Source organism: Streptomyces albipurpureus, assembly GCF_023701525.1.
GTDB classification, from domain to species: domain Bacteria; phylum Actinomycetota; class Actinomycetes; order Streptomycetales; family Streptomycetaceae; genus Streptomyces; species Streptomyces albipurpureus.
On sequence record NZ_JAMQAW010000012.1, the window covers coordinates 233,123 to 288,609 of the forward strand.

Sequence of the window (55,487 nt, forward strand, 5' to 3'; positions counted from 1 at the left end):
TGGACGGCGACGAGCGCCTTCTCGTAGGCGGTCGGGGTGACGGCGCGCAGGGCGTCGTCGAGGAGCTTCTTCAGCTCGGGCGGGACCGGTCCCTGGCGCCCTTCGGCCGGGGCCACGTACTGGTACGGGTTCGAGTAGTACGACTGGGCGTTCCAACTGAGCGCGTACTTGGCCTTGACGAGCCGGTCGCCCCACGCACCGCCCTCCAGCGGCTCAAGCTTGATCTTGATGCCGACCTTCGCCAACTGTGCCTGGACGGCGGCCATCAGGTCGTTGGTACCGGGGTCGTAGGCGGAGATGTACATCAGTGAGGTGGAGAAGCCGCCCGGGAAGCCGGCTTCCTTGAGCAGTTGTCTGGCCCGGTCGAGGTCGGGTGTCGAGTTCGGCACTTCGGCGGGCTTGGGCGCCCAGGTGTTGCTTTCGGGGATGTAGACGCTGGGGCGGGCGCCACCGCCGCTGTACGCCTGCTCGGCGAGGGCGCTGCGGTCGAGCGCCAGGGCGAGTGCCTGACGGACCTTCACATTGTCGAGCGGCTTGGTGAGGTTGTTGACCTGGAGGAAGATCGTGGAGTCCGTCGGAACGTTCCTGACCTCCAGCTTGTCGGAGCCGGCCAGGGCCTTTCCGCTCGATGCGGCGGTGAAGATGAGGTCGACCGCACCGGCCTGGAGGTTGTTGACCTGGGTCGAGGCGCCGGGGACATAGACCACCTTGAGCTGGCCGGACTTCGTCTTCTCGCCCCAGTAGTCGTCGAAGCGGTTGAGCTTCAGCTCGCTGTTGGGACGGTACGACGCCTGCTTCCACGGGCCTGTGCCGACCATGCCGGTCGCCATGTTGTCCGAGGTGGCGGCCTTCTTGTTGATCACAGCACAGCCCCACACCAGTGGGTTGGCCATGTTGCTGACGAACCCGGCGTCGGGGCGCTTGAGGTGGAACACCACGGTCGAGTCACCGGAGGCCACGGCCTTGTCGAACGTGGGAAACAGTTCCTTGGCGATCCCGTCCGGACTGCTCTTCAGCCGGTCGAAGGTGTAGGCGACGTCCGCGCTGGTCAGCGTCTCGCCGTTGTGGAACTTGACGTTCTTGCGGAGGTCGAAGGTGTAGGTGAGTCCGTCGGGGGACCGCTTGTAGCCGGTGGCCAGCTCCGGCTCGACCTTTCCTTCCGGGGTGGTGGTCATCAGGCACTGGTAGGACAGCTGCCAGGCGAACCGGTCGGCGTAGAGCGCCGAGCCCTGCGGGTCGAGCGTTGAGGGTGCCGCGGTCTCGGCCACGGTGATGCCCTTGGAGGACGCCCCTCCGCTGGGTGGCGGGGAGCAGCCCGCAGCGACCGCGGCAGTCGCACAGGCCGCGAGGGCCGCTGCTGAGCGGAAGGCATAGCCGTGTTGCTTCTTCATCTGAACCTCTTCTGAAAGGGTCTGCGTCTTTCCGGTCCGGCCGCACAGCCTTTGACGGATCGCAAGACATGAGGTCTGCAATGCAATTCAGGAGAATGCATTGCAGAATGCTGACCGACGGTTCATAGTGCTGTCAAGGCTCGGTTCGAACACGAAAGAGGCATAGCGACCACACCCTCCACACCCCCGGCCCCCGGGCAGGAACGAAGAGTTCCGGGGCCCTTCAAGCGCAGGTTCCGCCAGGGGCACCCCGTCCCCAACAGGCGGCGACCGAACGTCGATCCCACCCGCCAGCCGTGCACCGCACAACACTCCGCGGACGGGCACCAGCCACACCCGCAGAGCGGTGACCTGCGCGCCACATGCCGTACCAGCGAGTAACCCGAAAGCCAACAGGTCCCTGGCCGACGAATCAGTCCGGTCAACGCCAGGGAACCGAAGCGCCCCCCAAGGGACAGGAACCTCGTCGCCGGACCACGGTGTGAGGAGGGAGCGAAGCTGCACAGCCAGGCCGGCCCGGCGCCTGAATCGGTGGCACACCCGCACCGGGACCACCCGCCGCGAAGATCCATACCCATGTCAGGGGTGATGCCCGCTCGCGGACAGCGGCGCACCGACACACACCGGGGGTACCCCGGAGGAGAGGACTACCCAGGATGAGCCCGGATCTGAACCCCACCCCGGGACGTCGCAACAACTCGGCTTCACTGCGGCGGGCCGTCTCCATCCTTCTACAGCTGGGAGAATCGACCGACGGAACCGGGTACTCGCTCGCCGAGCTCTGCAAGGAACTCGACCTGAACAAGAGCACTTTGCTCCGCCTACTCCAGCCGCTCCTGGAGACCCGCCTGGTCGAACACCTTCCGTCGGGCCGCTATCGCCTCGGCTGGCGCATGGCCCAGCTGGGCAGGGCCTATCTCGCGGGCCTGGACCTGCCGCGCGCCATGCACGACGTCCTGCAGAAGCTCGCTGCGCAAACCCGTGAGACCGTGCACCTCGTCGTCGCCGACTACCCCAACATCGTCTACATCCACAAGGTGGACACCCCGCACCCGGTCCGCATGTTCTCGCGGATCGGCAACAGCGCGCCCGCGTACTGCACCAGCGTCGGCAAGGCGATGTTGGCCCACGCAGCCCCCGAGACGATCGAGTTGGTGATCGCCAACGGCATGCCGGCGCACACACCGCGTACGATCACCACGCCCGAGCAACTGCGGGCCGCCCTCGCGGAGATCAGGGACCAGGGCTACTCGGTTGATGACATCGAGCACGAGGAGGGCATTCGGTGCGTGGCGGCACCGATCTTCGACCACTCCCAGGCGTGCACGACCGCCATCAGCGTCTCGGCACCCGCGGAACGGCTCCCCGCCGAGAACCTGTCGGAGCTGGCCCCCCTGGTGATCGCTGCCGCGAGGGAGATCTCCACCCGGTTGGGAGCCATCCGATGAGGGGGGACTTTGGCACGCACAACGGTCAGCGAGCGATACCGAGCAGCCGGGACACCATCACCCGGGCGACCCCGCGGGTACCTCACTGCGGGACTACCCCCGGGGAGCAGTGGCAGTGTCCTTGATGAACAGTCCTGCCGGGGCGCCGAGGGCGAGGAGAAGCGGCGTCGTCGACAGCGCATGGCCGTAGTCGGTCAGGTCGGTGTGTGTGGGCATGGGCGAGAAGGCAGGGAGAACCGGCTCAGGGCATCGGAGTGCACGAACCGCAGAGAACATGGAGCAGGGGTGGCCAGGTCATGGGGCGGCGACGCTACCGACGCTATGGGCGGGGCTTGTTCGCGAACACCCAACGGTTGCCCGCCAGCGCGTCGTTCTGCTCGGGTAGGGGGCCGCGTCCGTGCTGGCGGGTGAAGTCAAAGGGGGTGCGGACCGAGGTGGACCAACCCTTGCCCGCCAGATCACCGACGGAATCGGGCCGTGGCTCTCCATCGAACAGGCGCAGCAGGTCGATGCCGATCTGGTGTTTCGTCGCGGTGTACAGCGGGCTGTCTCGGTACTCCGACAAGTCCTTTTCGAGCTTGACCTCGAACGCCAGAGCGCTTCCTTGCGTGCTCAACCGGTCCACCGTGTCGATGAGGTACGTCTCAGCGGCGGGGGGTAGGTAGAACAGCAGCCCCTCGGCCAGCCAGACGCTCGGTGCGGCCGGGTCGAAGCCGGCGTCGGCCAGCGCTGGGACCCAGTCGGCGCGCAGATCGATCGGAATCGGTATGCGCGCCGCCTTCGGGGTGGCCGACAGTCCGTCGAGCACCTGGTGCTTGAACGCCAGCACACCGTCTCGGTCGATCTCGAAGATCGCGCAGCCGGGAGGCCAGTCGAGTCGGAACGCGCGCGTATCCAACCCCGCCCCGAGCAGCACCACTTGACGGGCCCCTCCCGAGTGCACCGACCGCAGGAGAAAGTCGTCGAGGACCCTCGTCCGCAGGCCGAAGTAACGCGCGAACCGCCCCCACAGAGGGTTCGTGTCCCCGTCCGGAACCTGTTGTATGCGGACCGGCCAGCCGGCGGACGCGGGGGCGGCGAGCACAAAGTGTTCCGCGTAGACGTCCCGTGCCAGGGTGTCGTGGCGGTGGGTCTCGATCGCCCGTGCCGCGGCAACCAGAAGAGCGGTCAGGCCGACGCCTCCTTCCACGCCTTCCACACCGGTGTTCCGAGGTGTTGTGCCGACCACAGGTTCTCCTTGGGCGAGTGGGGACCACGAACAGCGAGGAATGCAAGAGCTGGATCAGCGGTGGGCACACGACGCCACGGCTCCGGGCGCCACTTCCCGATGGCGAGCGGCCCCGCGGCCACTCGGCTCCTGAGCCCGGCCGACCCGTGGTGAGACAGTTCGCCGGCGCGGGCCAGCCACAGCGGTGCGGTGTCCAGGACCTGGCGTCAGATGGCGATCGGTCGGATGGACATCGGCGCTGAACGCCTCGCTCATCGGCTCATCCCCACGGAAGCAGGACGGGTTTGACCACGCGACCTGCGTCGCAGTCGCGTTCGGCCTCGTTGATATCGGCGAGTGGATACGTACGGATCAGCTCGTCGAAGGGAAACCGCCCGGCCTGCCACAGCCCGATCAGCCGTGGAATCAGCAGTCCCGGCACCGCGTCCCCCTCACAGATGTGGGAGATCCTCCTGCCCCGGTCCAGTGCCCCCGGTTCGAGCGGTAGCGCGTTGCGCAGCCGTGCCACCAGACCGAGGTGGCCGGTTGGGCGCAGGGCCCGAAGGGCGTCGTTGATCAGCCGGGCGGAGGCCGTGGTGTCCAGCGCGTACTGGGCGCCGCCGTCGGTCAGTTGCCGGATACGGCCGGGCAGGTCGGTCGATGAGGCATCCAGCGGGATCGCGCCGAACCGCTCGGCGATGGCGAGTCGTTCGGGGTTCCGGTCGACAGCCACGGTCACCGCTCCTGAGGCGGTGGCCGCCATCACCGCCGCGAGGCCCACCGCTCCCGCGCCGAGGACCGCGATGGTTTCGCCGGGCCCGACCGCGAAGGAGTTGAAGACCGCCCCGGCGCCGGTGAGGAAGCCACAGCCGAGCGGGCCGAGCAGTTCGATGGGGAGCGAGGGGTCTGCCCGGATGGCGTTGCGGGCCGGGACCAGCGCGTACTCGGCGAACGCGGACTGACCGAACCACCGGGGGGCCAGTTCGCCCCCGGCCGCGTCGGTGAACCGCGCGGCGTTCTCCTTGCGGCCCCCGAAGAGGTTGAGCGCGGCGAAGGAGTCGCAGTAGGCGGGGGCGGCACCCATGCAGTTCCGGCACTGTCCGCAGGAGTCGAAGCTCAACACGACGTGGTCGCCGTTGCCCAGACCGGTGTGCGGGCCGCCGGTTTCCACCACTACCCCGGCCCCCTCGTGGCCAAGGACCGCCGGCAGCGGTGAGCGGCCCGCGGAACGCCGGACCGCGAGATCGGTCCGGCACATCCCGCAGCCCGCGATCTTGACCAGGATCTCGCCGTCGGCCGGCCCCGCGTTGAGGATCACCTCCTCGACGGCGAATCGGCTCTCGGACGAGCGCAGCACCGCCGCACCGAACCTCATCGTCACACCTCCTCCGGACGGTGCACGACGAACGGCCTCAGGTTTCCATAGAGGCCCCACGGCCCACCGGCGACGCCGACCCCGCTCTCCTTGATGCCCGCGAAGGGCTGGGCGAGAGACAGTTCGGCGTGGTGGTTGATCCATGCCGTCCCGCACTCCAGCCGGTCGGCCACGGCCTCGGCCAGGTCGAGATCGGTCCCCCATACCGAGCCACCCAGCCCGAAGCCGGTGCCGTTGGCCGCATCGACGGCTTCGTCGAGGCTCCCGTACGGCAGCACCGGCAGGACGGGACCGAACTGCTCATCCGTCACCACCGGGCTGTCGGGTGGAGCATCGGCCAGGATCGTCGGGGCGTAGAAGTAGCCGGGTCGGTCCAGCCGGTGGCCACCGGCGGCGGCCCGGGCACCGGCGGCCAGCGCCCGGGCCGTGTAGCGCTCGACCCGGGCCAGTTGGGGGGCGTTGTTGACCGGGCCCAGCTGAGTGCCCGGGTCGATGCCCGCGCCGACGACCACGCTCTTCGCACGCTGAGCGAGGGCCTCGACAACATCGCCGTAGCGCCGGGCCGGGACGTACACACGCTTGACCGCCATGCAGACCTGCCCGCAGTTGCGAAAGGCCGCCCAGAACAGGCGGTCCGCGATCTGCTCCACATCAACGTCCTCCAGCAGGATGGCGGCATCGTTGCCACCGAGCTCCAGGGTGACCCGGGCGAGCGAGGCGGCCGCGCTCTTCGCAACGGCCCGCCCGGTGGGAATCGAACCGGTGAAGGTCACATGGCGGATTCCCGGATGGGAGGCCAGACGGGCGCCGAGGGGTTCATGCCCGGTGACGATCGTCAGTACGTCCTCGGGGAGGGCGGTGGAGATGGCGGATGCCAGCAGCCGGGTGGCGAGTGGGGTGAAGGGCGAGGGCTTGAGCACCACCGTGTTACCCGCGGCGAGCGCGGGCGCGAACTTCGCCGACGCAAGCTGGAGGGGAAAGTTCCATGGGACGATCGCGGCGACGGGCCCGAGCGGTCGCCAGCGGATCTCACTGCGTACCGGCCGGCCGTCCACGATGGGCTGGGGCCCGACGTCAAGCTCGGCGAAGTAGCGGAGGCGGGCCGCCGTGCGGGCGATCTCCGCGTGCGACTCGGCCAGGGGTTTGCCCTGTTCACGGGTGAGCAGGGGGGCGATGTCCGCCCCGGCTGCTTCCACGGCGTCAGCTGCCGCGAGCATCGCGGCGGCGCGTGCGTCGGGGTCGGCCCGCCAGCTGCGCCAGGCGTCATGGGCCCGGCCGACGACGGCGTCCAACTCATCCGGCTGCTGGTCGGGAGCCTCCTCGAAGACCTCGCCCGTTGCCGGATCGAGGACGGCGAAGCGCTCGCCGAGGGTTCGGGACGTGCGACGGGGCTGACGTGTCGCCATGCCGGCGTTCAGTTCCCGGCGGTGACGGTAGCCGCGTACTCCCGGGCGTGCCGGTCCATCTCGGCCCGGAAGGCGGCCACCAACCGCGGCTGAATCCTTCCGGTGGTGCGATCGCCCCGCTCGCAGACCGCCCCGCGCACCCCCACGATATCCGTACCGATACGGGTCAGCGCGCCGAGGTCTCCCACCTTCACACTGCCCGCGAGGGCGGCCAGTAGATCAGCCTCATGGGCGCGCCGAACGAACTCCGCGCAGACCTCTGGTGGAACGTGGTCGAACAGCCGGGTGCCGTCCTTGATCGCGGTGTCGAGCATGGCCGCGTCGGAGCCGGAGCGGAAGGCGATGTCGGGCAGCGCGAGCGGGTTGACGCAGCCGATCCGGTGGGCGTCGGCGTAGCCAGAGGCGACGACGAACGCGTCCGGCCGATAGTCCTTCACTGCCCGGACGACCCCTCGCATGACATCGATGGCCTGTTCGGGCGTTGTACATCCGTACAGGCCGACCTTGATGTAGGTGGCTCCGGAGACCGCCGCACCGAGCGCCGCCTGGGCCACCGTGCCGGGCTTGTACGGTACGTCGCCCACGGTGGCGGACACCGGTTTGTCCGCCGGGACCGCGTCGCGGATCTCCCTGATGACCCAGGGGAAGTTCGCGCCGAGCGAGCCCTCATCCGGCTTCTTGACATCGACGATGTCGAGATGCTTCGCCGCCTTCGCGCAGTCGCGGGCTTCCTCAACGCTGTCCGGAGAGATCAGAAGTAGCAATGTGGGCTCCTTCCACCCCATGTCCAGCTGGCCAGAGGGCAGATGTGTGCGGTCGCCTGGATCACTTGCGGTCTGCACATCATTACCGCGGCCCGTGGCGATCGGTAGGGCGCGTGAAGTTCGAACGGGTACCCCTACGCGCTACCCAGTGCGCCTTGCGCGGCGGTTTGGACCACCTCCCGCCCGAGAACGGGATACCTCGCTGGCGATGACCGACGTCCTGCCGAACAGTCGTACGGTCGGCATTCTCATGAGCCGTCAGTGCTCCTGACCGTCATCGTCTCGGTTGCCCGGAGGACGCGCTCATGCCGGTTCCTCCTGGGGGGTCCCACCGCACCGGGGTGCCGTGTGGGGTGGTCCTGGCGAGCAGGAGGCGCCTGTCCGCCGGCCAGGGCTCGCAGACCAGGTTGACCACACTGGAGTCGTCATCGTCTGGGTTCGAGGGAGCCGAGTTCACCGGGCCCACGACTCGTCGCCGCCCGCCGCGAGATACCGGTCGAGCAGGAGGTTCAGCCCAGCGCCTGAGCCCACTTCGAGCAGCATCAGCGGAAGCCCGGTCGCCGTCGCGACCTAGTTCATCGCCGCGGGCGGTGGCGCGGCGCGCCCCACCTCATTGGTCTGTACCGAAATGCCCATCAGATCGACCGCCCCGCCGGTCGCCTCCGGGACCGACCGGTTGAGCGGCTACAGCGGAACGGGGTCGCTCTGGCCTCGGCGGCGGGCTGCGCCGGGGCGGCAGCGCAGCAACCGGGCAACGATGAGCCGGGTGCCGCGGATGGCCCCATGGCGGTGCAGCGCCTTGATCGCGTAGGTGGAACAGGAGGGAGTGTAGGGGCAGCACGCCGGCCGGGCCGGGCTGACGCGGGTGCGGTAGTGGCGCACCGCCCCGTACAGCACGGCCGCGATCCTTCCATCGGGGCGCGGGGCGGCCGGGTCCACTGCGACAGCAACAGGGACGGAGCGCGATGGTTGCCACCGGGCGAGGACTATCGCGTTGACCGCGGTGAAGGGGCAGGCGGGGCCGCAGTAGTAGGTGCAGGTGTCGATCGTACCCACACAACAGCCGTCCTCGTCTTCGCTCTTCTTCCGTTCGATGTGCCGGTTCGGCCGTGACCGAGCCATTTCTCTCTCCCTCGGGTTGTCCTCGTCACGGCATCGTACGCAAGGGCTCCGCCGCTGGAGGCGGTGGGAGTGTGGAGCCAGACGTCGGCATCGACCCTTTGTCTACCTGGGCTTGGGCCGCGAGCCAGCCAGTGCCGTCGGCGAGATCGGCCAACGGTCGGGACCCGGCGCGGCGGACCACCGACTACGAGCACCCCCAGGTCCGCGTCAACCGCCCTGGACGGTACCCGCCGTCTCGAACGACGGGTGCGATGGCGGTTGCGACAACGGACGCCTGCGAGGATTGCGTTCAATAGGAGCAGTCCCGTGACGCCGCCTCCCAATCGATGGCGAGGAGTCCGGGATCGGCGTTGTCGCCTTCCGGCAACGAGGCGGCAGCCTGGAACCAAATCACGGTGAGTAGCGAGAGGTCGTAGGACGGATCGATGGGATGCGAACGGAACGAACCGATGCATGTGACAGCCGGAAGCAGTTCGACCGGGCCCATGCTTCCGGGCCTGACATCGGGATACTCCCGTGTGGGTGTGACCAGAAGCGCGGGGGAGAACTCACTGTTGTTCTCCACCAGCCTGGTCAGTTTCCTGTCGTTGACCTCCTTGAAGGGGGGACCCTCCAGCAGTCCCCCGTACGTCTGGGACAAGCGCAGGGCCAGGAGTTCGATACCGCGGCCGGAGGCGAGCGTTATCCAGGTAAGTGGCATGAGCGAACACTAGAGCCCGCGGCCCGCGAGTGTCCTGCGAGGCGGGGACACCGGAGGTCCCGAGGCCCGGTGTGTGTGGTCCTTGGTCGTGAGGTCATGTCAGTTGGATGTTGGAGCTACTGAGCGACGGTCAGTGACGAAGGCGAGCATTCAAGGTGCGGATCAACCCGCCATCCTCCGTCCGGTGGCAACGGATCGCGGTTGAGCGCATCGAGACGCCGGCGTCACACGATGACGCACCGCTTGCTCAGTTTGCTCGCACCAGTGTTGTGATCGTCACCAGCGAGCAGCTCGGCAGCCCGCGCCGAGTAGGCGCCCGCTCCCGACGATGTGCTTGTCCTGGGTGGCCTTGGCCACTGGCCCCGGCCGGTCAGCGCACCTGCTCGACGGGTGCAGGGCCGGAGCCCGGCCGCACCTGAGGCGCGGCCGGGCAGGCCTGTGAGTCGTCCCGCCTACCAGGTGTGCGCGACGTCCACTATCAGCTTGTCGCCGGACTGGAGGACCCGGAACGGCAGCTTGGCGCGCAGTCCCAGACCAACCTGGGTCCGCCCTTCGAAGCTCGCACCGAACCTGGTGTCCTTGAAGGTCCGGTACCCGGTGATGTTCACCCCCGGTAGCGTCTGTGCGGGCCTACCCGGGTAGATGACGTTGCCGGTCTCCGGGTCATAGCTCGGGGCGTTCACATAGATCTGGAGGATCGCACCGCCTGCGACGGGGATCTGCGTGCCGGTGCCGTCCTGTTGGAAGGAACTGACGTAGCTGATGTGGTAACCGACCTTGCCGGTGGCGCCGGAGGTGTCGAACACCATACGGTCATAGCAAGCGTGCTGACCTGTTCTGATGTTCGTCAGCGGCTTGGCGAACGAGTCGAGGTCCGACTTGGTGCCGCTTCCCCACGCGGTGGAACACACCGCCGCCGAAGAGGCCTTGTCCGCTTGGCCGGTGGCTGCGCCGGCCGTCCCGGTCGTCCCCGCCACAACGACACCTGTCAGCACGAGGGCTGTGGCAACTTTTCTTAACTGACGCATGACTTGACTCCATAGGGTTGAACTCGGACTGTCTGCAAGGGGGTTACCCCCCACGTACTCTTCACTCTTTCCTCGCGAGGGCTTCGCGACATCCGCATACGTACTCAGCTGGTGACTGAGTATGCGGCAACGCCGACCGGAAGTGGCAACGGACGGCGAAGACCGCTGAGAACTGGGACCATCCCGACGCTCTTCCGACCAGACCGAGCCGGTATCGCCGCCGGCCGGGAACGGGCGTTGATCGTGCACACTCGCGCGTCCCCAGTCCGCGTAGTGCATCACGAAGGGGCAGGGGCAGGTCAGTGCCACGGGGTAGGAGGAGATGCCCAGGTGTGCGGCCAGCGCGCCGCCGGGCGAAGCAACGGTCGCCGCCGTTCTTGGCGTTCGACCTGGCCCACCGAGTTCGCTCGCCCCCGCTGGCGCGTTGCCCTCGTGGGGGTATGCGTTCCCTGGTCGACTCAGTCCGCGCGCCGTGGGAACCTCCTGGCAAGGGCCATGAAATGCGCCACTCGAAGATCATCTGACGTTGCGTCAGAAATGCAACGTTCGTTGCTTTTTCCCAGGGCGTGGGAAAAATCGCATACGGGTTGCACAGACCGGGTCTCCATCGTGTTGGCTACGAGTGGGAGCACCTCCCGACCGGAATCCGGATCGAATCCGGGACCGGTTCGGATTCGCCTTTACAACCCTCAAGGGAACACCTGTGTCTACGGACATCCGCCACCCGGCATCTCTCCGGGCGGCCGCCAACGCCAACCACTGCGCTCACAGGTCCGGCTTACTCGGCCAGCCAGGTCACTTCTGCCGCTCGCCACGGCCCGGTTCGGGACATCCGGCTGCTCCTGTGCGGGGAGTACGCCGATGACCGATCAGCCCCGCCATGTGCCCCGGTTCGTGCCGCGGTCTCGAACCGTGACGTTCGGCGCTTTCCATGAGTACCACCGGAAGTTGTGGATGCGGTACGCACACGTCCAGGTCGGAAGTCGTGAGGCCGCTGAACGGGTCGTACACAAGGCGTTCGCCCAGCTGCGGTCCACCTGGGACTACGCCCTGTGCCAGGAGTCCGTGCACAGCTATGCGTGGACCCTGCTGAAGGAGCAGGTCGACACATGGCTGTACGAACGCGGCCTGGAGCCGCAACTCGCGGAAGCAGCCGGGTTCGAACGCGCGATTCGGCGGCTTCTCATTGACGAGCTACTCGACGGCTTTGTGGTTCTCGCTGAGGAGATCGGCCTGTACAGCGCGATATCCGAACTCCCGGAGCGTCAGCAGGACGTCATCGTGCTCCGTTACGTCCTGGCGTGCACGGACGAGAAGACCGCGGACTTCCTCGGCATCGAGACCTCCACCGTCCGTTCCAACATCCGCCACGCACGCGCCGCGCTCGCCAGCAAACTCAACATCCCGCTCAACGGCAAACGATGATCGCAAACATGAGGACCACGCAGGTGGTCGCCGAGGGCAGCCGCCGGACGGGCGTGGGCCAGACCCGTCGTTCACACCAGAACCCGGTCCGCACTCGCAGCGGCGGAGTCGATGCCCTCCCCGATGCCGAGGAGACAGCCGGTGGCTTTCCGGCGCTGATACCCCGGGAACACCGTTGAACCAACGGTGTTCCCGGGCAGAGGCACTCACGCGGCGAAGTGCAACGACCCGTCTCAGCCACGCGTCGCAAGCTCCCTCTCCGTCGCCCGGCGCTCGTCGGTCGCCGCTCGGAATCGTAACCGCCGCCGGGTACCGACAGTTGGCCGGGCATGCCTATCCGTCGCTCTCTGATCCCCCGGCCCCGCCGGAGCGGGACTCCGTCCATGCTGCGGCTCGCCACCGCGTCGCTCGTGGGAACCGCCATCGAGTTCTACGACTTCTTCGTCTACGGCACAGCCGCCGCACTCGTCCTCGGGCCGCTCTTCTTCCCCTCGTTCTCGCCGCTGGCCGGTACCCTCGCCGCCTTCGGCACCTTCGCCGCCGGATTCATCGCCCGCCCGGTGGGCTCGATCGTCTTCGGCCACATCGGTGACCGCTACGGACGCCGACCCGTACTGATCGGATCCCTGCTGACGACCGGCCTCGCCACCGTCGCCGTGGGCTGCGTACCGTCGTACGCGTCGATCGGGATCGCCGCGCCCGTCCTGCTGCTGACGCTCCGGTTCATCCAGGGCCTCGGACTCGGCGGCGAGTGGGGCGGCGCCGTACTGCTCACGGCCGAACACGCGCCGCCCGCCCGGCGGGCGCTGTGGGGGTGCTTTCCGCAGATGGGTCCGCCGCTGGGTTTTCTGCTCGCCAACGGCTTGATGCTCGCCCTGACCGCCGCCCTCAGCAGAGCCCAGTTCCTCGACTGGGGCTGGCGGGTGCCGTTCTGGGCCGCGGGTGTACTGGCGGCAGGCGGTCTGATGCTGCGCAGTTCGCTGGCCGAGAGCCCCCAGTTCCTCGAACTCGCCAAGACCGGCCGCCGTGCGGCGGCACCGGTCGCCGAGGTGTTCCGGAACCACTGGCGTCTGCTCTTGCTGACCGCGGGAGCGCTGTCGACCGGCTATGCGATCTTCTACTCGGTGAGCACCTGGGCCCTGGCGTACGGCACCGAACGGCTGGGCGTCAGCCCGACGCTCATGCTGGCCCTGGTGATGGCCGCGGTGGTGGTACAGGGGCTCCTCACACCGGTCGTCGCACTCCTCGGCGACCGCTTCGGCCGGCGTTCGATGTGCCTGGCAGGAAGCATGCTCGCGGTCGTGTGGATGTTCCCTTTCATCGCGCTGCTGTGCACCGGCGAGCCGATGCTGATGTTTCTGGGGTTCGTCATGGCGTTGATCGCCTTCGTCACGATCTTCGCCGTGCTCGCCGCCTATCTGCCGGAGTTGTACGAGCCGCGGGTGCGGTGCACGGGGGCCGCGGTCGGATACAACCTCGCCGGCCTTCTCGGCGGGGCGCTCACCCCGGTCGTGGCAACCGCGCTGTCGGACGGAGAGGCGACGCCATGGGGTGTGGCCGTCTGGCTGACCGGTATCGCGGTGCTGAGCACGGCCTGCTTCGCCGCCCTGCCCGAGACCCGGCCGCGACCCCACCCGGCCGGAGCGCAGCCAGCGCATCCCGGCGAGGAGTCCGTATCCGCGTGAAACCCAGCTGCCGACGTCCCCGCGCCCATGGCCCGCACCGCCCACGGACGACGCGGAAAACCGTCCCGGAGCCGCCTTTCCGCGAGCGCCCCCTCACCCAACCGGCCACCCATAATGCGACCTTTTGCCCGTTCTATGCATGTAAGAGATGATGGGAGGTGTTGTCCCGACCTCTGCAGTACCGGTTAGGGAGGAATCAGCGTGATCACCAGAGAGCAAGTCTCCAGCGTGCTGGACCATCCGGTCCACGACACCGATGGCAGGAAACTCGGAGACGCCAAGCGTGTCTTCTTCGATGACGCGAGCGGTGAACCCGAGTGGATCAGCGTCAAGACCGGCCTGTTCGACACCCATGAGACCTTCGTGCCCGTCCGCGGCGCCAGCGTACTGGGCGATCATGTCGAAGTTCCGTACACCAAGGACCAGGTCAAGGACGCCCCCCAGGTGGAGGTCGACGCGGGCGGCCACCTCTCCGAACGAGAGGAACACCGACTCTACGACCACTACGGAATCGACTGGGACGCCGCCTGGAAGCGGACTGGTCTCTCCGGCGAGGAGAGCGCGGCGGCGGACGCCCGGGGCATGAGCGCGGCGACCGACTCCCCCGACAATGCGATGACCCGCTCGGAAGAGCATCTGCACGTGGGCGTGGAGCGCCATGAGACCGGACGGGCGCGCCTGCGGAAGTACGTGGTGACCGAGGAGGAGGAGCAAACCATTCCGGTGCGCCATGAGGAGATCCGGGTCGTGCGCGAGCCCATCACGGACGCCAACCGCGGTGCGGCGATGTCCGGAACAGAGATCTCTGAGGCGGAGTACGAGGTCACACTCCACGAGGAGCAGCCGGTGGTGGACACCCGGGCGGTACCGGTCGAACGCGTCCGGCTGACCGTCGAAGAACAGGTCGAGGAGACCACCGTACGAGGCCAGGTACGCAAGGAGCGCATCGACATCGTCACCCCTGACGAGAACGACGGCCCTTCCTAGCCCTGAGCAGAGGCCACCCAGCGGAAGCAGCCCCACGGGATCCTCCGCTGGGTCTCGACGCCCGATCCCAACGCCACAACACCATCACAACAAGCCGACACACCGCCCGAAGCCGACTCCGGAGCCCACCTGCCCAGAAGGCCAGCGACCGTCCGGCTCACCGCATGAGGTGTTTCCGTGGTCTCGCGCGCGGCGTACCCACCGTGGCGCCCTCAGCCGTTCCCCGACTCCGCGGGCCCCGTACGGCCCATGGAGCGACGGTCCTCATCGCTCCACTTGCGGGTGTCGCGCGGTTCGACATACGGCTCCTCCAGTTGGGGGTGGCCGCCGATGATGGCCCGTTCCCGAGCCATTTCCGCGTCGAATTCGAGCCCCAGCAAGATCGCAAGATTGGTGATCCACAGCCAGACAAGGAAGATGATGACGCCGGCCAGGGCGCCGTAGGTCTTGTTGTAGGAACCGAAGTTCGCCACATAGGCCGCGAAACCGGCAGAGGCCACCAGCCAGATCAGCAGGGCCAGCAGACTGCCCAGTGACATGAACTTGAAGCCGCGGCCCTTGGCGTTCGGTGCCGCCCAGTACAAGATCGCCAGCATGATGGTCATGAGCGCCAGGAGGACCGGCCATTTCGCGACCGACCAGACCGTCATAGCGGTGTCACCGATCTCCAACGCGGTGCCGATCTCCCGCGCGAGTCCACCGGAGAACACAACAATCACCGCGCTGGCACATGCGAGGACCATCAGCACCAGGGTGAGGCCGATACGCACCGGAAGTACCTTCCACACCGGCCGCCCTTCGGGGATGTCATAGACATCGTTCGCGGCCCGAATGAACGCCGCCACATAACCGGAGGCGGACCACAGGGCACCGAGCAAGCCGACGACAGCCAGCAGCGAGCCGGTACCGCTACTGGACTGCAACTGGGTCACCGCGTTGGTGAACACCTCGCGTGCCGCCCCGGGCGCGAGCTTTTGGATGCTGTCGAGCACGGTCTGCGTGGCTGATGGGCCAGCGATCCCCAGCAGCGACACCAGCACCAGGAGCGCTGGAAACAAGGCGAGGATCCCGTAGTAGGTCAGCCCTGCGGCCCGGTCGGCCAGCTCGTCTTGCTGGAACTCCTTCACCGTACGTTTGAGCACCGCACCCCACGATGCCCTGCCCATCTCTGTCGGGGTATCGGGCGCATCACGTTCCGTCTGCGGGCTGGGACCCGCACCCCGCTCGCGGGGTGGCCCGGCGGGCACCGCACCATCATTACTGCGCTCTTCACTCGACATGGGTGTCAGGTATCCGCAACGACCCTGCTCACGCCTGTTTTCCTACGGTTTTTCCAGCTGAGCGGGTTCTCAACGGCCACACCGCCGGGTGCAAGGCCCACTTCGTATCCGTCCAGGGACAAGAGGGGCAGAAGAGTCCAGAGGAGGTCTTGCCCCCTAGGCGGTGGCAAGACCTTGCGAGGAGCGGGCCGCGAGGATACGCGCTCCGGTGCGGAAGCACCCGGCGAGGGAGCCGAATCCACCGTGACATCAGTCTGCCCGGGTTGGCCGAGGGTGTGCCCGCGCTCGCACGTGGTCGCCTGGACCGGGGGCTGCGGGCCGTTCACCTAGCGGGGCTAGGCAGGGGACAATTGCCCCTCCAGCTCACTGCGGGCCGCGGTGAGTGCCTCCTCGACGCCACGGGTACCGGTCGTCACGCACAGGGTGTAGGCGGTGTCCTGCAACTGCCGCTGAACGCTCAGGTCGACGACGGGCCCAGCCGTTTGCGCGCACAGGGATTCGTAAGTGTCGAGCAGCTTCCGCAACACGGCCGGGTGCGCCTTCAACATGGGTCCTCCATCTGTCCGGACTGGCGTGGGCATCGAGCCGGGTGCGGCTGACCTCCCCAGGCGCCGCACCCGTGCGAGAACCATGTGCCCCGCCAGCCCCGTCCCCACCCCTGGCCGATACGGTTTCGTTACCTTGTCGCGGTGGATGCCACCGCCCTCACGCTACGGAGGCGTCAGGGGCGGACGCCGGCTACGGAGGCGATCGAGACGGGCGATGATCGGAGTCGCCGTCACACCGTGGAGGAAGACCGACAAGACGATGGTCCAGGTGACCACTGCCCACAGTTCGTCCCCCAATCCCCCGAAGTCGTTCTCCCCCAAGGCGTAGGCGAGGTAGAAGAGGGAGCCGATGCCCCGGAGTCCGAAGAACGCGGTGGCGATCCTCTCCCGCGGGCCGGCCACGAACCCCCACTGCGCGATCCAGGCGGTGCCGGGCCGGATCACCACCAGCACGAGCACGGCAAGAAGCACGATCTCCCACGTCAGCGCCGGGAAGCCGCTGGTGGCCGCGTAGGCACCGAGCAGAAGGAGGAGTCCGGCGGTGAGTAGGCGTTCGATCTGATCGGTGAACTCGTGCAGCACCCGGTGGTAGCCATGGCTCCGTTCTGCGGCACGCAGGGCACAAGCAGTCACGAACACGGACAGGAATCCATAGCCGTAGAGCAGTTCCGCCAGGCCGTAGGAGAGGAAGGTGGCGGCAAGCGCGACAAACCCCTCCATGTGCTCGGAGAGACGGAACGCCGAACCCCGGGCTCGGAAGAACATCCATCCGAGCCAGCGCCCCAGTGCCAGCCCCACGCCCACACCCACCGCCACCTTGAGCAGCACATCGCCGAGGAACCACGGACCCCATGCGCCCTTGGACCACACTCCGCCTGCCGCGGCCAGCACGGTCGCCCCGAGGACGAACGGAAACGCCAGGCCGTCGTTGAGCCCCGCCTCCGCGGTCAGGGTGAAGCGCACCTCGTCCTCGTCGTCCTCATCCTCAGTGGGCTCTCCCACCCGGACTTCGGCGGCCAGCACCGGATCGGTCGGCGCGAGCACGGCGCCGATCAGCAGAGCGGCGGCGATGGGCCAGTCCAACAGGACCCATGCGGTGATGGCTGTCACGCCGACGGTCATCGGAAGGGCAATCCCCACCAGTCGCCACGGCCCAGCCCAACTTCGCCATCCGAAGGGCCGGTTGAGTGCGAGACCAGCGCCCATAAGGGAGATGATCACACAGCCTTCGGCGAGGTGCTCCACCCACACCCGGTCCCGTACGGGGTCGACCTGCGGCAGCGGAAGGAACAGCCCACCGATCATGCCCGCGGCGAGGAACACCATGGGGGTGGACAGCGGTCGGCGCCGTACCAGACGCGGAAGCACCGCCGCCGCCAGTGCTCCGATACCGAGGGCCGTGTACACGATGTCCGTTGGGGCCACGCTTCGCCGCCTCCCACCGAGGAACCCCTGGTTTCGGTCCTGCTGGGCTCGCCCACTCCGGCACCGCTCACCGACCCGGCCTGGTCCAAACGAAAGACCCCAGGGGGCCGTTCTTGTTCCCCGGCGATTCCGAGGTACTGATGTGCACGTTCCCCCTCGTTCGTCGATCATGGCTGCCCTGGATGCGATCCCCTCCGAGAGGGCTCGGGGCCACCATGCGGCATCGTTGGTGCGGTACCTGAGTTCGAGGTGCCCGTGAGCTCATTTCAAGCGGCAGCGGAGCCGTATGGGCGGGGACCAGACCGGTCGGGTTGGGGCCATCGGCCATCGCGTCCGACAGGAACACAGGCCGGTGGGATCGTTCACGCGCTGAACGCCTGCGCGCATCGCGGATGCCGGGAATCACGGTTCGTCAGGACATGGCCCACCGACGTGAACCTGACCCAGCGGTTGGACGCGCTGATTCGGCTTGGCGGTCCCGCCTGATCGGAGGGCCCGGCGCCAGGCCCGCGTCTTCGCCGCGTCCGACGCCGCCCTGACCTCGAAGGGCGTCCCCTCAGTGCCCACCAGGCGACCCACGTCCGGGTCTCTCAGAGGCCGCCGAGGCCGGGCGAGCCGTCGATCACCACCGGCGGTGGCTCCGGCCTGCGCTCCGGCGGCCGTGATGACCGCGCGGGCGGCGGGCACAGAATGTGTTGGGCGGGCAGGGCGTCTGGCCCGACCAGGGCCACATCGCGAATCTGGCCGCCACCAACGGTTGCCAGTCCGCGGGCGGTCTCAGCTGCCAGGGTCGCCGCCCGACCAGCCGGTGTGACCTCCCCGAAGGAGCGAGTGTCGTCGTCGTACCTGTTGCGGTGCCGCCAACCGGCCCACAGCAGCGGCGGATACAGCAGGAGGGGCAGATAGGCGTGCCACAACAACGCGACGACGGCTCCCGCGACGGCGAAGGCGGGCACCCAGCGCTGCGTCCGCGCGAAACGGTGGCGGGCACGGTAGTACGAGCGGGACACGGGGTGGTGGTGCAGTACGCCGATGGGAGCGCTCTGATCACGCAGGAGGCCCCCCAGAACCAGCCGTTCGCGTATGTCTCGCAGGGGCGGGTCACTGTCGAAGAGCTCCACGGGCCACGGCGACCAGCCGTCGTCGTTCCGCTGCCCCGCCAGTGCCTTGAGCACCGCGGCCTCAACGCCGTCACGCGGCTCATCCGATGGCACGACCGTGATCCAACTGGCCGCTCGCCGACGCACCGACAGCCTGCCCTCGGCGTGCATCCGCACCAGGGCCACCGCAGCGACGCGACGTCCCCCGCCTCGGAGATACGCCAACTCGTACAGGTCGAGTGGGGTGTCCACCGGCCGAAGCGGCTCAATCCGGGCATGCATGGCGCGGTGGGCGGACCGCAGTCGGCGTCCCGCTGTCGCGAGGGCTCCGACCGCCGCGAGCGCGACCAAGACCCCGACGACGTTCCCCTGCCACATCTCCATGGGCCCTCCCTTGTCCCGGTGCCCTCAGCCGGCCCTTCCCCCTGACCGCCTCCGACGACCCGTCCAGCAAGGACTGCATGCCCGAAGGCATCCTTGGAACTCCCCGTTCCGGCATATCGACTCTGACTCCCCGCATACCCTCCCTCCGGCTACCCGCGCCGGTCAGGTTCGAGCGGGCCTTCGGGGAGCCGGTGGGCACCGCCGGTTCAGACGCCGGTTCAGACGCCGGGTGGGAGTGTCGCTCTGGCATCGGTGTCCATCTGCATCCGGTTCCGGTAGGACTGCGCGTCGGCGTACCGGGTCACATACCGGGCTCCGATGAGCCGGTAGCGCGGATTACCCGCATGGAGCATCTCGTGCTGTTCGACCGCCGTGCCGAGTACGCCGGTACCGGGGGCATCCGTCTCCGCGCCGAGGAAGTCCGCGAACGGCTCCACGTGCGCGGCCAGTTCATGGTTGAGGATCTCCACGATCGTGCCCTCGTGGAGAGCGTTGACCGTGGCGGTCACCTTCACCTGGAGGGTGAGGGCGGCATCCCGGTGACCGGCGAGCCAGGTGCTCAGTTCGGCCGCCGTGCAGTCCGTCAGGTCATCCGGGTTCGCGGGGTCCGGCTTGCCCCTGTACAGCCGGGTCGAGCCGTCCGGCAGCCGGCCCAGCACGCCGGTGACGACCACATCGGTGCGGGGCACATGGGCGAGCTTGGGCAGCAGTGCTTCGGTCAGCCCCAGAGGCGCGGGCCACAGCCCCCACCCCGCGTCCGCCGCTTCGGCCGGCCGGTCGCACTCCCTGAGACGGGCCTCGGCACTCTGGAAGACGCCCACAGCCTCGGATTCCTGGCGGTCCTTGGCCGCCATGGTCCTCGCGTACCTCTGGGCCTCCTGGGGATTCGCGAAAGCCCTCGGTTTCCTGGCCTCCCGGGAGGCCCCCATGTCCTTGAACCTGCCCATGAAGATCAGCGCCATCGATCGTCTCCCCCCGAGACCCAGCGTCCCCACGCCGCGGGGCCGCATCGATCGGTGCGGCCCGCGACGGATCCTGCCACAGCCCGGTGCGCCCCGGCGAGACCCTCTCCAGCGGGCGACCACCCCGTGAGCGGGTGCCTTCCCCACGTGGGCGTCTGGTCGGAGCTGTGACTCCCCCCGCCACGGTGCTCGCTTCAGGTGTTCTACGCCTGCTGTCCCGCGCCCCGGATTCACGCCCGCTGGTTCACGTGCGCTGTGCTATGCCTGTGTGAGCAGCGGATCGTAGGTTGTTGAGCGTTGGCGACCCGACATGAAGGACAGGAAGTCCTTCACGAACTCGCCCCGGGAGTACATGGAGCCGGTGGCGGCCATGTCTCGCCGGAACCCGGTACGGAACAGTGCCCGGTACTCATCCGCGTCGATGGACTGGTTGCCATCGGCATCAGTGACGTCGAAGAGGACATCGGCGACTTTGATCAGTGCCGGTCCAGCGAGTGCGGGTACGGCGGCGGCGAATTCTTCGGCGCAGATGCGGCCGTCACCGTCGCTGTCGAGGGCCGCCTGCAGTTCCTTCCACCAGTCGGCGTACGCGTTGTAGAGCCTGGTCTCCTGAGGTTCCTCCAGGTCAAGGCGCCCGGAGATCTCTCGGGCCATGGCCGCTAGGTCGGGCCAATCCAGATAGCCGTCGCCGGTCTGGTCCAGCACTGCGTGGAAGAAGTCCTCAGCGCTGCGCTGGGTCTCCGTGGTGTCAGCGGGATCCGGCTGGGCGGGAAGTGGAGTGATCAGCCTGAGCAGGGCTCCGGCTCGCTTGATTCCGTCGCGTACCGCCGAGATCGTCCTGGCGCGGGGGTCATCGCTCTCGGGAGACAGGGACAGCAGGCTGGCCAGCGCGTCTGCCCGGATCCAGCCCTCGGGCAGGAAGCGGGCCAAACCGACGCCCAGGTAGGCGCTCTGCATCAGGGTCTGGGCTCCGGGAATCTCGGGCAGTCCCGCGCGGCGGCGGAAGGGCTCGGGGAGGGAGGCCACCGTGATGGCGCCGATGACCGGTCCGGCGAGTGCCCGGCCGGTCGCCCAGATGGTGGGCATACCCTCCAGCACCGCTGGTGCGGGAAGGTGGTCGAACAGCTTGTAGAGGATGATGCGCAGCGCCTCGGTGTTCTCCAGTTCCTCTTGGACCACTCGGTCGTAGTACTGCCAGAACTCGCGCAGTGTGGGGGGCAGGTGGCCGGCCTTGTCGCCCAGGGCCGCGAGGTAGCCCTGGAACTCGGCGTAGAGGCGTTCCATGGCGCTCTGTTCAAGGGGTTGACCGCCGAGTCGGCCCATGGTGACGGCGCTTTCGAACAGGGTCGCCACCACCCAGGCTCGGACCTGGGGGTCCATCGCGTCATACGGTTGGTTGTGTGCGCCGATGCCGTTCAGCCGAGCATGCAGTCGGTTCAGCCGAGCGGCCTCCCGTTGCCGCACGTGGTCATCGGCGTCGGACATGCGCTGCAGGCTGAGGAAGGTGTTGTGCAGCCGTCGCCACGGGTGCGCCACAAAAGTGGAGTTGTCGATCAGGGCGGCCCCGATCTGGGGGTGCGCGGCCTCCAGCACGGTGGCCCTGACCATGGCCAACGCCCAACGCGGGTCGTTCATCAGCCGATGGAACTGCGATCCAGGCCCGAACAGGGAGGGGTCGGCATCGATGTGCGGGTTCTGCTGTGCGAAGGCTTGGTCGGCGGTGGTTTCCGAGCCACTACTGTCGGGTTGGGTGTTGGTGGTCATGGTCGAGGTACTCCGTTCACAGCCGGTGCGACGCCGCCGAATCGGCGGTCGCGCTGCTGGTAGGTGTGCACGCATTCCACGAAATGCGCCGCGCGGAAGTCAGGCCAGAGCACCGGGGTGAAGACCCATTCGGCGTAAGCGACCTGCCACAGCATGAAGTTGGAGATGCGCTGTTCGCCCGAGGTGCGGATGACGAGATCGACATCGGGTGTGTCGGGGAAGGGAAGACGGGCGGCGAAGCTCTCCTCGGTGACGGCGTCAGCCGGCACGCCTTGGCGGATGAGTGACCGCGCTGCCTCGACGATGTCCCCACGCCCACCGTGATCGAACGCCACGGTCAACGTCATGCCGCGGTTGGCCCCGGTCAGTGTCGTCAGGTCGTCGAAGTCCTGTGCCAACGGCGCCGGAATCTTGGAATCCGACACACCGAGAAAGCGGCAGCGTACCCCCCGCGCATGCAACAAGGGCGCGTGTTTGCGCACCACACGGCGCACCAAGTGCATCAGGAAGTCGACCTCATCGCTGGGGCGTCGCCAGTTCTCCGTGGAGAAGGCATACAGACTCAGCCATTCCACCCCGGCCGACCGGGCGGCCTCAATGACATCGATCACCGTCGTCTCGGCCGCACGATGGCCCGATGTGCGCGGCAGGGACCTCTGCGCTGCCCACCGGCCGTTGCCGTCCATCACACACGCAACGTGACGCGGAATGCCTCGGCGCTGGCCCTGGCCAACCGGACGGCGTGAATCGGCCTGAGCCGGCGACGAGACAGAATCGCTGACGTCCTTCTCCACCTGCATGTGCGCCCCTCCCCTTGTCGCAGCACGATGAGTTCCCGGCTGCATGCAATCTCCCTGGCCCAGCACAGCGCTCCCTGTCCTAGCGCGCCGCCGCGGGGCCTGCACCTTGCGGTACCCGTGCCCCAGGCAGTGGCGAAGAACGATGAGCCGCTGCTCAGCGCCATAGCGCGGCCGTCAGCCACCGTTGTGTCGTGGCCGGGCTTCACACCGATCCACACCAACAGGGCTCGCGGGCCGCCGCGGCTTTCCGCGGTGAGTTGTGCCGCAGCGCAGACAGAGCTATGACCACACCTCTCCCCCGAGGGACCGCCCTGACAACAAGCAGCAGAATGCCGGGCTCCCTCTCCTGGCACACGGGACTTCCCACCCATTCACTCGTACGGGGGGCGTTGACGGACACGCGAGCCACCTGGCGACGGCCCCTGTATACACCGCGGCTGCGACGCCGTCGCAGCCCGGAACCGCCGCATGTGTCTCATCCTCGGCCGTCGACAAGCCTGCTGACAGCGGGGGCTCACCGTTGGCCAACCGTCTTCGATCCGGCTATGCGATACGGCATCCCCGAGCAACGGCTCTCCGCCTGTCCGCTGGTTCCGCGGCGGCTGACAGCCTCCTGGCGGTGTCGCGAAGCACCAGGGCGCGAGCCGGGGCGGGTTGTCGCCCCGGCGATGCTCACCAGGCCCGCTCCTCGCCATGCCCGAGGATGCCCGCTCGCAGATTTAGTTGTCTGGTCAAGGACCGCGAAGAACCGGGCCGATTGAGTGCTTGGAGAGGAGGCACGGCAACAGCGCCGGCGCGAAGTGAGCAACAGGAGTTCTCATGACCAGCCCCAAGGGCCTGCTCGACCCGAGCGAAGCCGTCATCGTCTTCATCGACCACCAGCCGATGACCCTGTTCGGTGTCCACTCACATGACCCGCAGACGGTGGTCAACAACACGGTGGCACTCGCCGAGACGGCCAGACTCTTCAACGTACCCGTCGTGTACAGCACCGTGGCACGCAAGGCATTGGGTGGCGATCTGATCCCCGGTCTCAGGGAGGTCTTCCCCGATCAGGAGATCATCGACCGCAGCTGGATCAACGCCTGGGAAGACCCCAGGCTCAAGGAAGCGGTCCTCGCCACCGGGCGCCGCCAGATCGTCATCGCCGGACTGTGGACCGAGATGTGCGTGGCGTTCCCGGTGATATCCGCGCTGGAAGAAGGACGCGAGGTCTTCGTGGTCGCTGACGCGTCCGGCGGTGCCAGCAGCGAGTCCCACCACACCGCCATGGACCGCATGGTCGCCAAGGGCGCCGTCCCCGTCACCACCCAGGTCGTCCTCGGCGAGTTCCAGCGAGACTGGGCGCGCCAGGACAGCTACCTCGGAGCACGCTCCATCGCCCAGAGGTACTTCGGCAACTGGGGACAGGTCCTCGACTACTACGCCCAAACCACCACCGACCAGGACGCCAGCACGTCCAACCACTGATACCTACCCTTCCGGCGGTCACCGTCACCCATGAACGGTGACCGCCCGATGAGCCCTTCCAGGACGGAATACAACGGCTCCGCCCGGGATTGTTCGAGTACGAGGCAGAAAGGGACAAGATGAGCGATCCAGCGGTGGAGCGGGCCCGAAAGATCATTCAGGCCCGTCTGGCCGCCCCCGGACCAACGGCGCGCCCCGGCCCCAGCAGCCGGAATCCGGCCTCAGGAAGCCGCCCTGACCTGGCCTCGGAGGACCATGCAGAGCAGCCCCGGGTAGCCGGGAACCACCGTTTCGGCCCGGGGGCGACCGCTGAAAGCAGCCCACGGAGCGATGGTGAGTTCATCGGGGCACTGAGCTCGTTGTTCTCCCGGCTGCGTCGGTTCGACGACTGGCTGCGCTCCGAGTACGCGCTCAACCTCACGGAGCTCCACGTCCTGTCCTGCCTACCCACCGCCTCCCCGCCCCGGCACGGCGAGCAGCGGGCATCGACCACAGCCCGCCTCGCGGAGGAGGTCGAACTGACACCCGGCGGTTTGACCCGGCTTGCGGACCGACTGATCGAGCGCGGTCTGGCGGTCCGGGTGAGCGACCCCTGGGACAAGAGGGTCAAGCACCTCGCTCTGACCAGTGTGGGAGTCGCCCTGCGCGATGAGATCCTGCCGAGGGCGGGCGAACGCATACGGAACACCTGCGACACCCAACGGGACCTGCTGGAGCAGCTGAGGAGCACCGCGGACCGCACCATGGCCCAGCGCACCGACGCGACCATCCCTACCGGACTCGAACCGACTGCCCGGGGTTTACCCCGCTCCGCAACCTGAGAGCGGCGCACCGCGCTCATTCCGGCGATCGGCTGCCATGGTCTCCGGTGGAGCCAGTCGTCCGCAGACAACCGCGAGCAATCCAGAGCCCTTTAGCTCTATTCACACCATTTCTTGCGATTTGCGGCGTATTCTCACCCCAGCGAAGGACCGCCGAGAGCAGGGCAGTTCATTTCGCATCGCTGAAACGTTTCTGCATCGCTTTCGAAGGATGCGCTTTCAGTGGACGCGTGTTCGATCAATTCGTTCTCGTGGGATTTCTGTTCGACCGAACGCGTCTCTCCAGATGCGCCTTCGCCGCATTCACCTTCGCTGGACTTTTCTCAACAGAGTCTTCTTCCGACAGAGCTGAGGAGCACAGAGCTATGGACATCAAGGACCGAGTTGTCATGGTGACCGGCGCGGCCGGTGGTATCGGCGCGGAGACCGCGCGACTGCTGGGCGCCCGGGGCGCGAAGGTCGTCGTCACGGACATCAGCGAGTCGGGTGAGAAGATCGCCGAGGCCATCCGGGACGCGGGGGGAGACGCCGCGTTCATGAGAGCGGACATCACCGTGGAGGCGGAGGCCGAGGCGCTGGTGGCCAAGACCATCGAGCATTACGGCAGGCTCGACGGGGCATTCAACAACGCTGGCGTCGAGCAGGCCGCCACCCCTCTCCACCAGCTCACCAGCGCCCAGTGGGACCGCGCGATCCGGGTCGACCTGACCGGGGTCTTCTACTCCCTGAAGTACCAGATCGCCGCGATGCTGGAAGCCGGCACCCGCGGATCGATCGTCAACACGGCATCAGCACTGGGCCAGGTCGCTGTCCCCAACGCAGCCGAGTACGTGGCCGCCAAACACGGAGTCATCGGCCTCACCCGCGCTGCCGCCGCGGACTACGGAAAGGATGGCATCCGCGTCAACGCCGTACTGCCAGGCATCGTGGAAACCCCCATGGTCGCCCGCATCGCAGAAGAACCCAACTTCGCCGGCATCTTCGACGGCCTCCGGCAGCGGCACCTGCTCGGCCGCTTCGCCAAGCCGAGCGAGGTCAGCGAAGCCGTAGCCTGGCTTCTGTCGGACAGCGCGTCCTTCGTCACCGGCGCGGCGATCCCCGTCGATGGAGGCTACCTCGCGGTGTAGGCACGGACACCGGCGCACGAGCCACCGAACCGACCCGGCCCGCGCCCTTGTTGTGGTGGGCTCCTGAGGAGCGGAGAACAGGCTCACCAACGAACTCCGGCAGGCTGCCGATCGTCTCCGGCGGGCTGGTTCCGCCGGGCTCGCTCAACGAAGCCACCGAAGTCGCCCATGTGCCCCGCTCGCTCGACCGTCAGTACCGGAGGGCGCCCAGGGCCCCGTCCAGGACACACCCTCTGAACGAGACGGGTACACATGGGCTCTCCTGGACGCGGGCACATCGAGCGCGGGAACCGTCGCGCTGCCGGACCGGTAGGGGGCGGCACCTTCAGGGGGCCTCCTCGCCGAGGCGCGCCACCCCGGGGACCGCCTACGCGGCCGGGACCACCCTTGTCAGGTCGGTTCCGGCCGTGCGGGGCCGTCCACAGCTCACTGGGGCGGCGGGGCACACCGGCCATAACGGCCGTTTGGCCGGGCGGTGGTTTGGCCGGGAACCCGTTCGGTTAGGGCTGGGAACGCACCCCCACCCGTCGTCGAGCTGCTCTGGGGACCGAGGGATGGACCGGCTCACTACCCGGTGGCCGTACGCACGATGGTTTCCGCTCGCCCTCGTGATCGCCGCGGCCGTCTTCGACGTCACAACACCGGACGTCCATACGGGTGTGCCGCTCATCGCCTCCGCGTGCGTACTGGCCGGCGGAGTGCTGACCTTCCGGGGCGCAGCATGGACCGGGGCGTTCGCCCTCGGTGTCACGGTGCTGCTGGACTGGCAGGCCGAGTTGTTGACCAGTGCCACAGGCTGGTCGGAGATCTTCAATGTCCTGATCGCCGTTGTCTTCGGCCTCGACTTGAACCGCATGCTCGACCGCCACAGCAGGCAACTCGCCACCGTGCGATCCGTGGCCGAGGCAATACAGCGCGCGGTCCTGCCCACTCCTCCCCCGCGCATCGGACCCCTGGAGGTCTCGGCCCGCTACGAGGCGGCGGACGCCGAAGCGCGGATCGGCGGCGATGCCTACGCCATCCAGGACACCCCTTTCGGAGTCCGCATCATCATGGGTGACGTGCGCGGCAAAGGACTGGGAGCCGTGTCCACCATCTCCACCCTGATCGGTGCGTTTCGCGAAGCGGCCCACTGCGTGCCCGACATCGGTGAACTCGCCGTCCGGCTGGAGCAGTCCCTCGAACGCGACAGCGTCCAGCACCACCTTCTCGATCGCGACGAAGAATTCACCACCGCCCTCATCGCCCAGATCGACCATCACAACCACACCCTGGAGGTGATCAACCGAGGTCATCCCGACCCCTACCTCATCCGCGGCGGCCGCATCACCGCACTGACCGCCACCACGCCCGACCTCCCCCTGGGCATGGGAGACCTCACCGCCCAACGCGCGGAGGCCGACCACTTCCCCCTCTTCCCCGGCGACGTCCTGCTCTTCGTCACCGACGGCGTCACCGAGGCCCGAAACCACCACGGAACCTTCTACGACCCCGTCACCGACCTCCATCTCCTCACCACCGAACCCACCACACCCACCGCCGTACTCGACGAACTCGCCAACGGCATCCACCGCTGGACCGGCGGCCCCCGCGACGACGACATGGCCACACTCGCCGTCACCATCAGCTGAACCGCTTGGCTGCCCCACGCAGCGCACTCCTCCAACCTCACCCAGTCCCGGCGAGTCGGCACCGGAAGCCCCGTTGGCGTGCCGCGCTAACGCCCTGGTCGTTGTCGCAATCGACGGCCTTGATCATGGTCTTGTCCTCCAAGGTGCCCAGGCATCCGAACCCGGCACCTCGGCACGTCAACGGACCGGCGTACACGAGCGGGGCGTCAAGGCGCCATCCCACGGATCGTCGGCGACCTCTCGAACGCCTGGCGATCGGGTCCGACCACCACTCCCGAGACGTGATGGAGTCGACCGGCAGCGCGTCGAATTCCTCACGCCTGTGCGCCTGGCAGCGGGGCTCGGACAACGTTCAGAGGACGTGGCCGTCCTTCGTCCTCCTGCGCAGAGCTGGTCTGCTGGACTGGGTGAGGCTGCTCCACATGTCGGACAGACCGGTGACGGTGCGTACCGCGAACAGCGTACGGATGGAGACTTCGTGGTTCAGCTCCGCACGGATCAGGCCGACCAGCCTGATCGCCCGCAGCGAGTTGCCGCCGAGGTCGAAGAAGTCGTCGTCGATGCCCACTTGGTCCAGCTCCAGCACTTCGGCGAACGCCTCGGTCAGAACCCGTTCGGTGTCGTTGCGCGGCGCCCGGTACTGTCGGCCGCCGAACTCGGGCCCCGGTAGCGACGCCAGGTCCACCCTCCCGCCGGCCGTCGTCGGCAGGCGTTCCAGCACCATGAACACCGACGGCACCATGAACTCCGGCAAGCGACCCGCGGCGAACCGGCGCAACTCGTCGCCTGAAGGGCCGGACTGCAGGTCGCGGGCACCTGTGCCGTCGTCGGCCCGGCCGCCCACCGGGACCACATAGGCAACCAGGCACCGCCGCCCGGAGTGGTCCTCCCCGCCGACCACGACCGACTGCGCCAGCCCGGGGTGCTCGGACAGCGCCTCTTCGATCTCGGCCACATCGACCCCGGAACCGCGTACCTCCGCCCGGGCGTCGGATCGGCCCACGTACTCAAGCCAGCCGGCGTCATCGCCGTCGGTAGCCCATCGCACGCGATCTCCGGTCCGGTACATGCGCCCGCCGGGCGGACCGAACGGACAGGGCACAAACCGCTCCGCGGTCTGCCCGGGGCGCCCGGGATACCCCCGCGCCACGCCGGGCCCGGCCGCGTACAGATCTCCGGTCACGCCGACGCGCACCGGCGCCAGTCCAGGGCCCAGTGCGTAGAGGGCGGTGTTGTCCATCGGGCGGCCGATCATGCCCGAGTGCACCGGCCCGTCCGCGGCCAGGCTGTGGCACGCGGCGAACACGGTCGTCTCGGTCGGACCGTGACCGCGGACGATCGTCAGGCCGGGGCACGCCTCCCGCACCCGTCGCACCGCGGCCGCGGAGACGCGGTCACCCCCGGTCCACACCTCACGCAACCCGGACAGGCACTCGGGACGTTCCGCCGCGATCGCGGCGAACAGCCCCGAGGACAGCCACACCGTGGAGACCTCGTCCGCTGTGCGGGACTCCGCCAGGTCGTCGGGGTCCAGCTCGCCCGGAGGAGCCACGACCACCCGGCCGCCGTTCAGCAAGGGCACCCACAGTTCGAGGGCGAGCGCGTCGGAGGTGTGCGGCGAATGCCACAACACGGCGCCTTGGCCGCCTTGCCGCCAGCGACGATCCATGACGAGCCGCTGCATGTTCCGGTGCGTCACCGCGACCGCGGTGGCCGCGCCGGGCGATCCGGAGCCGTACATCACGGCCATCGTGCTGTCCTGGTGCGACGGGACCGGGACCTCTCGCGCACCCTTGCCGTCATCGTCCGCGGTGTCCGACCGGAGCTCGCCCAACACGATCGCCGGAACGCCCAGAACGGCAGAGAGCTCTTCGGCCGTCGCCGCGTCGGTGAGCAGTGCGCGCACCGAGCAGTCACTGACCACCGGCTCGATCCGCTCCGCCGGGTGGGTGGGGTCGACCGGCAGATAGGCGCCGCCCGCTTTCACCACCGCCAGCAAGGCGACGGCCAGGTCCACCGACCGCGGCAGCGCCACCGCCACGACTGCCTCGGATCCGATTCCCCGGCGTCGCAGCGCCCCGGCGAGGCGGCTCGACCGCTCGTCCAGCTCCCGGTACGAGACCGCCGAGCCCCAGGACACCATCGCGACGGCCTCGGGGGCCCGCTCCACCTCGCGGGCGAACAGCTCCGGAACCGTCAGCGTCGGCAGCGGTACGTCCGTGTCGTTGGGCTCCGTCAGCACCCGGTCCCGCTCGGCACCGCTCACCACGTCGAGGGCACCGACCGGAAGCCGCGGATCGGCGGCCATCAAGGCCCGGGTGAAGGCGACCAACTCCGCGCCGATGAACCTCAGCTCCGCGCGCGAGTACAGGCCCGCGGGGGCATCGAGCCGAAAGTACAAGTCGCTGTCGGCGCTCCCGTCGGTGCCGACGCTGATCGACAGCTCGTTGAAGGCCCCGTTGATCCCGCCGAAGGAGCGCGCCGGGTTGTCGGCGAAGTGAAGTGGCTCCGCGAACTCGACGATGTTCATGACGGCACCGAAGCTGCCACGACCGCTCAGGACGGTTCCGCTCGCGTGCTGGATATCCGAGTAGTGGCAGGCCGTGTGGTCGAAGATCTCATACGTCTGGTCGCCGACGGCGTCGGCGATCTCGGTGAAGGCCGCGTCAAGCGGAACCCTCACCCGCACCGGCACCACGTTCACCGCCAGACCGGGCGTCCTGCTCGCGACCCCGACCCGGTTGCCCACGGCCAGCGACAGGAGGAACTCCGGACGATCGCAGCTGTGCCGGAAGTACACCGCCGCGGCCGCGGTCAACATCGACGACCTCCACATACCCATGGACTGCGCGGCCTTGGTCCACGCGTCCGCCTCGGCGCGCGAAACGGTCAGTGTCCGGCTCACCACACCGATGGAGCCGGCCAGCTCCGACCAGCGGTCGGCGCTGCCCATCGGTTCGGAGAGCGCGGCTTGCGCCGCGTCGGACAGGGCGACGCGCGGAACCTGCGCGGGCGCGGGCGCATCCTTGAGGTAGTCGCGCCAGAACTCCTTGTCATCGGCGGACCGCTGAGAGGCGTGGTACTCCGTCGCACCGGCCGCGAACGACCCGGCATCCCACGGGTGCGGCAACTCCGGCACCTCCGCGCCCCGCACCAGTGCCGTGTACACCTCGGCGAGACGACGCGACAGTAGGCCACCCGCGCCATAGCCGTCCGATATGAGGTGGTGGTAGGCGATGACCACGAGTGAGCGGGCCGCCGCGAGTCTGACCACGCCCAGTCGGAACAGCAGATCGCGCTCCAGGTCGAACGGCTGCCTGATCATATCTGCCAACGCTTCACGCGCCGCCTGCTCGGGATCGGCAGCGACGCTGAGATCCAGGAAGAACGGCCGCCAGTCCCCCAACTCCCGAGGCACCAGCCGCAGCCCGCCGCCGTCATCGACGAAGGTGACGCGCAGCACTTCCGCCTCGTCCATCACATGCCGGAACGCGGAATCCATGGCCGCCGAGTCCAGCTCACCGTCCACGTCCCACATGGTCAGCGCATGGTTCAACGTGTCGGCAGACATTTTCTGCGCCAGCCACAATCCCTTATGCGCAGACGACGCATCGAACGAACGCACACGGATCAACCCCTCAGTAGTTCAAGCCCGGGAAGCGGAGAAACTCGCAGGTCACTCTCACCCTTGTGGAAGGGATCAACCGGTCGGCACAACCAGGTGGCGCGACGCGCCGGGCCTGTGAACAACCCTGCGGTGTCCCGCCGCCGGGACGTTCCCACGAGGCAACGGGGCGATTCCCGCCTCTGTCCAGCTGGGGCGCTCCGGGGCGGCCCGGCGCGGGGACCAGTGCCAGCCGGCCGCTCCGCGCGGTCGAATGAGCCTCGCTGGCTCGCAGTCACACGTCCCAGGTGACAGGAAGACTCGTCATCCCGTAGACCGCCGCCATATCCGGGCGCAGCCCGACCTTCTCGGCCGGTACGGCCAGGCGCAGTGTGGGGAAGCGGTTGAACAGTGCGGGGAACGCGATCCGCATCTCGATGCGGGCCAGCTGCTGACCCACGCACATATGGCTGCCGTGACCGAAGGCCAAGTGCCCCCCGTCCTGCCTTCGGAGGTCGAGCACCTGGGGATCGGTGAAGCGCTCGGGGTCGCGGTTGGCGGTGTTGTACGACAGGACGACCAGCGTGCCGGCCTTGATGGTCTGCCCGCCCAACTCGACGTCCTCCAGTGTCATCCTCATGAACGTCTTGGCCACGGTCAGATACCGCAGCAGCTCTTCCACGGCCCGGTCGACGAGCGCCGGATCGGCGCGCAGCGCGGCGAGCTGCGCCGGGTTCTGCAGCAGCGCGAAGGTGCCCAGCGCCAGTGTGTGCGCGGTGGTGTCGAGCCCGGCCATCATCGTGAAGTGGCAGATCCCCCGCAGCTCCTCATCGGTCAGATCGCTGTTGGTGAGGTCGCTGAGGATGTCGTCGGTGGGGTTCGCACGCTTGGCGGCCACCAGCTCCGCGAAGTACTGCTGGGCCGCGGAGAAGGCCACTATCTGTTCCTCGGCGCTCGCCTCCCCGCCGAGGTACACGTCGAGCTGCTGCTGGAAGTACCCTCGGTCCTCATACGGCACCCCCAGCAGCTCGCAGATCATGATGGTGGGGATGGGCTTGGCGAACGCGGTCACCAGGTCCACCGGCGGCCCGGCTTTCTCCATGGCGTCCAGGCAGTCGGCCGTGATCTGCTCGACGCGTGTGGTGAGCAGTCGCATCCGCCGTGCGGTGAACCTGCTCGCCAGCGGTTTCCGATAGCGTCCGTGTTGTGGCTCGTCCATGAACACCATCTCGCCGGGCGAAGCCGGAGGGGGCTCCCAGCCGGTGATGTCCATGGACAGATCGAGCATGAGCTCCTTGCGCGCGCTGAACCGCGAGTCGGCCAGGACCGATTTGACCAGGTCGAATCCGGTGATCACCCAGCCGGGTATTCCGCCGGGAAAGGTGAAGCGGCTGATGGGGCCGTGCTGGCGGGCCTCGATCAGCTCTGCCGGCGGGTCGAAGGGGCAGCCGGGCCGGCGCTCCAGCATCATCGTCTCGACCGTATGGAGGGCTTCACCCATGGACAATCCTCATTTCGCAACATTCGCCTTTGATACAAGGTCGGGAGCTACGCTGCGTCCAGCGTGATTGTCAATCAGAATGGTTGTCAATCAATCGAAAGGCGTTTGCCCGGTAGAGGGTGGCAAACCGATGCAATGACGCTAGGGTCTCGTGCTCCTGTTTACGTCATTCGATTTGTTGGTGACGTGGTTCCTGACGTTGCGTTGGGTGAGGCGGAATCGGAACCCGTTGGGCCCGGGCTGTCGCGCAACTCCGCCGTACCGCCGTCTGTTCGAAGGTCGGATTCCCAACCGTCCTACGAACGAGCCGACTTCGGTCAAGAATCACAGAATCACGAGACACTGAACTTGACCGTAACACCGCGCGGCAATTCCAATGAATGGCGGCGAGGCGACACTGGCGGCATGCCGGGACGACAGTCGAGCGGCGCACCACTCCGACACCCCGCGCGGTCGAGCCGCCGGGCGGCGACCGTCTCGCCAACAGGACAGGGCAGGTTCGACAGCGGCGTCAGTGAAGCGGTGGAGTGAGAGGAAGCTACGTGCGACACACCGGCATGGACACGGACGTGGTGATCGCGGGCGCGGGGCCGACGGGCTTGATGCTCGCCTGCGAGCTGCGGCTGGCGGGCGTCGAGGTGATGGTGGTCGAACGGCTCGGTGAGCGGACGGGCGAGTCGCGAGCCGGCGGGATGCACTCCCGCACCCTGGAGGTGCTGGACCAGCGCGGAGTCCTGGACCGCTTCCTGGCGCTCGGCAAACCGGAGCGGGTGGGCCACTTCTCCGGCCTGTATCTCGAATTCGACGAGTCGGAGTCCAGGCACCCCTTCCCGCTGACAATCCTGCAGCCCGTCGTCGAGCGGCTGCTGGAGGAGTGGGCCGCCGAGCTCGGTCTGCGGGTACGCAGGTCGTCCGAGGTGATCGGAGTCCACCAGGACGAGACCGGCGTGACGGTCGAACTCGGCACGCCGCGAGCGGCGCCGGCGACGGTGCGCGCCCGCTACCTCGTGGGCTGCGACGGCGGGCGCAGCACGGTGCGCAAGCTGTCGGACATCGACTTCCCCGGCACTCCGGCGACGATGACCTCACTGATCGGCGACGTCGAACTCCCCGACCTGCCGGAGGACTATGTCTGGGGGCGGCGCGGTGAGGGCGGCCACTACTCGGCGATCGCCTTCGAGCCGGGGTGGCACCGGGTGATCACATCCGAGTACGACCACATCACCGACCATGACGAACCCGCGACGTTCGAGCAGCTCCGGGAGTCGCTGATCAGGCTCATCGGCACCGACTACGGCATGCGGTGCCCCCGATGGGTCTCCCGGTTCAACGACACCGCGCGGCAGGCCGCCCAGTACCGAAAGGGCCGGGTGCTGCTCGCTGGCGACGCCGCGCACATCCACTTCCCGGCCGGCGGGCAGGGGCTGAACATGGGAGTGCAGGACGCGGTCAACCTCGGTTGGAAGCTCGGCTCGGTGATACGCGGCGAGGCACCGGAGAGACTGCTGGACAGCTACCACACCGAGCGCCACCCCGTCGCCGAAGGCGTCCTGCGCAACACCCGGGCGCAAGCGGCCCTGAGCCGCCCCGACGCCCAGACGGAGGCGCTGCGCGAGGTGTTCGCCTCGCTCATAGTGTTCGACGATGTCAACCGGTATCTGCGCGACATGCTCACCGCACTGGGCATCCGGTACCCGGCCGACGGCGACCACCCACTGACGGGCCGCCGTGTCCCCAACGCCGACCTCAAAACACCCAACGGCACGACCCGTGTCTACGAACTGCTGCACGCTGCCCGCCCCGTACTGCTCGACCTGCGCGGCAGTGCCGCGGTGGCGGCGACGGCCGAGGGCTGGGGCGATCGCGTCGACCTCGTCGAGGCGCGAAGCGAGGACAACCACTGGACCGTCCCGGCCGTCGGCGAGATCGCCGCTCCCGCCGCCCTCCTCATCCGCCCCGACGGCCATGTCGCCTGGGCGACCGTCAGGGGCACACCGGACACCACCACACTCCAAACCGCCCTCACCACCTGGTTCGGCCCCCGCCTTGGCAGGGGGAGACGCCACCCGAGGTAGTGGTTGTGACAGGCGGAGGCGGTGCGCGGGTTCTGGGGTTCGGACATGGCACAGCCACCGGGGCAAAGGACCTCGGAGGTGAGGCCGAGCACAGCCCGCCTCATCGCAGGCCTGACCAGCTCGGCACCGCTGGGTTTCGAGCGATCCCGACGCTCGGCCGCCACCGCGCGAGGTACGGCGATGCCTTCGGCAGGTCGTCGGTTCTGATGTCCGGTGCGGTCCCGGGGTCAAGCTCCTTCTTCCGCACCGACGTTTGGCTCCCCTCTCGCTCGCGCGGCCACCCTCGTGGCATCGGTCGTCTACTGCTGGTGCTGCCCACGCGCAGCCGCCGCCCGTAGCCATTCCGCTGTTCGCCCGCTGTCGGGCGGCGCGGGAGCGACGACACGCATGGTCGTCGGCGGGGCCTGCCGGACCGGCTCCAGATGGAGGCACTCGGTGCCCTCGGGCGGTGAGAGCGCGGCGAGACAGGGGCATTGCGCGGTGGCGAAGCCCGCGAACCGGTAGGCCACCTCCATCATCCGGTTGCGCTCCGTACGCCGGAAGTCGGCGACGAGGTGCACCCCGGCTCGCGCCGCGGCATCGGTGAGCCACCGCAGCAGCACTGTGCCCGCGCCGAAGGAGACGACCCGGCACGACGTCGCGAGCAGCTTGATGCGCCAGGCCCGCGCGGTCTTCTCGATCAGCATGACCCCGACCGCGCCGTGCGGTCCGAAGCGGTCGGACATCGAGACCACCCACACGTCGTGATGCTCGTCGGACAGCAGCGAACGCAGGACGGAGTCCGAGTAGTGCACACCGGTCGCGTTCATCTGGCTGGTCCGCAGGGTCAGCTCCTCGACCCGCGTGATCTCCTCGTCCCTGGCCTCCGCGATGTGCATCACCAGGTCGAGTGAGCGCAGGAAGTCCTCGTCGGCGCCCTGGAACCGCTCGCGCTGCTTGCCCCTTTCGAACCCGGCCTGGTACATCCGGCGGCGCCGGCGGGCATCGACGGTGACCACCGGAGGGCTGAACTCGGGCAGGGCGAGCAGTTCGCGGGCCTGCTCGGCCGGGTAGCACCGGACTTCCGGCAGGTGGTACTCGACCTCGGCGCGCTCGCTCGGCAGGTCGTCGATGAACGCGATCGTCCGCAGTGAGAAGTTCAGCCGCTCGGCGATCCTTCGCACCGACTGCGACTTCGGGCCCCAGTTGATGTGCGGCAGGACGAAGTACCCGGCCACGCCGAGCTTCTCAAGCCGGGTCCAGGCCTCGTCGTGGTCGTTGCGGCTCGCCACTGCCTGCAGCACCCCCCGCGCGTCGAGCCCCCTCACCACCTCGCGGACGGCGTCGTCGATCCCGACGTGACCGTCCTCGGTCAGCGTGCCGTCCCACAGTGTGTTGTCGAGATCCCAGATCAGACATTTCACGATCGGATGTGCTTCAGGCATGTCCGCTCCCGTCTCGTGCCCGTACGGCCTCTCAGTTCGCCGTCGAGGCAGCATGCTCGGCGAGGATCAACTGGCAGATCTCGTTGCTGCCCTCGATGACCTCCATCAACTTCGCGTCGCGGTAGGCCCGTTCCACCACGTGCCCGCCCGTCGCGCCGGCGGAGGCGAGCACCTGCATCGCCGACGCGGCGCCACGCGCGGCGTTCTGGGCCGCGACGTGCTTGGCGAGGACCGCCGCCTGTACCTGCTCCGGCGAACCACCGTCCCAGCTGCGGCCGGCTTCCTCACACGCGAACGTCGCCGTCCGCTCCGCGGTGTAGAGCTCGGCCAGGTGACGTGCGACGAGTTGGTGCCGCAGCAGGGGCTTTCCGAACTGCTCACGGCTTCCGGCGTGCCGGACGGCGGCCGTGAGACAGGCGCGCAGGATGCCGACGCATCCCCAGGCCACCGAAAGGCGGCCGTAGGTCAGGGCGATGGTGGTCAGCATGACGACCGGCTGGCCGGCCACCGCGAGCAGGTTCTTCGCGGGCAGCCGGACGTCGTCGAGCACCACGGAGGCGTGCCCGGCCGCGCGGCAGCCGAGCGGGGCGGCCACCCGTGTCACCCGGACACCGGGGGCCGACGCCGGCACCACGGCTACGGCGCCGCCGACGTCGTAGCGGCCGAACACCACGATCCAGTCGGCGTAGGCGGCGACGGTGATCCACGTCTTGGTGCCGTCGATGACGATCTCATCGCCGTCGCGCCGGATCTCGGTGGTCATCGCGGCGAGGTCGCTGCCGGCGCCCGGCTCGCTGAACGCCACCGCGGCCAGGTCCCCGCCGGTGAGGCGGCCGATGTACTCCGCGCGCTGCGTGTGGTCACCGAAGCGCTGGACCGCCCAAGCGGCCATCCCCTGGGAGGTCATCACACTGCGCAGCGAGCTGCACAGCGTACCGGTGTGCGCGGTGAGCTGCCCGTTGTCCATTCCGGACAGGCCGAGGCCGCCGAACTCGGGGGCCGCCTCGGCGCACAGCGCGCCCTTCGAGCCCAGTCCCCGCAGGACACCGATCGGGATCTCGCCCGAGACGTCCCACTCGCCCGCGGCGTCGGCGACCGTGTCGGTGACCAGTGCGGTCAGGGTCTCAAGCACCGGCGTCGCCGCCGCGTAGCCGGGTCACCAGGGAGCTCATGGAGCGCAGGGTACGGAAGTTGTCGAGCGCCAGGTCGGCGCCCTCCACTGTGACGCCGAACGTCCCCTCCACGAACACCACCAGCTCCATCGCGAAGAGCGAGGAGACCGTTCCGGAGGCGAACAGGTCCACCTCCGGCTCCCAGGTCGTCTTGGTCTTCGCCTTGAGAAACTCACCGATCCGCTGCTCGATGTCAGCGACCGATGACGTGATCGTCGAGTCCGTCATGAGTTGATCCCTCTCTCAGTTCACCTTGTTCTTCCGGGCCAGCGTGATCCCGTCCGCCATCACGAGCATCGACAGGTCGACCCTCTTGTCGCCGTGCAGCGAGGCGTTGAGCGCGCGGATGGCCATGGTGTCGGGATCGTCCGCTTCCGGATCCGCGACCCGTCCGACGTAGAGCGTGTTGTCGAGTACCACCAGGCCGCCGACCCGCAGATGGACCAGTGCCTGCTCGTAGTAGTGCGCGTAGCCGGTCTTGTCGGCGTCGATGAAGACCAGGTCGAAGGTCTCCGGCCCACGCTCGGTGAGCAGCTTCGACATGGTCTCCGCGCCGTCCCCGAGCCGCAGTTCGATCCGGTCGGCCACCCCGGCACGAGTCCAGTACCGGCTGGCGACCTTGGTCCAGCGCTCGCTGACGTCACAGGTGACGATCCGGCCGCCGGGCGGCAGCGCACGTGCCATGCACAGGGTGCTGTAGCCGGTGAACGTGCCTATCTCCAGCACCTGGTCGGCACCGGTGAGACCGACCAGCAGAGCGAGCATCTGCGCCTCTTCCGGCATGGTCACCATGGCGTTGAGCGCCGGCATGAGCGCCGTCTCGGCGATCAGGTCGCGCAGGATCTCGTCGTCGCGCAGGGAGACCGACCGCACATAGTCGAGCAGGCGCTCGGTGAGCTCCACCTGGCCGGCCATCAGGGGGCCCCGTACTCGTAGAAGCCGCGGCCGGTCTTGCGCCCGTGGTCGCCTTCCGCGACCTTGCGCCGGAGCAGCTCACTCGGGCGGCAGCCTTCGTCTCCGGTGCGCTCGTACAGCACCTCCAGGGAGTCGACGAGGTTGTCGATTCCGATCAGGTCGGCGGTCCGCAGCGGACCCGTTGGATGTCCGAGGCAGCCCTCCATCAGCGCGTCGACGTCCTCGACGGTGGCCCGGCCCTCCTCGACGACGTTGGCAGCGTCGTTGATCATGCGGTGCAGCACCCGGCTGGTGACGAAGCCGGGGCCGTCGCCGACCACGATCCCCTTCCTGCCCAGTGCGGACAGCAGGTCCCGCACGGCCGACATGGCCCGTTCACCCGTACGCGGTCCGCGAACGACCTCAAGCGTGCCGATCAGATAGGCCGGGTTCATGAAGTGAACGCCGACCAGGTCCGCGGGGGACGGGACCTGGCCGGCGAGCTCGTCGACCGGGATGGACGAGGTGTTGGTGATCCGCGGCGTTCCCGGCGCGAACACGGCCGCGATCTCCTTGTGCAGCTCGGCTTTCAGCTCGGCGTCCTCGGTGATCGCCTCGATCACCCAGGTCGCCTCCTCCGCCGACTCCGCCGCCGCCGCAGCGGAGTGGGCGATCCGCAGCTCACCGGTCGGTCCGCTCCGCGGCAGGGATCCCATCATGTACGCGAGCCGAAGCTCGTCCCGCACCCGCTCGCTTGCCTTGTCCAGCCGCGCCTGGTCCACGTCCACGAGCGTGACCGGCAGGCCTCGCCCGACGACGAGGGTGGCGATGCCGATGCCCATCACTCCCGCCCCGAACACGGCGGCAGACGGAGTTCCCATAATCACCCCAGCTTGCTTTCCGAAAGGCCCCGAAGGGAAGTCATGATGTGCCCGGCGACCAGTCTGGGTGTCGGGTGTCTCAGTACCAGGTTCGGCCTCATCTTGAGTTCGGTCATGGCGGCGAGGCGTTTGCTCAACTGCACCGCGAGCAGCGAGTCGAATCCCAGCTTGATGAACTCCTGATCGGGATCGACGGGCTCGTCGGAGGGTTGGCCGAGCACGGCGGCGACCTTCCTGAGGACGTGGTCAAGGACAAGTGCCGTCGCCTCGTCGTCGGGGAGACCGGAGATCATCTCCGGCAGGGGGACGGGGTCGTCATCATCCGTGGGCAGCTCTGCCAAGGGCGTCTGCGCCGCGCCCGCCTCAGGCGAGGAGTACAGCCAGTACCGCTGCCGCCGGAACGCGTACGTCGGCAGGTCAACCCGTCGGCGCGCCCCGAACAGGGCAGCCCAGTCCACGGCACCGCCCCGGACGTGCAACTGGGCCAGCGAGCCGACCACCGACTCCACCTCCCCCCGGTCCCGGCGCGCCGAGGACAGGACCACCGCGTCGGGCAGTTCCTCGACCATCTCCTGCACCGGGACGGCCAGAACGGGGTGCGGGCTCATCTCGATGAACACCCGGAAACCGTCGTCCACCAGCCGCCGGACGGAGGACTCGAAGAGGACCTTCTCGCGCAGGTTGTCGTACCAGTAGGTGCCGTTCAGCTCTGCCGTGTCGATTGCCTCGCCGCGCAGGGTCGAGTAGAAGGGCAGCGTCGACGTCTTGGGGCTCAGGCCGGACAGTGGTGCGATCACCCGGTCCCGGACCCGGCTCACCTGGTGTGAATGGGAGGCGTAGTCAACCGATATCCTCCGGGTCTGAACGCCTTCGACATTCATCTTCTCAAGGAATTCGTCGAGCGCGTCCGGCTCCCCGGAAACCACCACGGAGCGGGGACCGTTGACGACGGCGACGCTCAGCCGGTCGTTCCACGGAGCCAGACGTGCCGCCACGAGGTCCGCGGACGCCGCGACCGACGCCATCCCGCCATGGCCGACCAGGTCGACCAGAGCCTTGCTGCGAAGCGCCACCACCTTGGCGGCGTCACGCATCGACAGCGCGCCGCACACGTGGGCGGCGGCTATCTCGCCCTGGCTGTGTCCCACCACGGCGGCCGGTTCCACTCCCCAGGACCGCCACAGGGCGGCCATGGACACCATCACGGAGAACAGTGCCGGCTGAACGACGTCCAGCCGGTCCAGTGAGGGCGCCCCCTCCACGCCGCGCACCACGTCGAGCAGCGACCAGTCGACCCACTCGGCCAACGCGGTGGCGCACTCGTCGAGGCCGCGCGCGAAAACGGGGAAGGCGTCGTACAACTGCCGTCCCATGCCGACCCATTGCGACCCCTGCCCCGGGAACATGAAGACCACGCCACCGAGCTCCCCGGCGACACCACGTACCACCCCGGGGGGCTCCGAACCGTCGCTCAACGCCGTCAGACCGCTGAGCAGTTCGTCTCGGTCGCGGCCAAGGACCACCGCACGGTGGCCGAAGTCCGACCGGCTCGACACCAGTGACCAACCGACATCGGCGATGTCGGCGCCTGGATCGGCGGCGACGAAGTCGCGCAGCTTGTCCGCCTGCCGCCGCAAGGCCGCCGCCTTCCTGCCCGACACCGCCCACGGCACAAGGCCGCCGACGACGGCCGGGCCCGGACCGGGCTCGGCAGCCTGGTCATCCACCGGCGGTTCCTCTTCCAGGATCACGTGCGCGTTGGTGCCGCTGAATCCGAACGACGACACCCCGGCCCTCCGCGGGCCGTCCGCCCGGGGCCACTCACGCCCCTCCACCAGCAGTTCGACCGCACCGGATGACCAGTCAACGTGCCGTGACGGCTCGTCCACGTGCAAGGTCTTCGGCAGGAACCCGTTGCGGATGGCCATCACGGCCTTGATGACCCCGGCGACCCCGGCGGCGGCCTGGGCGTGGCCCATGTTCGACTTCAGGGACCCCAGCCAGAGGGGCCTGCCCTCGGCCCGGCCCTGCCCGTAGGTCGCCAGCAGGGCGTCCGCCTCGACCGGGTCCCCCAGCACGGTTCCGGTGCCGTGGGCTTCGACCAGGTCCACCTCGGAGGCCGGGACCCCCGCGTCCGCCAGCGCCCTGCGGATCACCTGCTGCTGGGCGCGGCCGCTGGGAGCGGTCAACCCGTTGCTGGCGCCGTCCTGGTTCACCGCGGAACCGCGGAGGACGGCGAGGACGGGGTGGCCGTCGCGGCGGGCGTCGGACAACCGCTCAAGGAGCAGCACGCCCACGCCCTCGGCCCAACCGGTCCCGTCGGCGGCGTTCGCGAAGGCCTTGCACCGGCCGTCGGCCGACAGGCCGCGCTGCCGGGAGAACGACACGAAGGCCGCGGGTGTCGACATCACCGCCGCCCCTCCCGCCAGCGCGAGGGAGCACTCCCCGGAACGCAGCGACTGGACCGCCAGGTGCGCGGCCACCAGCGACGACGAACACGCCGTGTCCACGGTCACCGCCGGGCCGGTCAGCCCCAGCTCGTAGGCCACCCGGCCGGAGGCGACGCTCAGCGCGCTCCCGAACGACAGGTGGCCCTCCAGTTCGTGCTGGCTCGCCTCCAGGAAGCGCAGCCCGTACTCGGGCGAGCTCACTCCTGAGAAGACACCGACGTCGGCCCCGCGCAGGTCGGCGGGAACGATGCCCGCGCGCTCGAACACCTCCCACGACGTCTCCAGCAACAGGCGCTGCTGGGGGTCGATCGCCAGCGCCTCTCGCGGGCTGATGCCGAAGAAGTCCGCGTCGAAATCCGCCACGTCCGCCAGGAAGCCTCCGTGCCGCACATACGAGCCGCCGAGGGTGTCGGGATCGTGGTCGAACACGTCCCGCCAGCCGCGGTCCTGCGGGAACTCCTCCACCAGGTCCAGACCGCCGCGGATCGCGTCCCACAGTTGCTCGGGCGACGACACGCCTCCGGGAAAGCGGCACGCCATGGCCACCACGGCGATCGGCTCGCCGCGCCGGGCCTTCAGGGCGTCGTTCTCCCGCCGGAGGCGGTCGCGCTCCTCCAGCAGCGTGCGCAGCGCCCGCTCGACCCGGTCCGCGCCGTCCGCCGCGGGCTCCGCGGAGTGGTCCATGTCAGTTGCCCTTCTCTTCCAGCGCCAGATCGACGAGCGCTTCCAGGTCCAGGTCCGCGAGTTCGTCCGCGCGACTGTCCGCGCCCGGCACCGGCTCACGGATCTCCGCGTCCTCGGCCAGGCCCCTGTCCCCTGTTGGACGCAGCAGGCCGGACAGGTGTCGGCCCAGCTCGCGGGGTGTGGGGTAGCTGAAGACGAGGGTGGAGGGCAGGCGCAGCCCGGTCGAGGAGGCCAGGCGGTTGCACAGCTCGACCGAGGTCAGAGAGTCGAATCCGAGGTGGGTGAACGCCTGGTCGGCGTCGACGGTCGCCTTGGTCGGGTGTCCGAGCACGATGGCGGTCTGCTCGCGGACCCAGTCGAGGACGGCTGCCTCCGCCTCCCCGTCCGGCAGGGTGGCCAGCCTGGAGGACAGTTCGAGGGGACCGCCGGTCGTGCCCGTCCGGTTCCGGGTCGGACGTCCGGCGTCCACGAGGTCGCGCAGGAGGAGCGGCAGCTGGTCGCCGGTCCTGCTCCGCAGCGCGGAGAGGTCGAGCCCGGCTGGGATGAGCACGGGCTTGTTGATCGCGCATGCCGAGTCGAACAGGGCCAGCGCATCGGATGTCGGCATCGCGGCGACGCCCAGCCGCCGGATCCGCGAGAGCTCGGCCTGGTCCAAGTCCGCGGTCATGCCGCCGTGCTGTTCCCACCAGCCCCAGCAGAGCGACGTGCCGACCAGGCCGGATGCCCTGCGCTGGGCCGCCAGGCCGTCCAGGAACCCGTTCGCCGCGGCGTAGTTCGCCTGTCCCGCGCCGCCGAGCGTGCCAGCGAGCGCGGAGAACAGGATGAACGCCGACAGGTTGTGCTCCCGGGTCAGCTCGTGCAGGTTGACCGCACCGCCGACCTTGGCGCGCAGCACATGGTCGAGGCTCTCCGCGGTCAGCGACTCGACCATGCCGTCCGCCAGTACACCCGCCGCGTGCACGACTGCCGTCAGCGGGTACCCGCGGGGCATGTCCGCGAGCAGCTCCGCCACGGCGGCCCGGTCGGCGACGTCACAGGCCACGACCTTGACAGCGGCACCCTCCGCCTCCAGGTCCGAGGCCAGCTCAAAAGCCCCGTCGGCGGCCATTCCCCGGCGGCTCGCCAGCACCAGACTCCGCACCCCGTGTTCGGCGACGAGGTGCCGCGCCAACCGCGCGCCCACTCCCCCGGTCCCGCCTGTGACCAGCACGGTCCCACCACCGAAGCGCCCGCCCACCTCAAGGACCAGCTTGCCGACGTGATGGCCCCGGCTCATCTCACGGAACGCCCTGCGTGCGTCGCGGACGTCCCGGACCGATATCGGGTTCAGCTGCACCCGTCCGTCGGCGAACAGCTCCATCAGGGCGCGGAACATCTCGTGGAGCGCGTCCGGGCCCGCCTCGTAGAGGTCGAAGGCCTGGTAGTCGACTCCGGGGTGATCGGCCGCCACCTGACGGGGGTCGCGGATGTCCGTCTTTCCCATCTCGATGAAGTTCCCGCCCTTGGCGAGCAGCCTCAGCGAGGCGTCGACGAAGGCGTGCGCGAGGGAGTTCAGAACGACGTCCACACCGCGGCCGCCCGAGGATTCCAGGAACTTGTCCGCGAACTCCAGGTCCCGTGACGATGCCAGGTGTTCGTCGTCCAGCCCCAGGCCTCGCAGGACGGGCCACTTGGCGGGGCTCGCGGTCGCGTAGATCTCGGCGCCGACGTGCTTTGCCAGTTGAACGGCGGCCATCCCGACGCCGCTCGCCGCGGCGTGGATGAGGATGCGTTGCCCCCTCTCCAGCCTCATCGCCTGGAAGAGCGCGTAGTAGGCGGTGAGGAAGGTGCTCGGCACGGACGCCGCCTCGATGTGGCTCCACCCGTCGGGGACGGGCAGCAGCATGCGGTGATCCGCCACGGCCACACGGCCGAAGGCACCGGTGAACGCGCCCATCACCCGGTCGCCTGGTGAAAGCCCGGTGACGTCGTCCGCGACCTCCAGGACCGTTCCGGCGCCCTCACTGCCGATCCCGGCGTCGAAGGCCGTTCTGTCCACAAGGCCGAGGGCGATCGTGACGTCCCGGAAGTTGAGGCCCGCGGCGTGTACGGCGAGGCGAACCTGTCCGCTCGTCAGGGGCTCTTCCACCTCGGGGCAGGGAACCCAGGTCAGGTTCTCCAGGGTCCCCCTGCTCGGGATGCCCAGTTGGTGGGCGCCGGCCGTCGGTGGTTCGATCTGGTGGTCCGCGGGTGCGGCCGGGGCCATCCGGGGGGTGAGGTGCGCGCCGCCGCGCAGGGCCAGTTGGTCTTCACCGGCGGCCAGCGCGTCCGGGAGGCGGGCGAGGGATGTCGCCTCGTCGTCGATGTCCACCAGCCGGAACCTGCCGGGGTGCTCTGTCTGGGCGGACCGGATCAAGCCCCATACGGACGCGCCGGTGAGGCTCTCGACGCTCTCCCCCTGTCCGGTGTCGAGGGCCAGGCGGGTGAGGACCACCAGCGTGGATCCGGCAAGTCGCTCCTCGGCGAGGAACCGTTGGACCAAGGCCAGCACGCGTTTGTCCGCGCTGGCGACCTCGGCGAACGGGTCGGGGTCGGCGGTGGCCAAGTCGTCCAGGCACAGGACGATGTGCCGGGGTGCCGTGCCGGTGAGGGCCTCGTCCAAGGTCGCGTAGAGCGGGACGTTCTCGTCACCTGCCCCGGAGAGCCGGGAGGCCAGGCCGTTCCTCGCACCGAGAACGCCCCACCGCTCGCGGCGGGTTTCCCGCTTGCTCCCCTCGGGCGGTCGCCATTGCAGCTCGAACAGCGATGGCTCGTGCCCGCCTCGCGTCGAGCGCAGTTGCTCGGCACTCGCCGGTCGGAACGTCAGCGCCGCGACATGAGCGACTTCGCGGCCGTGCTCGTCGGCGATCGCCACGGACACGACGCCTGCGCCCACCGGGGTGATCCGGGCCTTCACGCTCGGGCCGCACTCCCCCGTCAGGTCCACCCCGGACCACGAGAAGGGCATCCAGCCCTGGCCGCCTTCCGCGTCGATGACGCCGCTGACCGCCACCGCGTGCAGCATCGAGTCGATCAGCGCCGGATGCAGGGCGAACCCGCCGCCGGCCGAAGCGTCGTCGATGGTCGGCAGCGTGGCCAGCGCGTAGATCTCGTCACCGTGCCGCCACGCCTCGCGCAGCCCGCGGAAGGTCGGACCGTAGTCGAACCCGTCGTCCGCGAGGGAATCGTAGAGACCGTCGATGTCGAGTCGCCTTGCCCCGTCCGGGGGCCATATCGCAAGTGATCGCGCGTCATCGGCCCGTACGGGCGCCCGCGGTGCGCTCGGCGACAGACTCCCCGTCGCGTGCCGGGTCCAGCCGCCCACCGTCCGGCCGTCCTCGCCGGGACGCGCATACACCTCCAGGGAGCGGTGTCCCGTCTCGTCCGCCGCACCGACGACGATCCGCACCTGCACGTCGCCCGAGTCAGGAAGGATCAGGGGAACGGCAAGGGAGAGTTCCTCGACCGCGCCGCACCCGACGCAGTCGCCCACCCACAGCGCCAGGTCAAGGTAGGCCGTGGCCGGTACGACGACCGCGCCGAACACGGCGTGATCGGCCAGCCAGCCATGGGTCCGCAGTGACCACAGGTCCGTGAACACCACCACGTCGGTGCCGGGGTGGTCCACCATGGCGCCCAGCAACGGGTGCCGCGCGGCCGAAAGACCGGCCGAGGCCACGTCCGCCGCGAGCGTCCCCGCCGGGGCGTCCAGCCAGTACCGCTCTCCCCGGAACGCGTACGTCGGAAGTTCCACCCGCCGGTGCGCCCCGAGCAGGGCGTCCCAGTCCACGGTCCCGCCCCTGACGTGCAGCTGAGCCAGCGAGCCGACCAGTGCCTCCACCGCCCCGCGGTCCCGCCGCGACGACGACAGGACCACCGCGTCGTCCACGCCCACACTGGCGAAGGCCTCCATGGTGATGCTCGCGAGCGTCGATCCCGGACCCACTTCGAGGAAGACGTGCGCCCCGGCCGCACGGGCGGACTCCAGCGCGGCGAAGAAGCGGACGGGTTCGCGGACGTGGTCCATCCAGTGCTCCACGGAGGTCAGCTCCGCGAGCGTGGCCTCACGGCCCAGGCTGGTCGAGACGACCGGGATCGCCATCTCGCCTGCGGGCAGTTCGCCGATCGATGCCGCGAACTCGTCCAGGATCGGGTCCATGAGCGGGGAGTGGAAGGCGTGGTCGACCTCAAGCAGCTTCGCCGACGTGCCGTCGGCGACGAGCCGTTCCCTGATCGCGACGACCTCGTCACGAAGGCCCGAGACCACCACCGACCCGGGGCCGTTGACGGCGGCGAGGCCGACGCGCTCGTACTGACCGAGCAGCGCGCGCACCTCGTCTTCCGAGGCGCGCACCGCCAGCATGGCGCCCCGCTCGTCGATGGTCTGCATGATCCGCCCGCGAGCGGACACGAGCCTGGTGGCGGAGTCCAGGTCGATGACTCCGGACACATGGGAGGCCGCGATCTCGCCGACTGAGTGACCGATCAGATAGTCCGGCTGCGGACAGTACCGCGTCACCAGCCGGTACAGGCCGACCTGTAGGGCGAACAACGCCGGCTGTGCGATGTCGGTTCGCTCGCGTTCCACGGGGTCATCGGCGAACAGCAGGGGCTTCAGTTCGAAGGGGAGATGTGCGTCGAAGCGTTCGCAGGTCTCGTCGAGGCTCTGGGCGAAGACGGGGAAGACGTCGTACAACTGCCGTGCCAGGCCGCCCCACCGCGGTCCCTGCCCCGGGAACATGAAGACGGTGTCACCGAGCTTCGCAGCGACACCACGCACCACCCCGGCGGACTCCGCGCCGTCGCTCAACGACGCCAGACCGCTCAGCAGTTCGTCCCGGTCACGCCCCAGCACCACCGCGCGGTGTTCGAGCCGCGCCCGGCTCGACACCAGCGCCCCACCGACATCGGCGATGTCCAAGCCCCCGTGGGCGGCGAAGTCGCCCAGTTTCGCCGCCTGCGCGCGCAGCGCCTGCTCCGACCGCGCCGACACGACCCACGGCACAAGACGGCCGGGCTGGTCGGGTACCTGATCCGCGGTGGCGGGCACCGTCTTCTCCTCGGGTGCCTCCTCCAGGATCAGGTGCGCGTTGGTGCCGCTCACGCCGAACGACGACACCCCGGCCCGTCGCCGTCGGCCGCCGGTCTCCGGCCACGGCCGGGCCTGAGCGAGCAGCTTCACCGCGCCCGCCGACCAGTTCACGTGCGGTGTCGGCGCGTCCGTGTGCAGCGTCCTCGGCAGGGTGCCATGCCGCATGGCCATGACCATCTTGATGACACCCGCCACGCCCGCCGCGCACTGCGAGTGGCCGATGTTCGACTTGATCGCCCCCACCCACAGCGGTCTGTCGTGAGGACGGTCCTGGCCGTAGGTGGCAAGGAGTGCCTGCGCCTCGATCGGATCACCCAGCGTGGTCCCGGTGCCGTGTGCCTCGACCACGTCGACCTCGTCAGGTCTCAGGCGGGCGTTGGCCAGTGCCTGGCGGATGACGCGCTGCTGGGAGGGGCCGTTGGGAGCGGTCAGGCCGTTGCTTGCGCCGTCCTGGTTGACGGCCGAGCCACGCACGACCGCCAACACCTGGTGGCCGTTGCGCCGCGCGTCGGAGAGGCGTTCCAGCAGCAGCAAGCCCACGCCCTCGCCCCAGCTGGTGCCATCGGCGGCGGAGGCGAACGGCTTGCACCGACCGTTTGGGGCCAGCCCGCGCTGACGGCTGAACTCGATGAAAACGCCGGGCTTCGCCATCACCGTCACGCCGCCCGCCAAGGCCAGTGAGCACTCGCCGTTGCGCAGCGCCTGGGCTGCCATGTGCAGTGTCACCAGCGACGACGAGCACGCCGTGTCAATCGTGACGGCCGGCCCCTCCAGACCCCACACATAGGAGATGCGTCCGGAGGCGACCGCGGTCGAGGTGCCCGTCCCCAGGTAGCCCTCAAGCGCTTGTGGCGCCTCGTGCAGCGGCACCCCGTAGTCCTGGTGCGCGATTCCCACGAAGACGCCCGTACGGCTGCCGCGCAGCGTCGTCGGATCGATGCCCGCCCGCTCGATCACCTCCCACGACGTCTCCAGCAGGAGACGCTGCTGCGGGTCGAGCGCCGTCGCCTCGCGTGGACTGATCTCGAAGAAGCCCGGGTCGAACTCGTCAGCGTCGTACAGGAAGCCGCCCTCGCGCACATACGACTTGCCGTGGGTGCCCGGCTCCGGCGCGTACAGCTCGTCGACATCCCAGCCGCGGTTCCGCGGGAAGTCGGAGATGGCGTCCCGCTCGGCGGCGAGCAGATCCCACAGGTCCTCCGGCGAGCGCACGCCGCCCGGATAGCGGCAGCTCATGCCGACGATGGCGACCGGCTCGCGCGAAGCCGCGGCCAGCTCGGCGTTCACACGGCGCAGGCGTTCGGTCTCCTTGAGGGATGCTCGCAACGCCTCGACGACAGCATCGTTCGACTCGGCCATCATGACCTCCAGGTCTCGTCGGGAACGTCGTTGTTCATCGCCCTGCGCACCAGGTCGTCCACGCCCATCTCGTCCAGCGACGGTCCGTCGCCGTTTTCCGACACACCCGCGCCGCTCGCTGCGGAACCGTCGGCCGCCGGGCGGCCGGCCAGGTTCAGCAACGACTCAAGAAGACCCGCCTCGCGCAGCTTCGCCGGCGGGATCGACAGCACCAGTTCCCGCACCTCGGCGTCGTCCACGTCCACCGCCACCCCGCCGGGGGCACCGTCGTCCCCGCCGCCGGCCGTCCGGTCCGGGAACAGCCCCGCCCGCAGGTAGCGCGCCGCTGCGACCGGCGTCGGATAGTCGAACAGCAGTGTGACGGGTAGCTGCAATCCGGTCGCGCGCCGCAGTCGGTTCCGCAGCTCCACGGAGGTCAGCGAGTCGAAACCAACCAGGCTGAACGCCCGCTCGGCACCGATCTCGTCCGGGCCGTTCAACCCCAGGACCGCCGCGGCGTGCGCGCGGACCGTCCCCAGCAGGACGTCGTCCACCTTGCGCCTCGGCAACTCCCTCAGTTGGGCCACCAGGTCGCCCTCCGATGCCCCGCCGGCGTGACCGTCCACAGAGCGCTCCGTTGTGAGCACGGCGGTGTCGGGGAGATCGGCGATCAGTCGGCTGGGGCGGGCCGCGGTGTAGGCGGGCGCGAAGTCCTCCCACTCCACCTGAGCCACCATCACCTGTGTCTCCTCCTGGGCCAGGGAGGCGGCCAGCGCCGCCACCGCCGTCTCGGGCGCCATCGGCGGCAGCCCCCTCCGGCGCAGGCGTTGGTCCACCTCGCCGGTCACCAGGCCGCCACCGCCCCACGACCCCCAGGCCACGGCGGTCGCGGGCAGCCCGGTCGCCCGCCGCGCCTGGGCCAGCGCGTCGAGGAAGGCGTTCGCCGCGGCGTACCCGCCCTGCCCTCCGTTGCCCAGAACGCCGACGGCCGAGGAGAACAGCACGAACGCCTCAAGGTCCAGATCGGCGGTGAGCTCGTGCAGCGCCGTGGCGGCGGCCACCTTGGGCCGCAGCACCCGCTCAAGGCGTTCCTCCGTGAGGGACTCCACCAACCCGTCCGCGAGCGCTCCAGCGCCGTGGAACACCGCGGTCAGCGGGTGCTCCCGCGGAACCGACGCCAGCAGCTCCCGCAGCGCGTCCCGGTCAGCGACATCGACCGCGGCCACGGTCACGCGCGACCCGAGCGCCGTCAGCTCCGCCGCCAGCTCCGCGATGCCGGGCGTGTCCTTGCCGCGCCTGCCGACCAGCAGAAGGTGCGGCGCTCCGGCCCGTGCCAGCCAGCGGCAGACATGCGATCCGACCGCGCCCGCACCGCCCGTCATCAGCACCGTGCCCCGCGGACGCCAGTCCGGCGCCGGCGTGTCACCCAGCGGTGCCCGCGCAAGGCGTCGGCCGAACGCTCCCGAGGTGCGCACCGCCACCTGGTCCTCGCCGTGGCCTTGGCCCGCGCCGTCCGCTCCTTCGACATCGGCGAGGACCGCGCACAGCAGGTCCGCGGCACGCCCCTCAAGGCGGGCTGGTACGTCCACGAGCCCGCCCCACCGCTCCGGCCGCTCCAGCGCCACCACCTGGCCCAGGCCCCAGATCTGGGCCTGTAGCGGGTTGACGACGGCGTCGGCGTTCCCCGTGGACACCGCCTCGCGCGTCAGGCACCACAGCCGGGCTTCGACACCCGCGTCGTCCAGCGCCCGCACCAGGGCGACAGTGCCCGCGAGGCCAGCGGAGACAGGCTCGTGCGCGGCCTCCAGGCCGTCGTCCACGAGCGCGGCGAGGGACAGCACTCCGGTGAGGCGGACCGGGGCCTCACCCGCGGCAACCATGGCGGCGAGCCGCCGGCCGAGCGCGCCGCGCTCCCGCAGATCGTCCGGCGCGACATCCCATCGGACCACCTGGGCACGGCGCCGCCGCAGCGCGTCGAGCACCGTCCGCACCGCGGGGTCTGCGGCGGCCGCCTCGGGAACGACCACCAGCCAGGCGCTCCCGTCCAGTTTCGGGGTCGTCCCGGTCCCGATGCCGGGCAGCGGCTTCCACGTCGTGCGGTAGCGCCAGCCCTCCATGAGGGACCGGTTCAGCTGGCGCCGCCGCCATGACGACATGGCGGTGAGCACGGCCCGAAGCGCTGAGTCGACGGCGTCGCGCTCACTCTCCGCGTCGCCGAGGCCCAGGGTGTCGATCACCGCGTCCAGGTCCTCCCGCTCGACCGCGTCCCAGAACTCGGCCTCGGCGGGCCCCTCGGAGCCGCCGGTCGCGCGGCCGATGTCGGCTTGGTCGGCGTCCAACAGCCAGTAGTGCTGGTGTTGGAAGGGGTAGGTGGGCAGGTCGAGATGGGTGGGCCGGGCCGCGGGATAGAAGCCCGGCCAGTTGACGGTGGTGTGGGTGTGGGTGGTGGCCAGGGAGGTCAGCACCCGCTGCCAGGTGTCGTCATCGCGGCGCAGGGTCCCGGTGACGGCGACCTCGACCGTGCTGGCGTGGTCTTCGGTGGTCTCCTGCACCGCGCTGGTGAGGACGGGGTGGGGGCTGGCCTCGACGAACAGGGTGTGGCCGTCGTCCAGCAGGGAGCGGGTGGCGGTCTGGAAGTCGACGGTGGTGGCCAGGTTGTCATACCAGTACTGGGCGTTCATCACCGTGGTGTCGGGCATCGGCCCGCCGAGGTGTCCGGCGACGGTGGAGTAGAACGCGACGGTGGCCGGTCGGGGCTCGATCGGCGCCAGGAGCCCAAGGAGTTCGTCACGAAGGGCCTCCACTTGCGAGGAGTGGGCGGCGAAGTCCACTCCCGGCAGCTCCCAGCGCATCATTCGAGCCTCGGAGAGCGCGGCATTGAACTCGGCCATCGCGGTCACGGAGCCCGACACCGTGACGGTGGCCGGGCCGTTCACCGCGGCAAGCGACAGGCTGCCGTCCCCGTCGGCCAGCATCGCCCGCACCCGGTCCTCGGGGGCCAGCACGGTGAGCATCCTGCCGAGGCCACGGATCTGCATCAGGGCCCGACTGCGCAGTGCGACGAGCCGCGCCGCGTCCTCCAGTGAGAGCACGCCGGCGATATGGGCGGCGGCGATCTCGCCCTGGGAGTGACCTACCACCGCATCCGGCATCACGCCCAGGTGCTCCCACAGCCGCGCCAGGGAGATCATCATCGCCCACAGGGCAGGCTGGACCACGTCGACGCGGTCCAGGCCGGGTGCACCGGGCACCTGGGTGAGGACATCGATCAGATTCCAGTCGGTGAACGGCTCCAACGCCGCGGCACAAGCGGTGACATGTTCCGCGAACACCGGCGAGGAACGCATCAGCTCCACGCCCATCCCCAGCCACTGCGACCCCTGCCCAGGAAAGACCAACACCGTCCTACCCGGCCCAGCCGCCGCCGTGCCGGTCACCACCCGGGCAGAGGGCTCACCAGCGGCCAGCGCGGTCAGCCCACCCCGGAAGTCTTCCGGCTCCCGGCCGATCACCACCGCCCGATGATCGAACACCGAACGACCCGCAACCAATGCATGACCCACCACACTGGGCGACACATCGGGGAAACGGTCAAGGTGATCCAGCAGCCGCCGCGCCTGCTCCCCCAACGCGGCCTGCGACTTCGCCGACACCAACCACGGCACCGTCCCATCCGTCACCACCACAGGCCCCGGCACATCCCCGTCCGTGGCGTTCTCGACCTCCGGCCCCTGCTCCACAATCACATGCGCATTGGTGCCACTGATACCGAACGAGGAGATCCCGGCACGGCGGGGACGCCCCGTGTCCGGCCAGGACCGCTGCTCGGTCAGCAGCTCAACCGCGCCCGCTGTCCAGTCCACGTGCGAGGACGGCTCATCCACATGCAGCGTCTTGGGCAGTTGGCCATGCCGCATGGCCATGATCATCTTGATGAGACCGCCCACGCCCGACGCGGCCTGGGTGTGGCCGATGTTGGACTTCAGCGAGCCCAGCCACAACGGTCGATCCTCCGAACGGTCCTGCCCGTAGGTCGCAAGGAGTGCCTGCGCCTCGATCGGGTCACCCAAGGTGGTCCCGGTCCCATGCCCCTCGACCGCATCGACCTCGTCCGGCGTCAGGTGCGCATTGGCCAGCGCCTGCCGGATCACCCGCTCCTGCGACGGACCGTTCGGCGCCGTCAACCCATTGGACGCACCATCCTGATTGACCGCACTGCCCCGTACGACCGCCAGCACCTGGTGGCCGTTACGTTGCGCGTCGGAGAGGCGTTCCAGCAGCAGCAGTCCGACCCCTTCACCCCAACCAGCGCCGTCGGCGGCGGAGGCGAAGGACTTGCATCGCCCATCTGCTGACAGGCCGCGCTGTCGGCTGATCTCGGTGAAGAGATCAGGCGTTGCCATAACGGTGACGCCGCCGGCCAGGGCCAGGGAGCACTCACCGTTACGGAGGGCCTGCGCGGCCAGGTGGATGGCCACCAGAGAGGAGGAGCAGGCGGTGTCGACCGTCACTGCCGGCCCCTCGAACCCGAAGGTGTAAGCGACACGGCCGGAGGCGACGCTGCCCGCGCTGCCGTTGCCCATGTAGCCCTCCAACTCTTCGGGGACGGAGCTGAGTCGGCTGCGGTAGTCGCCGTACATGACACCGGCGAAGACACCGGTGGGGGTGGTGTGGAGGGTTGCGGGGTCGATGCCGGCGCGTTCGATGGTCTCCCAGGCCACCTCAAGCAGGAGGCGTTGCTGGGGGTCCATGGCGAGGGCTTCGCGGGGGCTGATGCCGAAGAAGGCGGGGTCAAAGGCGTCGGCGTCGTAGAGGAACGCGCCGTGACGCGTGGAGGACCTGCCCGGCTTTCCCGGCTCGGGGTCGTACAGCGTCTCGACATCCCAGCCGCGAGTGGCCGGAAACTCCGCGACGGCATCGGTCTCGCTCGCCACCAGGGTCCACAGGTCGTCGGCGGAGTGCACGCCGCCCGGGTAGCGGCAGCCGACGGCAACGATGGCGATGGGCTCGTCGGCGGCGACAGCGGCCGGGACGATGGCGGGGGCGAGGTGGGCGGGGGCGAGGGTTGCGAGGAGGTGGGCAGCCAGGCGGTGCGGGGTGGGGTGGTCGAAGATGAGGGTCGCGGGAAGGCGGAGGCCGGTGGCGGCGTTGAGGCGGTTGCGAAGCTCGACAGCGGTCAGCGAGTCGAGCCCAAGGTCCCTGAACGCCTGGTCGGTGTTGATGGCGTCAGGCGTGGCGTGGCCCAGGACGAAGGCGACGTGGGTGCGGATGAGGGTGGTGAGCGTGTCCTCGGCCTCCTCGGAGGAGATGTGGGCCAGGCGATCGCGGAGGGCGGCGGAGGCGGTCGCCGTGGTGGCCGCGGCGGCCTTCCGGACGCGAACGCGCCCGAGACCTTGGAGGACGGTGGGAAGGGTGCCGCTCTCCCGCTGGGAACGGAGCCGGGCCGGGACGATCTTGGCAGGGACCAGGCAGGCGGTGGGCGTGACACGGGCGGCCTCGAACAGCGCCAACCCCTCCTCCGCCGTGATGGAGTCGATCCCCAGACGAGCCAAACGGGTCAACTGCGCGTCGTCCAGGTGGCCGGTCATGCCGCTGCGGTCGGACCACATTCCCCAAGCCAGGGAGGTGGCGGGCAGGCCCTCAGTGTGACGGTGCTGGGCGAGCGCGTCGAGGAAGACGTTCGCCGCGGCGTAGTTGCCTTGGCCGGCGTTGCCCAGAACGCCCGCCATGGAGGAGAAGAGAACGAACTCGTCAAGGTGCATCTCACGAGTGAGTTGGTGCAGATGCCAAGCAGCATCGACCTTGGGGCGGAACACGCTGTCGACGCGCTCCGCCGTCAGCGAAGTGACGATGCCGTCGTCGATGACGCCCGCGGCGTGCACGACGGCGGTGAGGGGGTGTTCGTCGGGGATGGCCGCGAGAAGCGCGGCGAGGGCGTCGCGGTCGGCGGTGTCGCAGGCGGCGATGGTGACCTGAACGCCCAACTCGGCTAGTTCCGCGGCGAGTTCGGGCGCGCCCGGAGCCTCCAGGCCGCGTCGACTGACCAGCAGCAGATGACGGGCCTGCCGAGCCACCGCGTAATGGCGGGCGAACAGGGAACCCAGCGTCCCGGTGCCCCCGGTGATCAGGACCGTGCCGCGCACCGCTGACTCCGACGCGACGGTGTCGTCCCGCGGGATCTCCCGCACGAGCCGGGGTACGTACAGCGGCTGCTCGTCACCGCCCCGAAGGGCCACCTGCGGCTCGCCGCTGCCCAAGGCCGCACGGAACGACTGAGGGGAGACCAGGTTCTCGTCCTCCATGTCGATCACGGTGAAGCGATCCGGGTTCTCGCTCTGAGCCGTACGGATCAGACCCCAGGCGGCGGCGCCCGCGAGGCTGGGCGACTCGGTGCCGTCGTGAACCACGACGGCTCGCCTGGTGACCATGACCAGTTTGCTGTCGGTCAGTCGTTCGTCGGCCAGCCATGCCTGGATCATGTCCAGGGCGTAGTGCACCGTGTCG

The 55,487-nt window shown here is 69.1% G+C and carries 36 protein-coding genes and 1 pseudogene (1 of these 37 cut by a window edge); 10 read left to right on the top strand and 27 right to left on the bottom strand.

Annotated features, from left to right (window positions below):
* Positions 1–1,391 carry the 5' portion of an ABC transporter substrate-binding protein gene (locus NBG84_RS16735; protein WP_250920257.1) on the bottom strand. The gene continues 142 nt to the left of window position 1, outside the view, so the window shows 1,391 of its 1,533 coding nt (coding positions 1–1,391); it begins with the start codon at positions 1,389–1,391; its stop codon lies beyond the left edge, outside the window.
* Positions 1,392–2,047: 656 nt separating this feature from the next.
* Between NBG84_RS16735 and NBG84_RS16740 the strand changes: the two genes are divergently transcribed.
* A complete protein-coding gene (locus NBG84_RS16740; RefSeq protein WP_250920258.1) occupies positions 2,048–2,839 on the top strand; it encodes an IclR family transcriptional regulator in 792 nt (263 codons plus the stop codon).
* A gap of 93 nt (positions 2,840–2,932) precedes the next feature.
* On the opposite strand, the gene NBG84_RS40670 is transcribed toward NBG84_RS16740, so the two are convergent.
* From NBG84_RS40670 to NBG84_RS16775, 9 genes and pseudogenes are all read right to left on the bottom strand, one after another.
* On the bottom strand, positions 2,933–3,055 hold the full coding sequence (locus NBG84_RS40670; protein WP_285366881.1) for a hypothetical protein: 123 nt from the start codon (positions 3,053–3,055) through the stop codon (positions 2,933–2,935).
* A 103-nt stretch (positions 3,056–3,158) separates the two neighbouring features.
* Positions 3,159–4,067: a class I SAM-dependent methyltransferase gene (locus NBG84_RS16745; RefSeq protein WP_250920259.1), complete on the bottom strand. Its 909-nt coding sequence runs from the start codon at positions 4,065–4,067 to the stop codon at positions 3,159–3,161.
* 259 nt (positions 4,068–4,326) lie between these two features.
* Positions 4,327–5,421, bottom strand: a complete 1,095-nt coding sequence (locus NBG84_RS16750; protein WP_250920260.1) for an NAD(P)-dependent alcohol dehydrogenase — start codon at positions 5,419–5,421, stop codon at positions 4,327–4,329.
* 2 nt (positions 5,422–5,423) lie between these two features.
* Positions 5,424–6,827, bottom strand: coding sequence for an aldehyde dehydrogenase family protein (locus NBG84_RS16755; RefSeq protein WP_250920261.1), 1,404 nt, complete (start codon positions 6,825–6,827; stop codon positions 5,424–5,426).
* Positions 6,828–6,835: 8 nt separating this feature from the next.
* The gene (locus NBG84_RS16760; RefSeq protein ID WP_250920262.1) at positions 6,836–7,612 is read right to left on the bottom strand and encodes a (5-formylfuran-3-yl)methyl phosphate synthase; all 777 of its coding nucleotides are present in this window, start codon (positions 7,610–7,612) and stop codon (positions 6,836–6,838) included.
* A gap of 432 nt (positions 7,613–8,044) precedes the next feature.
* Positions 8,045–8,149 (bottom strand): annotated as a pseudogene (locus NBG84_RS41555) (DUF2332 family protein); the annotation flags it as partial.
* Between the two features lie 126 nt (positions 8,150–8,275).
* Positions 8,276–8,713, bottom strand: coding sequence for a membrane protein insertion efficiency factor YidD (gene yidD, locus NBG84_RS16765; RefSeq protein ID WP_250920263.1), 438 nt, complete (start codon positions 8,711–8,713; stop codon positions 8,276–8,278).
* A gap of 289 nt (positions 8,714–9,002) precedes the next feature.
* Positions 9,003–9,413: a hypothetical protein gene (locus NBG84_RS16770; protein ID WP_250920264.1), complete on the bottom strand. Its 411-nt coding sequence runs from the start codon at positions 9,411–9,413 to the stop codon at positions 9,003–9,005.
* Between the two features lie 452 nt (positions 9,414–9,865).
* Positions 9,866–10,441, bottom strand: a complete 576-nt coding sequence (locus NBG84_RS16775; RefSeq protein ID WP_250920265.1) for an AMIN-like domain-containing (lipo)protein — start codon at positions 10,439–10,441, stop codon at positions 9,866–9,868.
* 861 nt (positions 10,442–11,302) lie between these two features.
* Between NBG84_RS16775 and NBG84_RS16780 the strand changes: the two genes are divergently transcribed.
* The 4 genes from NBG84_RS16780 to NBG84_RS16795 all read left to right on the top strand — a co-directional run bounded on the left by NBG84_RS16780 (position 11,303) and on the right by NBG84_RS16795 (position 14,538).
* The gene (locus NBG84_RS16780; protein WP_250920266.1) at positions 11,303–11,866 is read left to right on the top strand and encodes an RNA polymerase sigma factor; all 564 of its coding nucleotides are present in this window, start codon (positions 11,303–11,305) and stop codon (positions 11,864–11,866) included.
* A gap of 8 nt (positions 11,867–11,874) precedes the next feature.
* Positions 11,875–12,045 (top strand): hypothetical protein, encoded by a 171-nt coding sequence (locus NBG84_RS16785; protein WP_250920267.1) that lies wholly within the window; start codon positions 11,875–11,877, stop codon positions 12,043–12,045.
* A gap of 204 nt (positions 12,046–12,249) precedes the next feature.
* Positions 12,250–13,551: an MFS transporter gene (locus tag NBG84_RS16790; RefSeq protein ID WP_250920268.1), complete on the top strand. Its 1,302-nt coding sequence runs from the start codon at positions 12,250–12,252 to the stop codon at positions 13,549–13,551.
* A gap of 201 nt (positions 13,552–13,752) precedes the next feature.
* On the top strand, positions 13,753–14,538 hold the full coding sequence (locus NBG84_RS16795) for a DUF2382 domain-containing protein (RefSeq protein WP_250920269.1): 786 nt from the start codon (positions 13,753–13,755) through the stop codon (positions 14,536–14,538).
* Positions 14,539–14,750: 212 nt separating this feature from the next.
* Here NBG84_RS16795 and NBG84_RS16800 read toward each other — a convergent pair whose 3' ends face one another.
* The 7 genes from NBG84_RS16800 to uppS all read right to left on the bottom strand — a co-directional run bounded on the left by NBG84_RS16800 (position 14,751) and on the right by uppS (position 22,687).
* The gene (locus NBG84_RS16800) at positions 14,751–15,704 is read right to left on the bottom strand and encodes a YihY/virulence factor BrkB family protein (RefSeq protein ID WP_250920270.1); all 954 of its coding nucleotides are present in this window, start codon (positions 15,702–15,704) and stop codon (positions 14,751–14,753) included.
* A gap of 449 nt (positions 15,705–16,153) precedes the next feature.
* The gene (locus NBG84_RS16805; RefSeq protein ID WP_250920271.1) at positions 16,154–16,366 is read right to left on the bottom strand and encodes a DUF5133 domain-containing protein; all 213 of its coding nucleotides are present in this window, start codon (positions 16,364–16,366) and stop codon (positions 16,154–16,156) included.
* A 162-nt stretch (positions 16,367–16,528) separates the two neighbouring features.
* A complete protein-coding gene (locus NBG84_RS16810; protein ID WP_250920272.1) occupies positions 16,529–17,791 on the bottom strand; it encodes a cation:proton antiporter in 1,263 nt (420 codons plus the stop codon).
* A gap of 590 nt (positions 17,792–18,381) precedes the next feature.
* The gene (locus NBG84_RS16815; protein WP_250920273.1) at positions 18,382–19,275 is read right to left on the bottom strand and encodes a TIGR04222 domain-containing membrane protein; all 894 of its coding nucleotides are present in this window, start codon (positions 19,273–19,275) and stop codon (positions 18,382–18,384) included.
* 218 nt (positions 19,276–19,493) lie between these two features.
* A complete protein-coding gene (locus NBG84_RS16820; RefSeq protein ID WP_250920274.1) occupies positions 19,494–20,237 on the bottom strand; it encodes a hypothetical protein in 744 nt (247 codons plus the stop codon).
* A gap of 258 nt (positions 20,238–20,495) precedes the next feature.
* Entirely contained in the window at positions 20,496–21,872 is a 1,377-nt protein-coding gene (locus NBG84_RS16825; protein ID WP_250920295.1) for an oxygenase MpaB family protein, read from the bottom strand.
* 125 nt (positions 21,873–21,997) lie between these two features.
* Entirely contained in the window at positions 21,998–22,687 is a 690-nt protein-coding gene (uppS, locus tag NBG84_RS16830) for a polyprenyl diphosphate synthase (RefSeq protein ID WP_250920296.1), read from the bottom strand.
* Positions 22,688–23,620: 933 nt separating this feature from the next.
* Between uppS and NBG84_RS16835 the strand changes: the two genes are divergently transcribed.
* From NBG84_RS16835 to NBG84_RS16850, 4 genes are all read left to right on the top strand, one after another.
* On the top strand, positions 23,621–24,271 hold the full coding sequence (locus tag NBG84_RS16835) for a hydrolase (protein ID WP_250920275.1): 651 nt from the start codon (positions 23,621–23,623) through the stop codon (positions 24,269–24,271).
* A gap of 119 nt (positions 24,272–24,390) precedes the next feature.
* Positions 24,391–25,092, top strand: coding sequence for a MarR family winged helix-turn-helix transcriptional regulator (locus tag NBG84_RS16840; protein ID WP_250920276.1), 702 nt, complete (start codon positions 24,391–24,393; stop codon positions 25,090–25,092).
* A 365-nt stretch (positions 25,093–25,457) separates the two neighbouring features.
* A complete protein-coding gene (locus NBG84_RS16845; RefSeq protein ID WP_250920277.1) occupies positions 25,458–26,219 on the top strand; it encodes an SDR family NAD(P)-dependent oxidoreductase in 762 nt (253 codons plus the stop codon).
* A gap of 554 nt (positions 26,220–26,773) precedes the next feature.
* Positions 26,774–27,850, top strand: a complete 1,077-nt coding sequence (locus tag NBG84_RS16850) for a PP2C family protein-serine/threonine phosphatase (protein WP_250920278.1) — start codon at positions 26,774–26,776, stop codon at positions 27,848–27,850.
* 352 nt (positions 27,851–28,202) lie between these two features.
* On the opposite strand, the gene NBG84_RS16855 is transcribed toward NBG84_RS16850, so the two are convergent.
* Both NBG84_RS16855 and NBG84_RS16860 read right to left on the bottom strand, forming a co-directional pair.
* On the bottom strand, positions 28,203–31,475 hold the full coding sequence (locus tag NBG84_RS16855) for a non-ribosomal peptide synthetase (RefSeq protein ID WP_308312072.1): 3,273 nt from the start codon (positions 31,473–31,475) through the stop codon (positions 28,203–28,205).
* 274 nt (positions 31,476–31,749) lie between these two features.
* On the bottom strand, positions 31,750–32,955 hold the full coding sequence (locus NBG84_RS16860; RefSeq protein ID WP_250920280.1) for a cytochrome P450: 1,206 nt from the start codon (positions 32,953–32,955) through the stop codon (positions 31,750–31,752).
* A gap of 542 nt (positions 32,956–33,497) precedes the next feature.
* Between NBG84_RS16860 and NBG84_RS16865 the strand changes: the two genes are divergently transcribed.
* A complete protein-coding gene (locus NBG84_RS16865) occupies positions 33,498–35,030 on the top strand; it encodes an FAD-dependent monooxygenase (RefSeq protein ID WP_250920281.1) in 1,533 nt (510 codons plus the stop codon).
* Positions 35,031–35,329: 299 nt separating this feature from the next.
* Here NBG84_RS16865 and NBG84_RS16870 read toward each other — a convergent pair whose 3' ends face one another.
* From NBG84_RS16870 to NBG84_RS16905, 8 genes are all read right to left on the bottom strand, one after another.
* The gene (locus NBG84_RS16870) at positions 35,330–36,454 is read right to left on the bottom strand and encodes an HAD-IIIC family phosphatase (protein ID WP_250920282.1); all 1,125 of its coding nucleotides are present in this window, start codon (positions 36,452–36,454) and stop codon (positions 35,330–35,332) included.
* A gap of 31 nt (positions 36,455–36,485) precedes the next feature.
* Positions 36,486–37,586, bottom strand: coding sequence for an acyl-CoA dehydrogenase family protein (locus NBG84_RS16875; RefSeq protein WP_250920283.1), 1,101 nt, complete (start codon positions 37,584–37,586; stop codon positions 36,486–36,488).
* Positions 37,579–37,854, bottom strand: coding sequence for an acyl carrier protein (locus NBG84_RS16880; protein ID WP_250920284.1), 276 nt, complete (start codon positions 37,852–37,854; stop codon positions 37,579–37,581). Before NBG84_RS16880 ends, NBG84_RS16875 begins: the two co-directional genes overlap by 8 nt.
* A 15-nt stretch (positions 37,855–37,869) precedes the next feature.
* Positions 37,870–38,541: an O-methyltransferase gene (locus tag NBG84_RS16885; protein WP_250920285.1), complete on the bottom strand. Its 672-nt coding sequence runs from the start codon at positions 38,539–38,541 to the stop codon at positions 37,870–37,872.
* Positions 38,541–39,401 (bottom strand): 3-hydroxyacyl-CoA dehydrogenase family protein, encoded by an 861-nt coding sequence (locus NBG84_RS16890; RefSeq protein ID WP_250920286.1) that lies wholly within the window; start codon positions 39,399–39,401, stop codon positions 38,541–38,543. Before NBG84_RS16890 ends, NBG84_RS16885 begins: the two co-directional genes overlap by 1 nt.
* A 2-nt stretch (positions 39,402–39,403) precedes the next feature.
* The gene (locus tag NBG84_RS16895) at positions 39,404–42,535 is read right to left on the bottom strand and encodes a type I polyketide synthase (RefSeq protein WP_250920287.1); all 3,132 of its coding nucleotides are present in this window, start codon (positions 42,533–42,535) and stop codon (positions 39,404–39,406) included.
* Between the two features lies 1 nt (position 42,536).
* Positions 42,537–48,971 carry a type I polyketide synthase gene (locus tag NBG84_RS16900; protein WP_425608651.1) on the bottom strand — a complete coding sequence of 2,145 codons (6,435 nt, stop codon included), beginning with the start codon at positions 48,969–48,971 and terminating at the stop codon, positions 42,537–42,539.
* Positions 48,972–49,003: 32 nt separating this feature from the next.
* A partial coding sequence (locus NBG84_RS16905; RefSeq protein ID WP_425608647.1) for a type I polyketide synthase occupies positions 49,004–55,487 on the bottom strand: 6,484 nt, incomplete at its 5' end.

Bases quoted from the DNA above. Each gene is read 5' to 3' on its own strand.
- NBG84_RS16740 (WP_250920258.1), top strand. From the start codon at position 2,048: ATGAGCCCGGATCTGAACCCCACCCCGGGACGTCGCAACAACTCGGCT.
- NBG84_RS40670 (WP_285366881.1), bottom strand. From the start codon at position 3,055: ATGCCCACACACACCGACCTGACCGACTACGGCCATGCGCTGTCGACG.
- NBG84_RS16750 (WP_250920260.1), bottom strand. From the start codon at position 5,421: ATGAGGTTCGGTGCGGCGGTGCTGCGCTCGTCCGAGAGCCGATTCGCC.
- NBG84_RS16755 (WP_250920261.1), bottom strand. From the start codon at position 6,827: ATGGCGACACGTCAGCCCCGTCGCACGTCCCGAACCCTCGGCGAGCGC.
- NBG84_RS16760 (WP_250920262.1), bottom strand. From the start codon at position 7,612: ATGGGGTGGAAGGAGCCCACATTGCTACTTCTGATCTCTCCGGACAGC.
- yidD (WP_250920263.1), bottom strand. From the start codon at position 8,713: ATGGCTCGGTCACGGCCGAACCGGCACATCGAACGGAAGAAGAGCGAA.
- NBG84_RS16770 (WP_250920264.1), bottom strand. From the start codon at position 9,413: ATGCCACTTACCTGGATAACGCTCGCCTCCGGCCGCGGTATCGAACTC.
- NBG84_RS16775 (WP_250920265.1), bottom strand. From the start codon at position 10,441: ATGCGTCAGTTAAGAAAAGTTGCCACAGCCCTCGTGCTGACAGGTGTC.
- NBG84_RS16780 (WP_250920266.1), top strand. From the start codon at position 11,303: ATGACCGATCAGCCCCGCCATGTGCCCCGGTTCGTGCCGCGGTCTCGA.
- NBG84_RS16785 (WP_250920267.1), top strand. From the start codon at position 11,875: ATGAGGACCACGCAGGTGGTCGCCGAGGGCAGCCGCCGGACGGGCGTG.
- NBG84_RS16790 (WP_250920268.1), top strand. From the start codon at position 12,250: ATGCTGCGGCTCGCCACCGCGTCGCTCGTGGGAACCGCCATCGAGTTC.
- NBG84_RS16800 (WP_250920270.1), bottom strand. From the start codon at position 15,704: ATGGGCAGGGCATCGTGGGGTGCGGTGCTCAAACGTACGGTGAAGGAG.
- NBG84_RS16805 (WP_250920271.1), bottom strand. From the start codon at position 16,366: ATGTTGAAGGCGCACCCGGCCGTGTTGCGGAAGCTGCTCGACACTTAC.
- NBG84_RS16815 (WP_250920273.1), bottom strand. From the start codon at position 19,275: ATGGAGATGTGGCAGGGGAACGTCGTCGGGGTCTTGGTCGCGCTCGCG.
- NBG84_RS16820 (WP_250920274.1), bottom strand. From the start codon at position 20,237: ATGGCGCTGATCTTCATGGGCAGGTTCAAGGACATGGGGGCCTCCCGG.
- NBG84_RS16825 (WP_250920295.1), bottom strand. From the start codon at position 21,872: ATGAACGACCCGCGTTGGGCGTTGGCCATGGTCAGGGCCACCGTGCTG.
- uppS (WP_250920296.1), bottom strand. From the start codon at position 22,687: ATGGACGGCAACGGCCGGTGGGCAGCGCAGAGGTCCCTGCCGCGCACA.
- NBG84_RS16835 (WP_250920275.1), top strand. From the start codon at position 23,621: ATGACCAGCCCCAAGGGCCTGCTCGACCCGAGCGAAGCCGTCATCGTC.
- NBG84_RS16840 (WP_250920276.1), top strand. From the start codon at position 24,391: ATGAGCGATCCAGCGGTGGAGCGGGCCCGAAAGATCATTCAGGCCCGT.
- NBG84_RS16845 (WP_250920277.1), top strand. From the start codon at position 25,458: ATGGACATCAAGGACCGAGTTGTCATGGTGACCGGCGCGGCCGGTGGT.
- NBG84_RS16850 (WP_250920278.1), top strand. From the start codon at position 26,774: ATGGACCGGCTCACTACCCGGTGGCCGTACGCACGATGGTTTCCGCTC.
- NBG84_RS16860 (WP_250920280.1), bottom strand. From the start codon at position 32,955: ATGGGTGAAGCCCTCCATACGGTCGAGACGATGATGCTGGAGCGCCGG.
- NBG84_RS16870 (WP_250920282.1), bottom strand. From the start codon at position 36,454: ATGCCTGAAGCACATCCGATCGTGAAATGTCTGATCTGGGATCTCGAC.
- NBG84_RS16880 (WP_250920284.1), bottom strand. From the start codon at position 37,854: ATGACGGACTCGACGATCACGTCATCGGTCGCTGACATCGAGCAGCGG.
- NBG84_RS16885 (WP_250920285.1), bottom strand. From the start codon at position 38,541: ATGGCCGGCCAGGTGGAGCTCACCGAGCGCCTGCTCGACTATGTGCGG.
- NBG84_RS16890 (WP_250920286.1), bottom strand. From the start codon at position 39,401: ATGGGAACTCCGTCTGCCGCCGTGTTCGGGGCGGGAGTGATGGGCATC.
- NBG84_RS16895 (WP_250920287.1), bottom strand. From the start codon at position 42,535: ATGGACCACTCCGCGGAGCCCGCGGCGGACGGCGCGGACCGGGTCGAG.